Source organism: Cupriavidus sp. (assembly GCF_057315035.1).
This window is the reverse complement of record NZ_DBHKYV010000058.1, coordinates 1-45,954: the sequence shown is the minus strand read 5'-3', so window position 1 is coordinate 45,954 and position 45,954 is coordinate 1. Positions and strand designations below refer to the sequence as shown.

Annotated in this window: 41 protein-coding genes and 1 pseudogene; 18 read left to right on the top strand and 24 right to left on the bottom strand. The window is 58.8% G+C overall.

Annotated features, from left to right (window positions below):
* The first annotated feature begins 374 nt into the window (after positions 1-374).
* A complete protein-coding gene (locus tag ACO550_RS36995; protein ID WP_315597248.1) occupies positions 375-1,142 on the top strand; it encodes an AAA family ATPase in 768 nt (255 codons plus the stop codon).
* A 126-nt stretch (positions 1,143-1,268) separates the two neighbouring features.
* On the opposite strand, the gene ACO550_RS36990 is transcribed toward ACO550_RS36995, so the two are convergent.
* The 3 genes from ACO550_RS36990 to ACO550_RS36980 form a co-directional block, all read right to left on the bottom strand.
* Positions 1,269-1,937 carry a dihydrofolate reductase family protein gene (locus tag ACO550_RS36990; RefSeq protein WP_315597249.1) on the bottom strand — a complete coding sequence of 223 codons (669 nt, stop codon included), beginning with the start codon at positions 1,935-1,937 and terminating at the stop codon, positions 1,269-1,271.
* A 104-nt stretch (positions 1,938-2,041) separates the two neighbouring features.
* A complete protein-coding gene (locus tag ACO550_RS36985) occupies positions 2,042-2,947 on the bottom strand; it encodes an alpha/beta fold hydrolase (RefSeq protein WP_315597250.1) in 906 nt (301 codons plus the stop codon).
* A gap of 288 nt (positions 2,948-3,235) precedes the next feature.
* Positions 3,236-4,117, bottom strand: coding sequence for a LysR family transcriptional regulator (locus tag ACO550_RS36980; protein WP_315597251.1), 882 nt, complete (start codon positions 4,115-4,117; stop codon positions 3,236-3,238).
* Between the two features lie 143 nt (positions 4,118-4,260).
* On the opposite strand from ACO550_RS36980, the gene ACO550_RS36975 reads away from it, so the two are divergent.
* The 4 genes from ACO550_RS36975 to ACO550_RS36960 all read left to right on the top strand — a co-directional run bounded on the left by ACO550_RS36975 (position 4,261) and on the right by ACO550_RS36960 (position 7,716).
* Positions 4,261-4,692, top strand: a complete 432-nt coding sequence (locus tag ACO550_RS36975; protein ID WP_315597252.1) for a VOC family protein — start codon at positions 4,261-4,263, stop codon at positions 4,690-4,692.
* Between the two features lie 295 nt (positions 4,693-4,987).
* On the top strand, positions 4,988-6,184 hold the full coding sequence (locus ACO550_RS36970) for an aminotransferase class I/II-fold pyridoxal phosphate-dependent enzyme (RefSeq protein ID WP_315597253.1): 1,197 nt from the start codon (positions 4,988-4,990) through the stop codon (positions 6,182-6,184).
* 11 nt (positions 6,185-6,195) lie between these two features.
* Positions 6,196-6,981, top strand: coding sequence for an SDR family oxidoreductase (locus ACO550_RS36965; RefSeq protein ID WP_315597254.1), 786 nt, complete (start codon positions 6,196-6,198; stop codon positions 6,979-6,981).
* Positions 6,982-7,014: 33 nt separating this feature from the next.
* Positions 7,015-7,716, top strand: coding sequence for a ribonuclease activity regulator RraA (locus tag ACO550_RS36960; protein WP_315597255.1), 702 nt, complete (start codon positions 7,015-7,017; stop codon positions 7,714-7,716).
* A gap of 206 nt (positions 7,717-7,922) precedes the next feature.
* Here ACO550_RS36960 and ACO550_RS36955 read toward each other — a convergent pair whose 3' ends face one another.
* From ACO550_RS36955 to ACO550_RS36915, 9 genes and pseudogenes are all read right to left on the bottom strand, one after another.
* Positions 7,923-8,729 (bottom strand): putative hydro-lyase, encoded by an 807-nt coding sequence (locus ACO550_RS36955; protein ID WP_315597256.1) that lies wholly within the window; start codon positions 8,727-8,729, stop codon positions 7,923-7,925.
* Positions 8,726-10,054: an MFS transporter gene (locus tag ACO550_RS36950; protein WP_315597257.1), complete on the bottom strand. Its 1,329-nt coding sequence runs from the start codon at positions 10,052-10,054 to the stop codon at positions 8,726-8,728. The genes ACO550_RS36955 and ACO550_RS36950 overlap by 4 nt, the downstream gene beginning before the upstream one ends.
* Before the next feature lie 469 nt (positions 10,055-10,523).
* Positions 10,524-10,763, bottom strand: a complete 240-nt coding sequence (locus ACO550_RS36945; RefSeq protein WP_315597258.1) for a biotin/lipoyl-containing protein — start codon at positions 10,761-10,763, stop codon at positions 10,524-10,526.
* Between the two features lie 12 nt (positions 10,764-10,775).
* Positions 10,776-11,540, bottom strand: coding sequence for a 5-oxoprolinase subunit PxpA (locus ACO550_RS36940; protein ID WP_315597259.1), 765 nt, complete (start codon positions 11,538-11,540; stop codon positions 10,776-10,778).
* Positions 11,533-12,495: a biotin-dependent carboxyltransferase family protein gene (locus ACO550_RS36935; protein ID WP_315597260.1), complete on the bottom strand. Its 963-nt coding sequence runs from the start codon at positions 12,493-12,495 to the stop codon at positions 11,533-11,535. Before ACO550_RS36935 ends, ACO550_RS36940 begins: the two co-directional genes overlap by 8 nt.
* Entirely contained in the window at positions 12,492-13,253 is a 762-nt protein-coding gene (gene pxpB / locus ACO550_RS36930; protein WP_485995131.1) for a 5-oxoprolinase subunit PxpB, read from the bottom strand. Before pxpB ends, ACO550_RS36935 begins: the two co-directional genes overlap by 4 nt.
* Positions 13,250-14,665 (bottom strand): acetyl-CoA carboxylase biotin carboxylase subunit, encoded by a 1,416-nt coding sequence (locus ACO550_RS36925; RefSeq protein ID WP_315597261.1) that lies wholly within the window; start codon positions 14,663-14,665, stop codon positions 13,250-13,252. Before ACO550_RS36925 ends, pxpB begins: the two co-directional genes overlap by 4 nt.
* A gap of 547 nt (positions 14,666-15,212) precedes the next feature.
* A pseudogene (locus ACO550_RS36920) lies at positions 15,213-15,385 on the bottom strand (helix-turn-helix domain-containing protein); the annotation flags it as partial.
* Positions 15,385-16,287, bottom strand: coding sequence for a LysR substrate-binding domain-containing protein (locus tag ACO550_RS36915; protein ID WP_315597287.1), 903 nt, complete (start codon positions 16,285-16,287; stop codon positions 15,385-15,387). The gene ACO550_RS36915 and the pseudogene ACO550_RS36920, both read right to left, overlap by 1 nt.
* Positions 16,288-16,394: 107 nt before the next feature.
* Here ACO550_RS36915 and ACO550_RS36910 point away from each other — a divergent pair, with 107 nt between their 5' ends.
* From ACO550_RS36910 to ACO550_RS36890, 5 genes are all read left to right on the top strand, one after another.
* The gene (locus ACO550_RS36910) at positions 16,395-17,594 is read left to right on the top strand and encodes an aminotransferase class I/II-fold pyridoxal phosphate-dependent enzyme (protein WP_315597262.1); all 1,200 of its coding nucleotides are present in this window, start codon (positions 16,395-16,397) and stop codon (positions 17,592-17,594) included.
* Between the two features lie 53 nt (positions 17,595-17,647).
* Positions 17,648-19,255, top strand: a complete 1,608-nt coding sequence (locus ACO550_RS36905) for a thiamine pyrophosphate-dependent enzyme (RefSeq protein ID WP_315597263.1) — start codon at positions 17,648-17,650, stop codon at positions 19,253-19,255.
* Positions 19,256-19,366: 111 nt separating this feature from the next.
* The gene (locus tag ACO550_RS36900; RefSeq protein WP_315597264.1) at positions 19,367-20,833 is read left to right on the top strand and encodes an aldehyde dehydrogenase family protein; all 1,467 of its coding nucleotides are present in this window, start codon (positions 19,367-19,369) and stop codon (positions 20,831-20,833) included.
* 76 nt (positions 20,834-20,909) lie between these two features.
* Entirely contained in the window at positions 20,910-22,082 is a 1,173-nt protein-coding gene (gene argE / locus ACO550_RS36895; protein WP_315597265.1) for an acetylornithine deacetylase, read from the top strand.
* Positions 22,083-22,460: 378 nt separating this feature from the next.
* Positions 22,461-23,354, top strand: coding sequence for a tripartite tricarboxylate transporter substrate binding protein BugE (locus ACO550_RS36890; RefSeq protein WP_315597266.1), 894 nt, complete (start codon positions 22,461-22,463; stop codon positions 23,352-23,354).
* Between the two features lie 101 nt (positions 23,355-23,455).
* Here the strand turns inward: ACO550_RS36890 and ACO550_RS36885 are convergent, their stop codons facing one another.
* The 5 genes from ACO550_RS36885 to ACO550_RS36865 all read right to left on the bottom strand — a co-directional run bounded on the left by ACO550_RS36885 (position 23,456) and on the right by ACO550_RS36865 (position 27,837).
* Positions 23,456-24,412, bottom strand: a complete 957-nt coding sequence (locus ACO550_RS36885) for an NAD(P)-dependent oxidoreductase (RefSeq protein WP_315597267.1) — start codon at positions 24,410-24,412, stop codon at positions 23,456-23,458.
* Between the two features lie 82 nt (positions 24,413-24,494).
* Positions 24,495-24,956, bottom strand: a complete 462-nt coding sequence (locus ACO550_RS36880) for a type II 3-dehydroquinate dehydratase (RefSeq protein ID WP_315597268.1) — start codon at positions 24,954-24,956, stop codon at positions 24,495-24,497.
* Positions 24,957-24,973: 17 nt separating this feature from the next.
* Positions 24,974-25,594 (bottom strand): glutathione S-transferase, encoded by a 621-nt coding sequence (locus tag ACO550_RS36875; RefSeq protein WP_315597269.1) that lies wholly within the window; start codon positions 25,592-25,594, stop codon positions 24,974-24,976.
* Between the two features lie 2 nt (positions 25,595-25,596).
* On the bottom strand, positions 25,597-26,592 hold the full coding sequence (locus ACO550_RS36870; RefSeq protein ID WP_315597270.1) for an NAD(P)H-quinone oxidoreductase: 996 nt from the start codon (positions 26,590-26,592) through the stop codon (positions 25,597-25,599).
* An 81-nt stretch (positions 26,593-26,673) separates the two neighbouring features.
* Positions 26,674-27,837: an ABC transporter ATP-binding protein gene (locus tag ACO550_RS36865; protein WP_238266443.1), complete on the bottom strand. Its 1,164-nt coding sequence runs from the start codon at positions 27,835-27,837 to the stop codon at positions 26,674-26,676.
* 398 nt (positions 27,838-28,235) lie between these two features.
* Between ACO550_RS36865 and ACO550_RS36860 the strand changes: the two genes are divergently transcribed.
* A complete protein-coding gene (locus ACO550_RS36860; RefSeq protein ID WP_315597271.1) occupies positions 28,236-29,489 on the top strand; it encodes an NAD(P)-binding domain-containing protein in 1,254 nt (417 codons plus the stop codon).
* Between the two features lie 101 nt (positions 29,490-29,590).
* A complete protein-coding gene (locus ACO550_RS36855; protein WP_315597272.1) occupies positions 29,591-30,733 on the top strand; it encodes an L-lactate dehydrogenase in 1,143 nt (380 codons plus the stop codon).
* A gap of 62 nt (positions 30,734-30,795) precedes the next feature.
* Here ACO550_RS36855 and argE (ACO550_RS36850) read toward each other — a convergent pair whose 3' ends face one another.
* The 4 genes from argE (ACO550_RS36850) to ACO550_RS36835 all read right to left on the bottom strand — a co-directional run bounded on the left by argE (ACO550_RS36850) (position 30,796) and on the right by ACO550_RS36835 (position 34,201).
* Complete coding sequence (gene argE / locus ACO550_RS36850) at positions 30,796-31,971, bottom strand: acetylornithine deacetylase (RefSeq protein ID WP_315597273.1); 1,176 nt, start codon at positions 31,969-31,971, stop codon at positions 30,796-30,798.
* Between the two features lie 41 nt (positions 31,972-32,012).
* Positions 32,013-33,002, bottom strand: a complete 990-nt coding sequence (locus ACO550_RS36845; RefSeq protein WP_315597274.1) for a LysR substrate-binding domain-containing protein — start codon at positions 33,000-33,002, stop codon at positions 32,013-32,015.
* A gap of 107 nt (positions 33,003-33,109) precedes the next feature.
* A complete protein-coding gene (locus tag ACO550_RS36840) occupies positions 33,110-33,781 on the bottom strand; it encodes a DUF1028 domain-containing protein (RefSeq protein ID WP_315597275.1) in 672 nt (223 codons plus the stop codon).
* Between the two features lie 6 nt (positions 33,782-33,787).
* A complete protein-coding gene (locus ACO550_RS36835) occupies positions 33,788-34,201 on the bottom strand; it encodes a Rid family hydrolase (protein ID WP_315597276.1) in 414 nt (137 codons plus the stop codon).
* Between the two features lie 602 nt (positions 34,202-34,803).
* Here ACO550_RS36835 and ACO550_RS36830 point away from each other — a divergent pair.
* From ACO550_RS36830 to ACO550_RS36810, 5 genes are all read left to right on the top strand, one after another.
* Positions 34,804-35,829: an ABC transporter substrate-binding protein gene (locus ACO550_RS36830; RefSeq protein WP_315597277.1), complete on the top strand. Its 1,026-nt coding sequence runs from the start codon at positions 34,804-34,806 to the stop codon at positions 35,827-35,829.
* Between the two features lie 88 nt (positions 35,830-35,917).
* Positions 35,918-36,766, top strand: coding sequence for an ABC transporter permease (locus ACO550_RS36825; RefSeq protein ID WP_315597278.1), 849 nt, complete (start codon positions 35,918-35,920; stop codon positions 36,764-36,766).
* A gap of 1 nt (position 36,767) precedes the next feature.
* Positions 36,768-37,589 carry an ABC transporter permease gene (locus ACO550_RS36820; protein WP_315597279.1) on the top strand — a complete coding sequence of 274 codons (822 nt, stop codon included), beginning with the start codon at positions 36,768-36,770 and terminating at the stop codon, positions 37,587-37,589.
* A gap of 613 nt (positions 37,590-38,202) precedes the next feature.
* The gene (locus tag ACO550_RS36815; protein ID WP_315597280.1) at positions 38,203-38,871 is read left to right on the top strand and encodes a hypothetical protein; all 669 of its coding nucleotides are present in this window, start codon (positions 38,203-38,205) and stop codon (positions 38,869-38,871) included.
* A 112-nt stretch (positions 38,872-38,983) separates the two neighbouring features.
* Entirely contained in the window at positions 38,984-39,574 is a 591-nt protein-coding gene (locus ACO550_RS36810; RefSeq protein ID WP_315597281.1) for an OmpA family protein, read from the top strand.
* Positions 39,575-39,608: 34 nt separating this feature from the next.
* Here ACO550_RS36810 and ACO550_RS36805 read toward each other — a convergent pair whose 3' ends face one another.
* Complete coding sequence (locus ACO550_RS36805) at positions 39,609-42,524, bottom strand: CHAT domain-containing protein (RefSeq protein WP_315597282.1); 2,916 nt, start codon at positions 42,522-42,524, stop codon at positions 39,609-39,611.
* A gap of 610 nt (positions 42,525-43,134) precedes the next feature.
* Here ACO550_RS36805 and ACO550_RS36800 point away from each other — a divergent pair.
* Complete coding sequence (locus ACO550_RS36800) at positions 43,135-45,273, top strand: hypothetical protein (protein ID WP_315597283.1); 2,139 nt, start codon at positions 43,135-43,137, stop codon at positions 45,271-45,273.
* A gap of 137 nt (positions 45,274-45,410) precedes the next feature.
* Here the strand turns inward: ACO550_RS36800 and ACO550_RS36795 are convergent, their stop codons facing one another.
* Together ACO550_RS36795 and ACO550_RS36790 are read right to left on the bottom strand one after the other, a co-directional pair.
* Positions 45,411-45,584, bottom strand: a complete 174-nt coding sequence (locus tag ACO550_RS36795) for a hypothetical protein (protein WP_315597284.1) — start codon at positions 45,582-45,584, stop codon at positions 45,411-45,413.
* A gap of 59 nt (positions 45,585-45,643) precedes the next feature.
* On the bottom strand, positions 45,644-45,954 hold a 311-nt coding region (locus tag ACO550_RS36790; protein ID WP_315597285.1), incomplete at its 5' end, for a hypothetical protein.

Below are 45,954 nucleotides of genomic sequence, written 5' to 3'. Positions count from 1 at the left end.
ATGGTCAGCGTGGTCATGATGTTCTCCTGGAGAGGAAGGTAAGGCTTGGTGGGTGATGAGCTTCGGGTTGGTGTCGCGCTCGGTACTGATATCGCAGCAAGCGTGCCAGCGCCGGCCAGATTCTCGAAAGAATCTGGAAAGCCTTGATGGGGTTGGGTTTGCGGGTGGGGGAGGGTTTGCGCTGGCGCGCGGGGTAATGTCGGCGGTACGGCGAATGGTGGGGTGGTGCCAACAGAAAAGTGTCAGGTGTTGGGATGTAGGCAACGCTTGGGGGAACGGGGCCGAGGCTGTCGCCCGATCCCGCTTTCCCGTGACCACTCACCGCCTTGCTAAGGTATCCTTTCGCCTTCGAAACGGTCTTCTCAGAGGAAGAAATGCGGCGCGTCGTGTTCAATCAGAAGGGCGGTGTTGGCAAGTCAACAATCGTATGCAATCTTGCGGCCATCAGCGCCAGCGAAGGATTGCGCACTTTGGTGGTTGACCTGGATGCGCAGGCCAATTCGACTCAGTACCTGATGGGCGCGCGCGCCGGCGAGGCAAGTCCGAGCGCGGCAGACTTCTTCGACGCGTCCCTGACCTACAGCTTTAAGCCGGTGGACCTGACGTCGTTTATCCATGCGACGCCGTTTGAGAACCTCGACGTGATGCCGGCGCATGCTGACCTTGACGCCCTGCATGGCAAGCTTGAATCCCGCTACAAAATCTACAAGCTGCGCGACGCCCTGCTCGTACTAGAGTCGGTCTACGACGCCATCTACATCGACACGCCGCCAGCGCTGAATTTCTATACACGCTCAGCACTGATTGCCGTCGATCGCTGCCTGATCCCGTTCGACTGCGATGACTTCTCGCGCCGGGCACTCTACACGCTGCTCGACAACGTGAAGGAAATCCAGCAGGACCACAATGACGCGCTGCAGGTCGAGGGCATCGTCATCAACCAGTTCCAGCCGCGCGCCAGCCTGCCGACAAAGCTCGTCGAAGAACTGATCAGCGAGGGGCTGCCGGTACTTGCGTCGCGGCTGTCTTCCTCGGTGAAGATTCGGGAATCGCACCAGCACGCTACCCCCATGATCCACATGGATCCGCGCCATAAGCTCGCACAGGAATACGTGGCGTTGCATCGGGAGCTGGCTGGCTGAAGCGGGGCGAGAGCCGCCTGACCGGTACTACCAGCACAGGAAGTGTCGACGCTGCTGCGCATGGGGTAGTCGAATGAGCGCTTTCGGCACGATCGGCGCGCCGGGGCAGCCATCCAACTCGTATTCCTACGTGGGCGAGGGCGCTTGTCCTTGCCGCCGTAGCACCACATGCATGGCCTTTTCGGAGGCCACGGAAGTCACGCATGCGTATCCCAGCGCCGGCAGGTCGAGCCCGTGGAACAGTGACTCGCCACGGCCAAGCAGCACCGGCGAGATCGCGACGTGCAATTCATCGATCAGGCCCGCCGATAGAAACTGCCGGATGGTGTCGGCGCCGCCGCCGATGCGAACGTCCTTGCCACCCGCAGCGGCGCGCGCCAGATCCAGTGCCTGGCGAATGCCGCCGGTGACGAAATGGAACGTCGTGCCGCCTTCCATTTTCAGAGCGGGACGCGCGTGATGCGTCAGGACGAAGGCCGGCACGTGGTACGGCGGGTTGTCACCCCACCAGCCTTTCCATTGTTCGTCCGGCCATGCGCCACGAATCGGCCCGAACATGTTCCTGCCCAGAATCCACGCGCCCACGTTATCAAAGCCACGCGCCGCGAAATCGTCGTCGATCCCGGTCGTCCCGCCTTCATTGCCGAACAAGATTTGCTGGAACGTGCGTGTCGGCACCAGCCACTGATGCAAGTCGGTGCCACCAACGCCGAGCGGATTGTCGATGTCCTGATCCGGGCCCGCGCCGTATCCGTCCAGCGAGATGGTGAAGCCTTCAACACGAACGCGTGTCATGGTTTGTCTCCATTTGAATACGTCCAACCGCTGGCCAGCGGCTGGCTTGCGGTTGGGTGGGCACGTCCACAACGAAAGGGCGAAAAGCAGGGCGAATAACGGCCCTATTGCGCGAGGAAATCGACAATCGCGCTCACGGTGACCTGCGGCTTTTCTTCCATCAACCAATGACCGGCACCGGGAACCACCAGTTCCTGAACGTTGACCGCCGCGTTTCGCATGACGATCGCCTCGTTCTGGCCAAACGATTTCTCGCCGCCAATTGCCAGCACGGGCATCGTCAGCTTGGTGGCCAGCGATTTCTGGTTGTCTTCGGCGTCCTGGCGAATCGCCAGGAATTGCGCGAATGCGGAATGCATGGCGCCTGGCCGCGCGTAAATGCGAGCGTAGTGAGCGCGCGTGGCCTCGTCGATTTTCGACGGATCGCCCGCGAATTCATTCCAGAAGCGATCCAGATAGATCCGCTCCCTGCCTTTGACCAGCCGCTCGGCATCGGGCCCGCCAAAATCGAAATGCCAGAGCGCGGGCATGCGGACAATCTGCTCCCAGGGCGGCACGCCAGGCACCGGGGCGTCCATGACCACGAGCTTCCGGGTTTTGTCCGGATAACGCGTCGCATAGGCAAATGCGACCATCGTACCGATGTCGTGACCCACCACGTCAGCCTGGTCGATGTGCAATTGCGTCAGCACCGACCGGATATCGCCGGCCTGCGTACGCTTGTCGTAGCCGCCAGGCGGATGCGACGACAAGCCCATGCCTCGCAGATCGGGCACGACCACCGTATGGTTCCGCGCCAACTCGGCCGCCAGCGGCGCCCACATATCGCCCGTGTCGCCAAATCCGTGCAACAAGACCACGGCTGGCCCGCTTCCGCCAACCCGCACATGCAGCGTGGCGCCTTCGGTCTGTATGTCCTGATTCCGAAAACCGGATGGGAACGGCTTTACCTGGGCCTGCAATGACTGGCAAATAGCGAATAAGGCAAGGGCGGCGAATAGTCGGCGCATGTGTTTTTTCTCATTCTTGTTGGGTGGATTGCCGGTAAGGGCGCGGAGCAGCCAGACGCCAGTGCAGCACGCGTGGCGACACCGAAGTGTAGTTCACGCCGCGTAGGCCGCAAGTGCGTATGAGATGGGCGGGGAGATGCCTGGTCAAATTGGCCGTGTTTCACACCACAGTCGTTGACCCGATGCAGCAGAGTTGTTAATCAGTGGTGCTCGATCTGTCGCCTTTACTTGACAGCGCCTAAGGGAGCGAACGAAGTTCACCAGAAAGCGGCTATAAACTGGCGGAAGTCAGTACTGTCTACGGGCGCTGCGCTCAGCCGCCTCGGCAATGCGCTGGGCCAGGAGAGTCGCCGCAGCCTGTCGGCTATGAGATGGCCGTTCGACCAGTCCGATCTCTCGGAAGAACGTTGCGTCTCCAAGATCCTTGACGACAACTCCTCTAGGTATCGTCAGCGCGCTCGTCATAGGCAGAAGCGCTACGCCTAGACCACGCCGCACGAGTTGGGCAATGGCCTGCAACTCGTCGAGCTCGATCGCGTCGGTTACTGAGATGCGCGATCGACGAAGAAACTGATCCACAAGCCGTCCCCCGAAGGAGCCGCGGTCATAGCGAATGAAGGGCTCGCTCTCGAGCAGTTCGCGCCAGTCCTGATCTTTCTGCTTTTGCGGTGCGATTAGAACGAACGGCTCCGTTAGCAGCACGCGCCACTGGAGGTCAGAAGGCAGAGCGAACGGCGGTTTGATCATGACCGCGATATCAATTTCGCCTGAATCGACCTGGCCGAGAAGGTTGAGGGACACACCTGGGACGAGTCGGATCCGATAACCAGGATTCTCATTTCGAAACGCAGTGAGAGCCTCAGCAAGGAAGGTGACCTGAGCGGACGCGATGGCACCAATGCGAATGAGCCCAGTACGAGCACTATTCACGCTTTGGCCGAGCTTCGCGTAGACCGTCATCATTTCCTCGGCCACGGTCAACGCTTCTCGGCCAGAGGTATTCAACACCGCTGAGCGGCCAGTTCTATCAAAGAGTGGATAGCCCAGCTCTTCCTCCAGTCGCTGGATTTGCGCGCTCACGGCTGACTGGGTCAGCCCTATATGTGCGGCTGCGTTCGCAAAGGTGCCGTATCGCACCACCGCCAGGAATGTCTGGAGTTCACGCAGCATGTTATCTGATCACTAAAATTGTTGCTCAGGGCAAAAATATATCGCTTTTCATTGATTATCGGCGGCCATAGACTAACGTCAATCGTCGGTTTTGCATAGAGCTTTGAGGTGCTGCCGGCCGCCTCTCAACCCAATGAATCATCATGGCCACCACTCAAAACATTCCCCCGTTTCACCTTGCTTTTCCCGTCAACAGCATCCCCGAAGCACGCAAGTTCTATGGTGAGTTGTTGGGCTGCCCCGAAGGCCGCAGCGCTGAAGATTGGGTCGATTTCGACTTTTACGGTCACCAGATCGTTGCTCACCTGGCACCGGAAGAAGTCGGCCATCACAAGACGAGCGCCGTCGACGGCGACCAAGTGCCGGTACGTCACTTTGGCGCAGTGCTGTCGATGGAGCAGTGGGAAGCCCAAGCGGAACGACTGAAGGCCGCTGGCATCAAGTTCATCATCGAGCCGCATATCCGCTTCAAGGGAGAGCCGGGCGAGCAGGCCACGATGTTCTTCCTGGACCCATCGGGCAACGCCCTCGAAATCAAGGCCTTTGCCGACATCAGCTCGCTGTTCAAGAAGTAATTCGGCTGCATCTGCCGAAGCAGGTGAAGGGCGGTTGGGTCGAACCGTCCTTCCCTCACCTGGACCGTAGGTCTAGGCAGAACCACGATCAATCTCCTCACCCCTGAAGATAAATCGCCTCCTATTGGCGAGGGATGCACGCGCAGTCCCCGAACGTAAATCTGTGCGTTCAAGGTTGGCTCGCGGCCCAACAGTCGCATCACGCATTCTGGGTTGTTCAAGGAAAAGCCCAAAGACGCTCCGAAGCGCGGCGCATGAGGCGCTGCGCAAATCCTGACCTGGCAGGGAATTATCGATGCTATCCAACCTCCTTCACGCGGTGAAGCCGTCACCGACCCTGACCATCACAAAGATTGCAGGCGATATGCGCCGTCGCGGAATCGACGTAATCGGCCTGTCGCAGGGCGAACCCGATTTTCCGACTCCCGACCACATCTGCGTTGCAGCGAAGCAGGCTATCGACGCTGGCGCGACGCGGTACACCGACATTGACGGAACGCGAGAGCTCAAGGAAGCGATCGTCCGGAAATTCTGGCGCGACAACAGCCTGTCATACGACGTTGCGGAGATCAGCGTAGGTACCGGTGGCAAGCAGGTGATCTTCAACGCGTTGCTGGCGACGATCAATGCCGGCGACGAGGTTATCGTGCCGGCTCCCTACTGGGTTTCCTATCCCGACATGGTGCGGCTCGCCGGCGGCGTGCCCGTCGAAGTAAGCTGCGCGGCAGCGCAGGACTTCAAGCTTGTGCCCGAACAGCTCCGCGCGGCGATCACGCCACGAACCAAATGGCTGATTCTGAATTCGCCCAGCAATCCCACGGGGGCAGGCTACTCGCGAGTTGAACTTGCCGCGTTGGCAGCCGAGCTGGCGAAGCATCCGCATGTCCTTGTCATGACTGATGACATGTACGAGCACATCCGCTACGACGGATGGAAATTCTCGACGATCGCCTCTGTGGGACCGGATTTGCGCGACCGTACGCTGACAGTCAATGGCGTTTCCAAGTCGTATGCGATGACCGGCTGGCGCATTGGCTACGCCGGTGGTCCGAAGGCGCTGATCCAGGCCATGGGAACCATCCAGTCCCAAAGCACGAGCAATCCTTGTTCCGTCGCCCAGGCTGCTGCTCTCGCGGCACTGGATGGATCAATGGACTTCATAACGCCGCGGAATCAAGCATTTCAGCGCCGACGCGATGCGTGCCTGAGCGCGTTAAACGCCATCCCGGGCGTCAGTTGCCGAACCCCTGAAGGGGCCTTCTATCTCTTTCCCTCGTGCGAAGGACTGATCGGAAAGGCAACCTCCGAGGGAAAGATCCTGAGCAACGACGTCGATGTCAGCCAATTTCTCCTTGAGCGAGCTCATGTTGCCGTCGTGCCGGGAAGTGCGTTTGGCGCCGAAGGCTACTTCCGGATCTCGTTTGCTACGTCGGATGAGCGCCTTGCTGAGGCATGCAAGCGGCTTCATGAAGTCTGCACCGAACTCAACTAAGGAGCGTTAGCATGGACATGGGAATCAAAGGGAAGCGAGCTCTAGTGATGAGTGCTGGCGGTGGGCTCGGGAGCGCGATCGCTATGGCGCTGGCCAAGGAGGGTGCTGAAATCTGTATCGCCGATCGAGACGAAAGTTCTCTTAAGTCGCTGGCGGACGAACTGATGGACTTCGACGTACCTGTTCATAGCTTTGTCTGGGATCTGGGTGTGCAGGAACAGTGGTCGGGAGGCGCCAAAGCGGTGCTTTCGCAAGTTGGCGGCATCGATATCCTCGTGAACAACACGGGTGGACCCCAACCCGGGCCAGCCTTCGGACAGTCGACCCAGGCTTGGCAATACGGCTTCAATGCAATGGTGCTGTCCGTCATCGGCATCACCGACATTTTCCTCCCCGGCATGCGTGAGCGTGGCTGGGGACGCGTAATTACCAGTACATCGTCTGGTGTGGTGGCACCAATTCCCAACCTGGCGCTGTCGAACTCTTTACGAATTGCCCTGGTCGGTTGGTCGAAGAGCCTGGCGCGTGATGTCGCTGCCGCCGGGATCACGGCCAACGTAGTGGTGCCTGGCCGGATCGCGACTGCTCGCACCCAGTTCCTCGATTCGGCCAAAGCGAAGCGCGAGGGCCGTGACGTCTTGTCCGTACAGTCGGAAAGCGAAAAGACCATTCCGATGGGCCGGTATGGCCATCCTGAAGAGTACGCGGACGCAATCACCTTCCTCGCAAGCGAGCGCGCTTCATACATCACTGGCGCAACGCTCCGCGTGGATGGTGGTTTGATTCCTTCGGTTTGATTGTCGTAGTTGATTTCAATTTGGAGATATGCCATGGCTGTATCCGATGAAGTAATGTTCAAGGCCCTGTCTGGTGTCACGACTGCCACGCTGACGACGATCCTGCTCAAGAAGGGCTTACGCAACGTGTGGATCCGCGGCGCGTTCCCGCTTGTCGAAGGCTCCAAACGTATCGTTGGCCGTGCGTTCACCGTGCGGTTTGTCCCGGCACGAGAAGACCTGGCAACCCCGGAATCGTGGGCATCGCCGAAGTCTAGCCGTGGCGCCATTGAGCAGATGCCCGCCGGTTGCATTGCGGTGGTTGATGCGATGGGCGTCAAGGATGCGGGGATCTGGGGGGACATTCTGTGCGCGCGCATGGCCAAGCGCGGCGTCACTGGTCTGGTTACGGATGGCGTCGTCCGCGACCTGGCTGGCGTCCTCGGAACGAAACTGCCTGTATGGGCCAGTGGTACGGCCGCTCCACCTTCGGTTGCGGGCCTGACGTTCGTCGACTGGCAACAGCCTGTGGCGTGCGGTGGCGTTGCGATCTTCCCCGACGATGTGATCGTCGCCGACCAAGATGGTGCAGTGGTCATTCCGGCAGCGCTCGTTGCGGACATCGTCGATGCCGCTGTCGAGCAGGAGCGGTTTGAAGGCTGGATCATGGACGAGGTGAACGACGGCGCTGTCCTCCCCGGCCTCTACCCGCCGAATGAAGCGAACAAGGCCAAGTACGAAGGAACGAAGAAGTAGTACCAACTGAGGCAGTGGTGTTTTGAGCGATGCCAGGGGCCCGCCCTGGCATCGCCTTTTCTATGCTGATCCTGCAGCGACCGGTTCGACCACATTCAATTCACAGGCCGCATTGAACCCAGCCGAAATGGAGCGCGTAGTTTGGTCGCTTTAGAAAGCACTAGGGTACTCTGGCAAAGCGCTTTGCCAGAGTACCCTCTGCGAAGCTACAAGAGCTTCACGTGCTCGATCTTGGGATCGCCGATGAGCATGTAGCCTGGGGCGTGCGTGATGCACAGCGGCAGACGAGCTTGCATAGCTGCGGCCTGTGGTGTCACGCCGCAACCCCAGAACATCGGCACTTCACCGGGCAGGATCGCCGTGTGCTCGCCTTCGTCGGGAGTGTTCACGTCCAGGATGCCGATGGCCGACGGATCCCCGATATGAACTGGCGCGCCATGCGCAGCAGGCAATACAGCGCATATGCGACGTACCTCCTGTGTAAGTTCCGGAGGGTACGGGCGCATGGATACAACCATGGGGCCAGAAAACGGACCTGACGGTGCCGTTGCAATGTTTGTCCGGTACATCGGAACAACCTTGTCTTCGTCGACATGCCGGACCGCGATTCCAGCGTCCTGAAGTGCTTGTTCAAAGGAGAGCGAACATCCGAGCACAAAGCCCACAAAATCGTCTTCCCAAAGATCGACGATCTTTTCACACTCGTGGCTAAGTTGACCATCTTTCCAGACCCGATAGCGCGGCACGTCGGTGCGCAGATCGATGTCTTCACCCAGTTCGGGCACGTACGGTGAGCCTGGCTCTGTCATCCCGATCAGAGGGCAGGGAATCGGATTATTACGGCAGTAGTTCAGAAAAGCCCCTGCCCATTCTTGCGGCACGATCATCAGGTTGCCTTGGACGTGACCAGGTGCCATTCCTCCCGTGTGGCCACGCCACTCTCCAGCCCGGATGGCGGCGCGGGCCGTGGCGGGGTAGTCAGCCCAACCGGGCAGATTCTGGAATCCACTCATTGAAGGGCCTCCTTGGCGGTTTCTTTAACGAAGAGCAGTGCGATGAGCGAGATCGCGGAGCCACCCATCAAGAGGTAAGCCGGTGACAGGAGGTTACCAGTCGAGCCGATCAACGAGGTCGCGATGTACGGCGTCACGCCACCGCCGAGAATCGTACCGAAATTGAAGCTGAACGCCATGCCTGAATATCGCACGCGAGTCGGGAACTGCTCGGCGTATGTCGGATAGCCGACAGACTGGACGATGGGCAACGGCAGGGCCACGATAAACATTGCCAGGGCGGCCAAGCCAATGCTGTGTTGGTCCATCAACATCATCATCGGTACGACTAGCACTGTGTAGGCCACAAATCCGATCGAGAGGACCTTTTTGCGTCCCAGACGATCCGACAGGCCACCCCAGAACGGCATCAGGCAGGCCATCGTGATGCTCACGAATGCCATGATCCAGTAGACCGTGCCCTTGTCATACTTCAGATAGGTGGTCATGTAGATGTTCATGAACACCAGCCCAACCCAGTACCCGACGTTCTGTCCGAACGAAAGGAACAGCACTTTCAGAACCGATGGCATGTGCTGACTGAGGACTTCAGTTAGCGGAGCCTTTGGAGGTTCGCTGTGCTGCTGGAACTGCTGAAAGGCAACCGACTCTTCTACACGCTTGCGTACCAAAACTGAGATCATGACCATCGGAATGGCAGTCAGGAAGGGGATGCGCCATCCCCATTCGGTCATGGCGTCACTACCTAGTACTGAGTTGGTCAGTCCGCACACCGTCGCGGCAAGCGCGCCGCCGACGGCAACACCCACGGGCGTGAAGGCGCCGAAGAAGCCGCGGCGACCCCGCGGGGCGGATTCGGCCACATATGCGGCTGCGCCAGTTACCTCACCGCCTGCAAAGAAGCCCTGGAAGAGGCGAATCAGAAGAAGCAAGATCGGGGCAATGATGCCGCCTGTTGCAGCGGTCGGCAGAACGCCAATTGCTGCCGTGGCGACGCCCATGCCAATCACGGTGACCAGTAGCACTGACCGTCGACCTAGGCGATCGCCGAGTCGACCAAGCACGATGCCGCCGATTGGGCGCATAAGGAAAGCGCTGCCAAATACTGCGAGGATGGCCAGTAGCGAGGCAGTCGGATTGTCGCTGGGAAAGAACAGTGGTCCAATGGTCGCGGCCAGGTAGCCGTAGATTCCGAACTCGTAGTACTCGATCGCGGAGCCCGCCGCAGCGGCGATCGCTGCTTTGCGGGCGACGGTTGCGTCGGCGGTGACCGGCGAGCGAACTGATTCCGTCAGCGGCATCGTGGGGATTGGGGCGTTCGACATTGTGACGACTTCCAGAAATTGAGGATGAGTGAACCCTCGCGGGTCGCAAAGGCGACCAGCGGGCGCATCGTTTTCAGCACGAACAGTTGACGGGGTTAGGGTGCTAGAGCCGTCGTCTCGATTTAACTAATGGCTTGTTGAGGGCAACTTGCCGACATCGGAACTAATAGCGGTGATTGCTGATTAATATCCCGCGGGGAAATTCGCAACAACTGTGCCAATCAACACCTTCCGAAAAGCCGCACCTGAATATGCGCGACGATCCCTGGCCTATCGAAGCCATGCATTGTTGTCTCCTTATGACTTAGTGCACTAAAGGTTGTGCACTAAATTGGTTGTAACCTGATCCGTCCGCGTGCCCCGTGCACCAGCGTCGTTGGACTGTTGCGGGTTCTTGTCATAAGCGGAGGCACATGTCAGCCAAAACGTCATGCAGGCATGCGCGTCTCCGTGTTGTGCAGAGTGATCTTTACGATGAGAGCTGGAAGGTCCCAATAACCTGGCCGTCCTCTACCGGGTCTCCTTCAGCAACCGAATACTCCACAACAAAGCCTTCCGCCAGAGCTTCAACCGGGATTTCCATCTTCATCGACTCGATAATGACGAGTGTTTCGTCTTGGCCGACTTCGGCATGCGGCTGTGCGACGATTTTCCAGAGCGTGCCCGTGGTTTCTGCGACGATAGGGACGGTATTGGTTTGGTTTTCCATGATGTTGTTTGTTTATCGCGGGCGTGGGGGACGAATCTGGATGTCTTCGGCGAGCAAGGCGGTACGAATGCAATGTGCAAATGCTGTGGCGCGAGGCTGGTCGCCGTGAATGCAGAGGGTGTCGGCCTTGACGGGCACATCGACTCCTTGCAGGGAGCGCACCACTCCTTCGCGGATCATCCGAATGACCTGCTTCGTAGCTACGTCCGGGTCGGTAATCATCGCCCCAGGGGTTCCACGAGGCGTCAGCGAACCATCGGATTGATAGCTGCGATCTGCAAAGACCTCTTCGGCTGTCTCAAGCCCTGCTTCGCGCCCAGCCCGTACGAGTTCCGAGCCCGCCAGGCCAAAGAAAACAAGCGTAGGATCAACGTCTCGGACGGCCTCAGCCAGCGCGCGTGCCATGCCGCTGTCCTTCGCCGCGAGGTTGTAGAGCGCGCCATGTGGCTTTACATGAGCTAGCCGCGAGCCGGCTGCACGTGCGAACGCCTGCATGGCGCCAACCTGATAGATGGTCAGGTTGTAGATCTCTCCGTGGCTCAGCGCCATCGCTCGCCGGCCGAACCCCTGCAGGTCAGGAAAGCCCGGATGAGCGCCGATCGACACGCCTTGCGCTACGGCGTTGCGAACGGTAGCCGCAATTGTCTGCGGGTCGCCCGCGTGGAAGCCGCAGGCGATGTTCGCCGAGCTGATTTGCGCGAGTACACCCGAATCATCGCCAAGGTTGTAGATGCCAAAGCTCTCGCCAAGGTCGCTATTGAAGTCGATCTCAGCCATGGCAGGACTCCAACGCCGCGAACACTTGTTCCTGCAATAGTGAAAGCCGCTGGGCCTCCTCGATGGAGATCACTTGGAAACGGATCCGCTCACCGGGCATGTGCTGCGCCAATCGAGGCAAATCAACGGCGCATACATGACCGATTTTCGGATAGCCGCCCGTCGTCTGACGGTCGGCCATCAGCACAATGGGCTGGCCATCAGGCGGAACCTGGATGGTGCCGAAGGCAACCGCTTCGGAGAGCATTTCGAGCTTCGAATGCAGGGCAAGCGCCGGCCCTTCGAGGCGGTATCCCATACGATCTGACTGCGCCCCGATCTTGTATTCCAGTTCAGTAAAATCGGACTGGGCTGTCTGGGTGAAGGCGTCCCATTCGCGTCCTCGTACCACCCGCATCGGTGTGTCGGAGGCACTGGAGGCCGTTTGAGCGAGAGCCGTGACATTGACCGGAACAGCAGGAACCGTCGCGCGAGGTGCGCGCAGTGAAATCAATTCGCCCTTTCGCAATGGCTTGCCTTGCGCACCACCGTATCCGCCTCGAACGAACGTGCTGCGACTCTGCATCACGGGCTCGATAGCGAACCCACCTGCAACAGCCAGATACGCACGCAGTCCATTTCGACGCTTGCCGAAGCTGAGGGTGCCGCCAGCAGGCACGACGCCCGGCTGCCCAACTGGGAGCGGGATGCCATCGATCGCGGCCTCGAGATCAGCACCGCACACCGCGACAGCCGTATCGACCGGGAAGCGCAGACTCGGGCCCATCAACGTGATCTCGAGAGTGGCATCTCCTTGCGGATTGCCGACCAGGGCGTTGGCCAAGCGATGGGCCTGTTCATCCATCACACCGTTCGCTGGTACGCCAAGCTGCTGGAATCCATGGCGGCCAAGATCCTGGAAGGTGCTCAATGCTCCCGGCTTGATCACTTCGATTGCCATCATTGCGGTGCTCATTGCTGGCTCTCCTGCTTGGCGATGGCATCAAACTTTTCGGCGGAGATGGGCACGAAACGAATCTGATCGCCGGCACCGAGCAGGCATGGGCTCTGGCGGTGCGGGTCAAACATTCCCAACGGGGTGCGACCAATCAGGTTCCAGCCGCCCGGGAGATCCATGGGATAGATCACGGACTGCCGGTTCGCCAGGCCAATGGATCCGGCAGGGACACTGGTCCGTGGCGTGGAGCGCCGAGGTGGCGACAGCCGCGCATCGAAGGTCCCCACATACGGGTGCCCCGGAGCGAACCCGAGCATGAGCACGTCCACTGGCGCCGCGCTGTGTCGTTCGATGACTTCGGCAGGCGTCATGCCGCAGATTGAGGCCACCTCGACAAGATCGGGGCCGTGCTCGCCTCCGTAGCAGACCGGGACTTCCACCAGGCGTTGCGCGGTTGTGGATACGTCCAGAGGTGCGGCGAGAAGCGCCGAGATTGTCTCCAGCATCGCGTGAAAGGGCGCTTCTTTGGCGCCACGGACGACCGATGCTGGCTGATAGTGGATGCCAACGGTGGTGAGCGCCGGCACGATATCGGTAACGCCCACAATATTCGCGGTGCGCAGGCGCTTGGCTGCTGCGCAGGCGCTGCGATTCGAGCGGGCAACGGAGTCGGCGTCGCGTTCCGGATTGAAGTCGACGATCAGCAGCCGGTCACCTGACGGCTCAATTCGCCAATCGACGGAAGTGACGACCTCTTCGATCGAATCGGCCATCATGCTAGCGCCCCGGCGGAAGACTGCGGGTTCGCTGCGGCCGTACGCGGCGCGGCGCTTTCGCCGATGAGCCTTGCCATTTCGCGTGCGACGAATCCGGTGTCGACGTTTCCTGCTTGGAACGCAGGATGTTCCATCACGTTACCGAGGAAGGCGACGTTGTTCTTGATACCTTCAACGCGTGTTTGTGCCAGGGCAGCAAGCATCCTGACGCGCGCCTCTTCGCGAGTGCTGCCGTGTGTCAGCAGCTTGGCAATCATGGGGTCGTAGTAGGGCGAGATGGTGTCGCCTTCGCGTACGCCGGTGTCCACCCGTAGCCCTTCCACGGGCGCGATGGAGAACGTCTGCAGCTTGCCAGGCGATGGCATGAAATGCTTGACGGGGTTTTCGGCGTAAAGACGGCATTCGATCGCTGCACCCTGGCGGCGGATCGAGTCTTGTGAGACGGGGGCCAGCGTGCCAGCGGCCAGTTGAATCTGTGCTTGCACCAGGTCCCAGCCCGTCACCAGTTCGGTGACGCCGTGTTCCACCTGGATGCGGGTATTCATTTCAAGAAAGAAGAACTCGCCGCTATCGGCATCGAGAATAAATTCGACGGTGCCGGCGCCGCTATAGTGCTGTGAGGCGGCTAGGGAAACGGCTGCGGTCGTCATACGCGCCAGCACGTCGGTGCTCAAGCCGGGTGCTGGGCTTTCTTCCACGATCTTCTGGAAGCGTCGCTGTACCGAGCATTCGCGTTCGAACAAATGGATCGCGGTGCCGTCGCCAAAGCCGAAAACTTGCACTTCGATGTGGCGCGCGCGAGCTACGTAGCGCTCCAGGTATACGCTGCCATCGCTGAACGCCTTCTGTGCGAGCGCCTGCGTGGACGTGACGGTGGCCGCAAGTGTCGCCGGGCCATCTACACACTTCATGCCGATACCGCCTCCGCCACCTGCAGCCTTAACCAACAGAGGGTAGCCGACCTGGGCCGCAGCTTCTTCGAGGCCGTCGAGCTCGCCGGCTTCGAAGCGCTGGCTACCGGGCAGCACCGGCACGCCACATGCGGCAGCGAGATCCCGAGCACGATTCTTGTCGCCCATGTTTTCAATCGATGCCACCGAAGGGCCGATCCAACGCATGCCGGCTGCTTCCGCCGCCTGGGCGAATGCAGTGTTCTCCGAGAGAAAGCCGTAGCCAGGATGTACGCCTTCTGCGCCATGTGCTTTGCCGGCAGCAAGGACGGCTTCGACGTTGAGGTAGCTCGAAGCTGCAGGGGCCGGACCAACATGTACGGCAATGTCAGCCAGTTGACAGTGCAAGGAGCCGGCATCGGCGTCCGAGTACACGGCTACGGATTCAATGCCGAGGGCCTTTGCCGCGCGAATGATTCGGCAGGCGATCTCGCCGCGGTTGGCTATCAGGATTCTTCGCATTTTCTATCTCTTGCTGCTTCCGGGGGGGCGGATACGCGGCGACTTGCAGCCGCCGTGCTTGAATTGCCGGACTCTGCCGGTCGGTGGGATCGCGTTGGGCGACCTCACTAATGGCCCGAAGTCTATGCAGCGAGATTGATTACGAAAAGCGACGAATATTTGAGCTAACCATCATTTTCATCGATCAATCGACTACGGCATAAGGCCTACCGGCGATGCGCACCAAGTTGGACGTGATCACGCAGATGGTGGGTTAGGGTAAATACGGAGACCTTTTGACCCGATGAAATGCGAAGAAAGTGCCGAAATGTCGATTTGTCGCGGGGGCGATGCGCACCCTTGGTAGGGCGGCACCGATTAATGCGGCGACCGCAAGGGCATTCGATTCGGCCTTGGTCACTCAGTGGCGTAATCAGGGTGCAGAGCCGGGCGGTGGAAGACCTGGCGTGCTTCAGAAGCTCTTGGTCAGCGAGGTGGACCGCTGGAGTATTGTGGCCAAGGAGGCGAGCATTCGCATTGAATAGCTGAGACTCTGAGCGCTCAGCGCCAGGGCAGGCTTTCGCCGGCTTCGATCGAACAGTTTGACCGCGAACCCTTCCTCTAGCGCCTTTACCTGCAGGCTGACCGCGGATTAAGCCCGGCCGATCACATCGCCAGCACGGGCGAACGTCCCGTGTTGACGATTGCCACTAGCGTTCTTAGGGCTCTCAAAAATGACATCAGGGAGTCTTCTTAACCTGGAGTTTTTTGGCTTGTTGCCATAGTGCCTGAGCCGCTGGAGACAATCGCTTTTCATTCAGGCACGCGAGCCCGATCCGTCTGGATGCTCGCGGTGTCAGGCTTCGATAGACCACACCTTCATATTTTGATGGCGCTGCCAGCGATGCGATGATCGAAACACCTTGCCCGCGAGACACAAACTCCAGAATGGATAAGAGCTGCGAAAGCTCATGGGTGACGCGTGGCTTGATCTCGGACCGCTCAAACAATCTGGTAATGAGGTCCTGGGAACCAGCATGCGTCAGCACAAGCGGGTACGTTGCCAAGTCTTGAAGGGAAACCGATTCACTCTCCGCCAATGGGTGATTCTCTGGCAGGACGGCAATGAACTCATCGACCGCGAGTGGGTGGGTATCGAATTGGGCCTTTGGGAGCGTCACAACGCCAATCTCAATGCGCTTCTCATGCAGGTCCTGCTCGATCTCGGCATCAGGCTTTTCGGTTACGTACACGTCGATCCCAGGGTATCGCGCGTTGAACTTCTCCAGCAAGGGGGGCAGTAGCTTCAGCGACGAGCTTGGCCCGAACGAGCCGATTCGCACTTTGCCGGTCCTGAGCCCGGCGCTGGCAGCCGCAGTGGTCTGGACCAAATGCAGAGAACTGAATACATCCCGTACGTGGGGCAGGATTAATTCGCCGGCGTGTGTGAGGGAAAGGTGTGTCCCGCTTCTGTCGACGATTGGCGTGCCAAGGATGGCCTCAAGTGCTCGTAGTGCGTGACTTGTGGCCGAAGGCGTCATCCCCAGGCGAGCTCCTGCCGTGGCGATTCCTTCCGAGGAAGCTAGCGAGAGGAACAGCTCAAGCTGCCGCAGGGTTGGTGGGTTATTTGTGAGGTCCGGCATTGAATTCACTTTCAATTGTACGTGATTCACTTGAATTCTAGACTGTGCTCCATCCGGTCCGCTAGACCAATTTTCAAAGCCACTACCCCACGGAGACAACTGTAATCATGTTCGCGAAGATGATGGAGTCACTGAGGCCATCTCCGATCCAGGAAATGGCGGAACTCAGCCGCCGCGCCAGCGCCGCGGGGAACGATATCGTCGACATGACCCTTGGCGAGCCCGACTTTCCCACGCCTTCGCACATCGGTGAAGCTGCAGTCAGGGCCATCGCAGAGGGGCAGACCCGATACACACCCATCAACGGGTCGGTACGTCTGCGCGAAGCCATCGTCGAGAAGTTCTGGCGAGACAATGGTATTCGGACCTCCATGGCCGATATCAGTGTCGGCTGCGGTGGCAAGCAAGTCATCTACCAGGCCTTCCTGGCAACGCTGAATCCCGGGGATGAGGTCCTGATTCCCGCGCCGTACTGGGCATCATACGGCGACATTGTCACGATGAATGGCGGGGTGCTCAAACCGATCGATACGACCCCGGAGCAGAGTTATGCCATGCAACCGGAGTCGCTGGAAGCAGCCATCACGTCCAAAACCAAATGGCTGGTGCTGAACTCACCTAGCAATCCGAGCGGCACGGCTTACACACGGACGCAAATCGAGTCCTTCTGTGAAGTCATTCGTCGTAGCGCAAACCAGGCGTTCCTGATCCTTGCAGATGACATCTACGAACACATCCTGTTCGATGGCAGGACCTTCTGCACCCTTGCCAACATTGCTCCCGATCTGGCTGGGCGGATTCTCACGGTCAACGGCGTGTCGAAGGCATATTCCATGACGGGGTGGCGCGTCGGATTCGCATGTGGCCCCAAGGTGCTGATCGATGCCATGACGAAGATCCAGATGCAGGTGAACTCGCATACTTCGTCAATCTCACAGGCGGCAGCAGTGGCCGCATTGGCGGGCCCCCAAGACGAAGTGGTGCGCCGGTGCGCAGCTTTCCAGGCACGGAGAGACCTGTTGCTGGCGCGATTCTCGGAGATTGAAGGGCTGCGTACGCCTACCCCCGAGGGTGCTTTCTATGTTTTTCCCGATATCCGGACGTTTACTGGGAAGCGCAAGGCAGACGGTGAGGTTATTGCCAACGACGTCGACTTCGCGACCTATCTCCTTGGCGCAGGTGTTGCCGTGGTTCCGGGATCGGGATTTGGCATGCCGGGCTTCATGCGTCTCTCTTATGCGACTTCGGATGAGAAGCTGGAGCAAGCAGCTTGCCGAATCAAGGCCGCGGTGGAGCGTCTGAGCTAGGTCAATACCCGCTTCGACGAAGAACTTACTTAACTTCCTGGCTTAGATAAATTATGACTACCGTTTCCGAACTGATTGGCGAACGTCTGTATGCGGCAGGGTGCCGACGCTCCTTTGGTATTCCCGGCGGCGAAGTGTTGGCCGTGATGCGAGGCCTGGATGACGCCGGCGTCAGCTTCACGCTGGTGAAGCACGAAAACTCGGGTGGCTTCATGGCGGAGGGGGTGCATCACCGTGACGGTGCGCCTGGCGTCCTGGTGGCAACGCTGGGTCCGGGCGTGGCTAACGCAATCAACGTTGTGGCCAATGCCTGGCAAGACCGCGTGCCCATGATCTTCTTGACGGGCTGCGTCGACGAAAGCGAAGCCGCCACCTACACGCACCAGGTATTCGACCATGCGCAGTTGATGCGTCCGATCACGAAGGCATCGTTGCGCATGACGTCAGAAGCCGCCGAGGTGACCATTGACAAGGCGATTGCCATTGCGATGGACGATCCCCCGGGTCCAGTTCACATTGATGTACCGATCAGCGTGGCGCTGCAAGCGGTGAAGCCCACTGCCGGTGCCAAGCGCTCGCAACCAGCTCCTGTGGTTCCCGCGAACTCGCCCGCCTTCGAAGAGGCCAGAAAGTGGCTAGCGGAAGCCAAGCGGCCAATCATGATCGCTGGGGTGGAAGCCCTTCACCATCGCGCCGAACATGAGATCCAGGCGTTCGTGGAAGAGCTTGGCATTCCGCTGATTACCACATACAAGGCCAAGGGCATTGTGGACGAGCGTCACGAGATGGTCATCGGTGGCGCGGGGCTGTCGCCAATGGCTGACAAGATCCTCCTTCCGCTGATCGAAGCGGCGGATCTGGTGCTCCTGGCGGGCTACGATCCGATTGAAATGCGGGTCAACTGGCGTAACGTCTGGAATGATGAGCAGCGCGTTGTCGAGTTCGCCGCGACGCGCAATACTCACTATGTTCACCAGGCCTCCCATTCGTTCGTTGGCAGCATCAGGGAGGGCCTGCGCAAATTCCGCGGTGACACGTCGCGTGCATCCACCTGGACCCCCGGTGAAGTCGCGGAGATCACCGAAAAGCTGGCTGCGATCTATCGCACGGACGAAGAGTGGGGGCCGGCCGCAATCGTTGATGTTGCAAGGCGGCTCTTGCCGGATAACGCCGTTGCCTCTGTAGATAGTGGCGCGCACCGAATCCTTCTCAGCCAAACGTGGAAATGCTACGAGCCGCGCGGGCTGATGCAGTCTTCCGGACTTTGCACGATGGGCTGCTCGCTGCCGCTCGGCATTGGCGCAAAGCTCGCCGAGCCTTCTCGGGCGGTTGCTGTCTTCACCGGCGACGCCTGCCTCGAGATGACGCTCGGTGAGTTTGCGACGGCGCGTGATGCGAAGACGCCAGTGATCGTGTTTGTCTTCGCCGACGAGTCGCTGTCGCTCATCGAGATCAAGCAGCGCGCAAACGGTCAGCCGAACCTTGGTGTGGACTTTGATGCGACCGATTTTGCAGCCGTCGGTCGCGCACTCGGCGGCCAGGGCTTCGATGTACGGTCGCGGGACGAGCTGGCGCGCGCAATTCAGGAAAGCCTCGACGCAGATTGCTTCAGCGTCATCTCGTGTCACATCCCGCGGATGGCATACGACGGTCGGATCTGACGCAGTAACGCCCGATAGCTGACAACACCATTGATGGGGAGCATTGCTCCCCATTGCCACATGGACCGAGGGCACCTGCCCATAACTCCATGACCCAAACAGAACGAAATCATGTCCTTCACACTGATTCGAAGCGACCTGGTCCGTAGCCAGGTCTTGATCGACGGTAAATGGTCGCAAGCTGAGACGACTTTCGAAGTTTCAGATCCCGCCTCGGGCGAGGTCATTGCGCACGTTCCTGATTGCACGCCAGCGTTGGCGAAAGGCGCGGTCGATGCTGCAGAGGCGGCGCTACCGGCGTGGCGGCAAACATCCGCAAAGGTGAGGGCGAAAGTTCTGAAGCGCTGGCATCGTCTCGTTCTGGACAATGTGCACGATCTGGCGCGGATCATTTCATCGGAACAAGGCAAGCCGCTTCTCGAAGCGACTGCCGAGATCGAGTACGCGGCTGGCTACATCGAATGGTTCGCGGAGCAGGGGCCGCGTTCAAATGGGCATCTGATTCCGTCGCCGATCAGCGGTCGGCAACTTCAGGTCAGGCGTGAGCCGGTCGGAGTGGTCGCCGTCATTACGCCCTGGAACTTTCCCGCCGCCATGATAGCGAGAAAGATCGCCCCCGCTTTGGCGGCTGGATGCACGGTAGTCTGCAAGCCAGCGGAAGACACGCCACTCACTTCGCTGGCGTTGCTGGCGCTGCTGGAAGAGGCGGGTGCGCCAGCCGGCGTAGCAAACATCGTCACGGCGTCAAGGGCAAGAACCCCCGAGCTGGTAAGTACGTGGCTGGAGGACTCTCGCGTGCGCAAGATCTCTTTCACTGGATCGACTGCGGTGGGCAAGATCCTCGCTCAGCGGTCAGCGGCAACTCTTAAGCGCCTCTCGCTCGAACTTGGCGGTAACGCTCCGTTCATCGTCTTCCCGGACGCGGATCTGGACGCGGCAGTCGAAGGCCTGATCGCAGCGAAGCTCAGGAACGGCGGTCAGACCTGTGTCTCGCCTAACCGGGTCTTTGTCCACAACGACGTCATCGACGCATTTACGACCAAGCTGGTCAAGCGAATCTCGGCCCTGAAGGTTGGTCCTGCGGAGGACCCTGCCTCGCAGATCGGCCCAATGATCAACCAGAGCGCAGTTAGGAAGATCGATGAGCATGTCAGCGACGCCATCCATCGCGGTGCAAGGCTATTGGCGGGCGGGCGCAGGCTGGAAGAGACTGGGCGGAATTTCTACGCGCCGACCGTTCTCGCCGATGTGGACGACACGATGATGTTCTCGCGAGAGGAGACCTTTGGGCCGGTGGTGCCCATTACGCAGTTTGCCACTGAATCGGAAGTTATCCGCCTTGCTAACGATACTGCATACGGGTTGGCAGGGTACTTCTACTCTCGCGATATTGGCACTGTACATCGGGTGGCCGATGCGCTTGAGGTTGGCATTGTCGGGGTCAATGAAGGTGCTATCGGTTCGGAAGCTGCGCCGTTTGGCGGGGTAAAGGAATCGGGATACGGCCGAGAGGGATCGGTCTGGGGTCTGGATGACTATGTGAACGTCAAGTACGTTTGTATTGGCGGCCTGCAGTAGTACTCATGCATTTCATAGCCGTCAGGAGTCAAGTGCGCGTCGCTTGCTCTTGGGGCGAATACATAAGGAGGAGATTATGAGTGCTCAAGACTCTGCGCAGGTTTCAACCCGTACGATGGAATGGCTGAGGACGCTGATCGGATACAAGACGGTGTCCGGCAGTGATTCGAACCTCGCGTTGCTCGAATGTGTCGAGGCAATACTCTTGGCAAGAGGTTTTCAAGTGCGCTACAGCCGGTCACCTGACGGGGCACGGGCGAACCTTTTTGCATCAATCGGGAGGGGTGATGGCGGTCTTCTCTTTTCTGGGCACACCGATGTCGTTCCTACGACCGGACAGGAGTGGTCCCGTCCCGAGTTCACTTTGACGGAAGAAGAGGACCGGCTCTATGGTCGCGGTACAACCGACATGAAGGGGTACATCGCTGCAGTACTCGCTGCGGTGGAGGGCTTCCCGCTGGAGAAGCTTCGCAGTCCGCTGCATGTGGCGCTGACATATGACGAAGAGATCGGATGTGTTGGCGTTCGAGGGCTGCTCGCCGACCTAAGTTCTGCTGGGATTCGCCCTGCGGCCTGCGTGGTAGGAGAGCCAACGAGATTGCAGGTCGTTCGGGCTCACAAGGGGCGTCATTCCTACCGGTGCCATGTCCGCGGAAGAGCAGCGCACTCGTCACTGGCTGGACTTGGTATCAATGCGCTAGTGGCAGCAAGTAGGGTGGTTGGCCTCGTCAGTGATCGTGCAGACATGTTGAAGAATGACGAGCACGATCAAGGATTCTACGTTCCGTATTCCACGATGGCACCGTGCAGGTTTCTTGCTGGCAACGCCAACAATGTAATCCCCGAGGCGGCGGAGTTCGACTTCGACCTCCGGTTCCTCCCCTCCACAGATCCCGAAGACGTCATGGCCCCGATCATTGCCGCGGCCTCCCTCATGGAGAGAGAACTTCGAGCGAAGGTCGAACACGCCAGTATTCGGATCGAAAGGCGGACCGCGGTGCCGGCGCTCGCAAAGCAGTCAGGCAGCGATGCCGTGGCCGAAATGGCAATAAATGCGGGTGCGCAGCGTGGAGCCAATGTGGCGTTTACAACCGAAGGTGGTTTGTATCAACAGGCCGGCATTCCCACCATCATCTGTGGCCCTGGAGACATTGCTCAGGCTCATACTGCTGATGAGTACATCGAGCGGTCGCAGCTTGCGGCCGCGGATCGATTCGTTCGAAGGATGCTCGACGCTTTGAGTCAGTAAGGCTATCGCTTGCAGTAGCCGGTTGGGGTAGGGGGCGTGAAGCTGACTAGTGCAGCCCATCGTTGCCACCGCACCAGTTCAGCGCGCACCAGGCTTCTGCGCGCTCCCAAGGCACCTCTTTAGTGCCGCTACGTCCCTCAAATGGGCTGTTGGCAACATTGAATTCAACTTCAATTGAGGGTGAATTTCTCAGTTCCTAGACTGAGACTTCAAATCTTATTGAAACACATCAAAGAGCGTCGGCACTAGAAAGTCAAGTCATACGCTGATCGACGCGGATTACCACGCAATTGCCCGGAGGTGGATATGCAGAGGAGACGTTTTTGTGGTGCCATGATCGCCGGCGGATTCGGTCCGTATGTTGCGCCGAGTTTTGCAATGGAGCGCCCCATCAGGTTTATCGTGCCTTTTGCACCTGGCGGGTCCGGAGACATGATTCCCCGTATGGTTGCGCCGTCCATATCGGAGCTTTTAGGCCAACCTGTAATTATTGAAAACAAGGCAGGTGGAGGCGGAAGCATTGGGGCGAACTACGTCAGTCGTTCGTCGCCGGATGGTCTTACCATTGGCGTGGCGACTGTCAGTACGCACTGCATTTTCCCCGCAGTTTCAAAGTCGGCTCCATATGACCCCCTGAAGGACTTCGTCTGCGTTAGCAACCTTGCACGCGTTCCGAATGTGGTGTCGGTGCACCCGTCCGTGCCGGCGAGCAACATGCGAGAGTTCATTGCGTTGATCCGTGATCCAAGTTCGAACCTTAGCTTCGGTTCGCCGGGGGTCGGTTCGCTCGGACACATGATGGGTGAATTGCTCATGCAGCAGACCGGTGGGCGGATGCTTCACGTCCCTTATCGTGGTGCGGGGCTCGCTCTGCAGGATGCCGTCGCGGGCCAGGTGCAGGTGCTGTGCGACAACCTCCCGGCATCTCTTCCTCATATCAAGTCGGGAAAGCTACGTGCGCTGGCCGTGGCCTGGCCTTCTCGGGTCCCCCAACTCCCGAATATCCCCACTTTTGGGGAGCTCGGCATGGCGGATCTCAATGGGCCAGCATGGTTTGGTTTGGTTGCGCCGGCCAGGACAAACTCCGCTGTCGTAGAGCGGCTGCAGAAGGCAGTTGCCAAGGCCCTTGCGCGTCCCGACGTGCGGCAAAACATCGAGTCAACCGGAGCGGAGCCTTTGGGAGGTACGGCGATGGCATTTTCCGAAGACGTGCGTGCTGAGTATGCGAAGTGGAAGCGGGTCGCTGAGGTCGGGAAAATATCGCTGGAGTAGCCAGGTAAGTGACACGGTGTGTCTCGCTGCCCGAATCTTCCAAGATGTGCAAAACACTATGACGGAGCCTCCGCCGCAATGCGGCGGAGGCCATCCATGCCTTAATATCCGCGTGCGGGATCGACGATGTTGTCTGGCGATTTATCGCCGGAAACGCGAATAATGTTCTCCGCAATCTGTCTTGCCGCAGATGACGGGATGGCCACCGAAGCCAGGTGAGGGGTGATTAAAACGTTAGGCATGCTCCATAGCGGGTCCTCCGCAGGCAAAGGCTCGCGCTCGAATACATCCAGCGTTGCGCCACCGATGTGGCCGCTCTGGAGCAGGTCTGTCAGCGCGGCTTGGTCAACCAGGGCGCCCCGGGCAACATTGATGAAGGCTGCCCCGCGGGGCAGCCGCTCCAGTCGCCTGCGATCCAGAATGCCAGTTGTCTGAGGCGTTAGCGGAAGCATGACGACGACGATATCCGCCTGTTCGAGAACGGTGTCGAGCGTATCCAACCCCGAAAGGCACTCCACCCCGTCGATCTGTGCGGCGCTACGCGACCAGCCAAGCACCTTAAACCCTTGGCGTTGCAGTTCGTGCGCCGCCTTCGCGCCCAGCTGTCCGAGGCCCAGAACCGCAACGCGAATGTCTTCCGGCGAACGGGGATGACGGTATGCCCACTCACCCCGTCGTTGTGCCTGCTCGAAATAAGGGATGTCGCGGGCGTGTCGCAGCACAGAGAACAACACGAAGCCTGCCATCATGCGAGCCATCTGCGGATCCGCGAGCCGGGTAATCGGGATACCTGGAGGAAGGTCTCGCCGCTGAACCAATGAGTCGACCCCCGCCCCAAGATTGACGATTAGCCGCAGGTTCGTCATCCCCGAGAAGAAATCTTGCGGCGGCTTCCACGCGAGCACATAGTGGATATCGGCGGGCCGCGTGATTTCGCTCGAATGTATAACCTCCAGCTTCGGGAGCTGGGCCTGGAGAGCGCGCTTCCAGGTATCAAAGTCGTCGAATGCGCTGTAGAAGGCCATCGCGCCCGATGGAGTGGCTTCAGATATCGTCATCTTGACAACCGCATTGAGAAAAAGGTGGTAAGGATGCAGGGAGACTACAACCTGCCGTCACTCCGCGTCAGCCTATGGGAGATCAGACCGCTGTCTTATCCTGCTGTACCAGCCGCGTGATAGCCTCGATGGCAAATTCGTAGCCGTCGCCTCCCAGCCCGGCTATCACACCATGCGCTACTTTGGAGATGTAGGAGTGATGGCGGAAGGACTCGCGTTTCCAGATGTTGCTCATATGGGTCTCGATGATTTTTCCCGGAAACGCCAGCAAGGCATCGAGGATCGGAACCGACGAGTAGGTCAGGCCGGCCGCATTGATGACAATACCGTCCGCCACGCCCCGTGCTTCCTGAATCCAATCGACCAATTGTCCCTCATGGTTGGACTGAAGGAAGCGAAGATCGGCGTTCAGGGAGGCGGCCTTTTTTTCGCATCGTGACTGCAAGACTGGAAAACTGTCGCTGCCGTACGTCTTGTTCGCGTCCAGGCCGTAAAGATTGGCGTTTGGGCCGTTCAGAAACCAAATGGAGATTTTTTTGCTCACGTTCTAACCTCTATATCTTAACCTTCATGGGGGCGTGTGGCCTGCATGGCGGGCAGCTTTTGGAACGCCTCGTCCCAGCGTGCCGCGCTGCCGTATTGGGAGCGCCACTCGATTTCGGGATACCGAAAGTCCAGATAACCCAACGCGCAGCCAATCGTGATATCACCGATGGTGGGATCTTCTACAGCTAGCTCCGGCGCAACGGCGTCGATCGAATCGAGGCAGGCGTGCACTTTCGTAAGCAGCGCTTCACGCCACGTAGACCACTGAACCTCCTCGGGACGCGCCGTTCTTTCATAGCGCGCGAGGAGTGCGGCATCAAGAAGCCCATCGCCCAGCGCTTGGCGGTTCAGTGCAGCCCACCTGGCATGGCCGGCGGGGGGGAAGATGCCAGGCGCGTTTGCCCGGCTCGCCAGATATTCGCAAATGACCCGGCTATCGTACAAGGCGTGGCCATCCTCCAGGATCAACGTCGGGACTTTGGCCAGAGGATTGTGGGCCGCGATGCGCGGATCGCGCCGCACCGGATGGGCGGCGCTGTCCAGCAACTCGATGTGCTCGACCTGTCCAGTCAAGTGTGCGCAGACCATGACCTTACGCACGAACGGCGAAGTTGGAGCAAAGAGAAGTTTCAGCATGCTTAGTTAAAAGGCAGGTTCTCGGGGATCAGAACCAGCTTGCCGAAGACCGTGCCGCTTTCCAGCAACTGGTGGGACGCGACGGCCTCGGCAAGCGGGAAGGTGGTATGGATGCGCGGCTTGACCCGTGCGTTGTTCAGCAGCGGGATGACATGGCGACGAAGGCTGTGGGCCATCCTGGTCTTTTCGTAATGGCTCTGCGGCCGCATGGTGGACGAGTGCAGGCTGACCTGGCGCTGCATCAGCGTCAGCAGCTCCACATTGACCGCTGATCCCTGCATGAAGGACAGGCTGACATGGCGACCGCCGAACGCCGTGACCGAAAGATTGCGGCGGACATATTCGCCGCCGACGATATCGAGTACCACATCGACGCCGCGCGCATTGGTGTACTTCATGCAGGCCTCTGCGAAATCGGTCGTCGGCCAATGAATCGTCGCATCAGCTCCCATGCTACGCAGTTCTGGGAAACGGGTCTCATCGTTATCGGTGACGATAATCGTCGCGCCGGCTGCGTGTGCCAATTGGATGGCGAGGGTGCCGATGCCGCCCGCTGCACCGTGGATGAGAACAGTTTCGCCCATGGCCAGGCGGCCTAACTCGAATAGGTTGTGCCATACGGTGAACAGCCCTTCAGGCAACGCTGCAGCCTCGACGTCGGAAAGAGCGGTTGGCGCAATGAAGGACTGATCTACCGGCGCCGTACACCACGGCGCGTAGCCACCGCCGGGAACGAGACTCATCAGCCGCTGCCCCATAAGCTGGCAGTCCACCCCAGGACCGCAGGCCACTACTTCGCCGCACACTTCAAGGCCGAGCACGTCAGTGACGCCGGGAGCGGGCTTCGCGATACCTTGGCGCTGCATGATGTCAGGGCGGTTGACGCCGGCGGCACGTACGCGCAGCAGGACTTCGCCAGCTCCGGGTTCGGGTACGGGTCGCTCGGCCAACGTCAATACGCTGGCGTCACCAGGTTCACGGGCAATAATGGCTTGCATGGAGCTGGGGAGACTGGGCATTGGTAGGTTCTCTCAGGCCGAGTTGTCGTGTGCCTTCTGGGTCGATCTTGCTTTTTTCCGTTACGCGCGCTTCTGCGGGCTAAAAATGCTGACGCCCTCATCAGGTATCGCCAGTCCGGCGACCGAGCCGATGGGCCATTGTTGTATGGCTTTCAGGCCGGCACTGCGCACTGTGACGATTTGACGTGCAGTCGTTGGAATGTCGACATCGACGTACGTATTGATGTGGTCGCCTTGATAGACGTGGTGGATAACCGTGCCGCTTAACACCGATCCAGGATGCAGATTCTCAAGCCTGATGTGTTCCGGGCGTACGTACACGTCCAGTCTTTCACCGTCATGCGATGTGTCAGCGAGGCGAGCATGTGGAAAGCTGATCAGCCCAGACCCCAGGCGCAGTTGCACATCCGTTGCCGTCTGTCCGTGGAAGTGCCCTGGCAGGATGTTGACGTCCCCCAGGAACGACGCCACAAAAGGGTCTTGCGGATTCTGATATAGCTCGGCCGGCGGCGCGATCTGCTTGATGACGCCGTTCGACATTACGGCGATGCGGTCTGACATGGCCAGCGCCTCGCCCTGGTCGTGCGTCACGAATACGGTGGTCAAGCCCAGGCGGCGCTGGATTTCCCGAATTTCCACCTGCATCGAGCCACGCAGGTTCTTGTCCAGAGCCGAGAAGGGTTCATCGAGCAAAAGCACTTTCGGCTGAATCACGAGCGCTCGTGCAAGTGCCACGCGCTGCTGCTGACCGCCCGAGAGTTCTCGCGGCTTGCGGTGCCCAAGGCCATGGAGCTTCACCAACTCCATCGCTTGATTGACACGCTGTGCGATTTCGTCCTTGCCAACACCTCTCATCCGCAAGCCGTAGCCAATGTTGCGCTCGACAGTCATGTGGGGAAAGAGCGCGTAATTCTGAAAGACGATGCCGATCTGCCGCTTGTGCGGGGGCTCGGACGTCACCGGCAGGCCATTGATGAATATCTCACCGGTATCGGCTTCGGCAAAGCCGGCGATAAGGTTGAGGAGCGTGGTTTTTCCGCAGCCGGATGGACCCAGCAGGGTAAGGAACTCGCCGGATTGTATCTTCAGCGAGAGCTCGTGCAGCACGACGTGATCGTGATACTTCTTGACCACCCGTTCCAGGCTCACTGCAGTGGGGGGCTGTACAAGGTGTGGCTGTACGTGATGGGACTGCACGACAGGCGCTGCGTTGGCTACGTTCATAGTTGTGCGGAGAGTGAGAAGTATGCCGAGCTCCAGGCGTTGGCCTCATGGCATCGAGGCCGTGCTGGTACTGACATTCAGAATAAGGCAAACCACTTGGATCGGGTCTTTGCAGAAACCGATGATGTCCCTCGGAAAAAACTAAAGGCTTTCGCCGAGCGCGCGGCGCGTGTAAAGAGACATTGTGGTGCATGGTACGGAAGGATGGCTGGGCGCCTTTTGGTCGGATCTTTACTTTTTCCTAAGTCATGAGTCTGAAAAACGTGATTCTCAAATGGCGGGGCCTTTATCAAACTGACTCCATCGATGAGTGATGTCTCAACGGCGCTAGTAACGCCTGACTGTCGATGTGTCTGTGCCGGCGCGACTGACCGGGCGACTATTCTTAGGGAAATCAAATGTCAGTTGAAAAATTCAACACTGTGGTGGTCGGTGCTGGCCAGGCAGGCATCGCGATGAGTGAACATCTTGCGCAGATGGGCGTGCAGCACGTTGTGCTGGAGCGAAGTCGTATCGCAGAGCGCTGGCGTTCGGAGCGCTGGGATTCTCTGGTCGCGAATGGGCCAGCGTGGCATGACCGTTTCCCCGGGATGAAGTTCGAGGGGATTTCCCCAGAGACCTTCCCTCCAAAAGAGCGTATGGCCCAGTATTTCGAGGCCTACGCTGCGATGCTGAAGGCTCCCGTCCGGACGGGGGTAGAAGTCAGGAAGGTGGAACGGCACCAGGGACGACCCGGCTTCAAGATTACGACATCAGACGGCGTAATTGAGGCCCAGAACGTGGTTGCGGCAACCGGCCCGTTCCAGACACCCGCGTATCCGAAAATCGTGCCTGATAGCGAGAAGATCCAGCAACTTCATTCCTCTGGCTACAAGAATCCAGGTCAACTGGCGGAAGGCGGAGTGCTCGTGGTGGGCGCCGGCGCTTCCGGCTCACAGATTGCAGAAGAGTTGCGCCAGGCAGGCAAGACGGTTTATCTCTCAGTCGGCGAGCATTACCGTCCGCCGCGCGCGTATCGGGGCCGTGACTACTGCTGGTGGCTCGGCGCGCTCGGTCTGTGGGATGAAGTGAAAATCCGACCAAAGAAGGCACACGTCGCCTTCGCCGTGAGCGGATATGAGGGGGGGAAGACCGTTGACTTCCGCCGTCTGGCGCATTCGGGCATCAAGTTGGTCGGTCTGACCCAATCCTACGAGAATGGGGTTATGACCTTCGAGCCAGGCCTTCCAGAGAACATCGCCGAGGGCGACCGCGCCTACTTTGACGTGCTACGCGAAGCGGATGCCTATATCGAAGAGAACGGGCTCGCCTTTCCCCCAGAACCCGACGCCTGGGAGTTGCTGTCGGATCCGGATTGCCTCAAGAATCCCATTCTCAGCCTCAATTTGGCGGAAGCTGGCATCACGTCGATCCTCTGGGCCACGGGCTTCAAGTTCAATTTCAACTGGCTCAACGTGAAGAACGCGTTTGACGAGAAGGGTGATCCTTTCCACAAGCGCGGAATCTCCGCGGAAAGTGGTGTCTACTTCCTCGGCCTTCCGAACTTAGTCAATCGAGCGTCCTCGTTTATTTACGGTGTTTGGCACGATGCCAAGTACATCGCTGACCACATCGTCCTCCAGAACGGTTACATGACCTACGAGCGCTCATGACGCTGCCTGTAAGGCAGTATGGTGATTGTCATCCGTAGTGAAATCTTGGCCGAGCTGCCTGATCGCGGGCAGCTCTTTTTTCTTCTATCGAGGGAATTTCTATGGGCGAGATGACGTGCATTGAAGACCTGCGCATCCTGGCGAAAAAGCGCGTACCGCGTATGTTCTACGACTATGTTGACGGCGGGTCGTGGACCGAATACACGTATCGTGCCAATGAGGCGGACTTTCAACGCATAGAGTTCCGCCAGCGCGTGGCAGTCGACATCACTAAGCGCAGCACGGCCAGCACGATGGTGGGCCAGTCGGTCAGTATGCCGGTCGCGATCGCGCCGACCGGATTGACGGGCATGCAGCACGCTGATGGAGAGATATTGGCCGCGCGCGCGGCCAAGCAGCACGGCATCCCATTTACTTTGTCCACGATGAGTATCTGCTCGCTAGAGGCAGTGGCAGAAGCAACGGGCCGCCATCCGTTCTGGTTCCAACTGTACGTGCTGCGCGACAGAGAGTTCGTCGCAAACCTGATTGACCGCGCCAAGACTGCCAACTGCTCAGCGCTCGTGGTCACGATGGACCTACAGGTTTTCGGCCAGCGGCACAAGGACAAGAAGAACGGCCTGTCCACGCCGCCTAAGCTGACCGTGCGCAACCTTCTGAACATGGCGAGCAAGCCGCGGTGGTGCATGGGCATGCTGGCAACCAAACACCGTCAGTTCGGCAATATCCTCGGACACGCTAAAGGTGTCGACAATATTGGATCGCTGGTGGAGTGGACTCAGGAGCAGTTCGATCCGCGCTTGTCCTGGCAGGATGTCGAACGGATCAAGCAGAGATGGGGAGGAAAGCTGATTGTCAAAGGAATTCAGGACCCCGAGGATGCGCGACTTGCGGTGGAAAGCGGTGCCGATGCCGTCATCGTGTCAAACCACGGCGGCCGACAATTGGACGGCGCGGCGTCATCGATTTCCACGTTACCGCGCATCGTGGATGCCGTTGGGAGTCGGGTGGAAGTCCACATGGATGGTGGTATCCGCTCGGGGCAAGATGTGCTCAAAGCAGTCGCGCTTGGCGCGCGGGGCACGTATATTGGCCGCGCGATGATGTATGGCCTGGGCGCCTTAGGTGAACGGGGTGTCACCACGGCCCTGAACATCATTCACAACGAACTCGATCTCTCCATGGCGTTCTGCGGGAAGACCGATATACAAACGGTGGATCGCAGCATATTGCTGTCGAAGTGAAAGACGCTATGCGAGATAGCGTCTTTTCGGTGCAGTTCGGGCGTTGACTAGGGAGCCCGGAATTATTCACAGAGAAAATCGATGAGACCTGCCAGCATGCGGTCGCACGCTTCGATCTGCGCCAGATCCACATACTCGTCGGCCTTGTGAGCGACTTCAATGCTTCCTGGTCCGCAGATCAACACTGGCGTTTCGTTCCAGCTTTGCTGGAACAATCCGCCCTCGCTGCCATAGTCGACTTTGGCGCAGGGAGTGCCTGGAGGGAGTAGCGAGGCGAGGAGCTTGACTCCGGATGAGTTCTCGGAGGTGTTCAAGCTTGGGTAACTGTTGGTCATCTGGATCTCCGGCAAGGGTGCCTCCGGATTCAACGCCTCATTTTTTACCCGCTCCTCTAGACGCTCCAGTATGCGTTTCAGGATTATTTCGGGGCTATCGTCCGAGACATTGCGAATTTCGAACCTGACTTCACATTCACTAGGCACGATATTCAACGCACGGCCCCCTTGGATCACACCGGCGTGAACCGTGCTGTAGGGTACGCCATAGCCGTCATCACGCGGACCGGTCTCGGCCAATTCACGCTGAACGTCCCGTAGTGATGCGACCAGATCGCTGGCCATATGAATGGCGTTGAAAAATCTAGGCGCCAAACCTGAGTGGCCCGCCTGGCCGCAGCATATCGCCCGGTAGGCGGCCTTGCCCTTGTGACCGGTGCCGATCCGCATCAGAGTCGGCTCGCCGACGATGCACAGGTAGGGTGCTGGTAAGCTGTTCTCCAGACGGCGAAGCAGGTGGCGTACACCAACGCAGCCGATTTCCTCATCGAAAGACAGTGCCATCTGCAAGGGACGCTGGAGCGGCCGCCGAGCAGCTGCCACCATGGCTGTGACAGCGCAGGCGACAAAGCCCTTCATATCAGCTGTGCCGCGTCCGTAGATACGACCGTCGCGGTGGGTTGCCTCAAAAGGGGGCGAAGTCCACGGCTGGCCTTCCACCGGCACGACATCGGTGTGACCTGAGAGCAGAACCCCGGGAACGCCGGCCGGACCGATAGTCGCAAACAAATTGGATCGACTGGGATCTTGCGGATCAGGTGCGAGTGTCGAATCGATACCGGCGTTCGCCAGGATCTCCTGAACTTTGCGGATCAGCGCGATGTTTGGCGTGAGAGAGACCGAGGGGAAAGCAATGAGTGCCTCCAGTAAGGTGACGCTTGGGGAAGGGGTTCGATGGTCCATCTCCGTCCTTTTCGATGGCGTTTTTCCGACTACGGATTTATCTACGAAGCAGATGCTCCCTGACTCTGATGGGGAGTGTCCGCCATATGGGGGTCGAAGAAGCTGGGGGCGCTCATTCCGGGTATGTACTGATCGGAGATATAGGAGCGACAGCGCTCCATGAAGATCCTTGTCAATCTGGATTGCTTCATCGGTTTGTAAGTTGCCAGCCCGAGCAGCATTGGCCGATGTGTGCCGGCAAGGCGGACACGCGCCGTTCGTTTCCCATCAAGCGACTGATCAGACTTCGGGCGAATGTTGAAAAACGCGTAGCCGATGCCGTTTGCAACCAAGGAACGGACCACGTCAGTGGACTGCGAACGTGCTGCGATGTTCGGTGTCACACCAGCCTTCTCAAACAGCGAGGCGAAGTAGTCGCGGCTCATCGGCATATCGAGCAACACGTAAGGTTCGGGCGCCAGTTCTTCGAAGGAAACGATTTTTTGCTGTGCCAACGGGTGGACCTCGCTCACCAGGACATACGGAGGCAACGTCGCAAGGCTCTCGAACTGGATGTCATCTTCCAGGCGTAAGTCGTAAGTTATAGCCATGTCGAGCTCTAACGCATGGAGCTTGTTCATCAAGACCTCCTGGTTGCCCTCGACCATCTGCACGTCGACTTTCTTGAAGGCACGTGCAAAGCCAAAGATGATCTCGGGCGCAATCATGGCTGTGAGTGACTGAAAGATGCCCACTCGCAAAGTGCCTTGGATGACATCACTCGAATCCGACGCGATCTCATAGAGTTGGGTCGACCGTCCGAGCATGTCCTCGCAATGTTGCAGGACTAACGTACCAATGGTGGTCAGTCCAATTCCTTTGGAAGGATGGCGAACGAAAAGCTGCGCGCCAAGTTCGGCCTCGATATGTGCGATGGCCGCGGAAATCGAGGGCGAGGAGATGTGGATTTTCGCCGACGCAGCGGCGATGCTGCCATGCTTCGCCGTTGCGACGAAATACTCCATCTGACGTAGGGAAATGCGATTGAGCATGTCGAGATTGATAAAGAGGGGGCCGGTCCAGTGTACTGGAACGTATGCCCTTTCGATACCGACATCCAGTCGGCACTTTCCCGCTGTCGTTCAATGCGTCGCTCCTCTCAGCGATCTCCTGGAACCCCAAAACTAGGCGCGGCACTGGGGTCAAGTGCCCGCTTCACATAGTCTTTCTGTTGCGGCGCATACACTTGCCAGACCGCATAGAGTGCTTCGACCGGATCGCTTTCGACCCAGTCAAGGCGCAGATCGACGACAGGCCAGTTCTGCATGTCATACACCAATAAGCCTGCGGAGTGAACTGGGCCTTCTTCCCCGCCAGCGGCCTGGCCGGCAAGCATGGCCTGCATTAGCCGTTCCGCGAGCACTCCCTCGGTTTCCTCGAACGCTGACAGCATGGCTTGCGGCACATCACGCGTTGCTAGCATGTTGCCTGCGCAAGCGGCATGGGAGCCGACGACGCTTGCCAGGGTGCCCAGCGCCTTGGCGCCCGTGAACACTACTGGTGTGTTATGTGCGTCGATGACCATGAGCTGCCGATACTCGATGTTGGGGCGCTTCTGCAGTTCAGCGAGCACGCGTTCAGGTGTGAGGCCGCTGGATAGCAGGTCCAGGGCGAGGGGGCCAAGGTCTGGGTCAGTAATGTTCTGGCTTGCCGCTGCGCCAACGCCCTTGCGTCCCCGAATGCAACGCGATGCAACTGCTGGTGACGAGGACGCGACTGCAGCGCCAAACTGCCCGGTGGCGGGGCATCGAGCGATGATGGAAAAGGTCATGGCGGTTCAGTCCGGGATAACAGCGGTGGCGTCAATCTCGACCAGCCATTCAGGACGGGCCAGAGCGGATACGACGATGCCGGTCGAAACTGGGAAGACACCCTTCAGCCATTCGCCCACGACGCGATACACCGGCTCACGGTAGCGCGGGTCGATGATGTAGATCGTGATCTTGCAGATGTCTTCCAGCTCTCCGCCGGCTTCCTTGAGCAGCATGGCAATGTTGGACATAGCCTGCTCGGCTTGTCCGGCGACGTCGCCAATGCATACGCTCTCCGAGGTGTCGAGATTCTGGCCGATCTGCCCTCGCAAGAACACGGTACTGCCTCGCGCAACGACAGCCTGGCAGAGGTCGTTGTTCAGATTCTGTTCGGGGTAGGTAACTTTCGTGTTGAAGGTGCGGATGCGGGTATGCTTCATGGTCGATCTCGGCTCGATTCAATTGGACACGGGACGTTGGGGCGATGCTGCTCCCCTGAACGCATGGTCGTCCGCGACGCCCGCCAGCACCATTTTTATTTTCCGGCTGACCGTTTAGGAATTTCCGAATACCACCGACCCGCCGCTGGCCGCTAGTCTGTTCCAGGCGGCGCGGCAACTCTTGCTCCCCCCCTCGGAAAATGCGAGGCACCCCTACAAAAAAGCTGACTTGGCCGCGCCGTAGGACTTTTACATCATTGGTTCAGAGCTTGGATGACATGGCGTCGCGGTCGATACCGACGTTGTGGCGATGGTGTTGCACCGAACCAATACGAGCAGCGTTAGCCATTATGTTGCGTTGCACCAGCGTGGCACATGAAGAGATTCAATTGCGGGATCAAGCCCCGTATTAGGGAATTCCCTCGGGGCCTGTACGACGCCGTGTACACATTGCTAGTCGCGTCGCCAGCGCCAATTCGCAACGCGTGAGGAGTGCGCCGATGCGACCCGAAGCTTCCGTAGGTCGGGAAGACGTTTTTTTTAAGAACCGTATTTGAGGTAATTGCCAGTTTTAACAGATGGATATTCAATAGGGGGTTTAAATGGTGCTTCGAAAAGTTCTGACATGTTTCGCCATCTCCGCAGCGGTCGGCAGCACGGCAGTCCACGCACAAGACGCATTGGTGGTGAGCACTTGGGGGGGGAGTTTCCGCGACCTCATCGATGAGAGCATCGGCAAGGAATTCACGCGGCAGACCGGCGTGCCGGTAAAGTACATCACCGGCGGAACCATTGACCGTTTGAACAAGGCGAAGCTTGCTACCAAGCCAGAGAGCGACGTTACCTTCACGACTTCGCACGTTGGCTGGCTCTACGTCAACGGGAATCTCTTCGAGAAGCTGGATACGAGCAAGATCCCAAACTACAAGCATCTTGTGGATCGCGCGAAAATCAGCCCGTATCACATCGGTAGCTGGGCGTACGTCTATACCATCGGCTATCGCCCAGATTTGGTGCCGCCGAGCATCAAGTTCGATAGCTGGAACGACCTTTGGAATCCGGCCCTGAAAGGCAAGATTGGCGTGCCAGATTTCGATCCGAGCCATGTGGTCGCGGTTTCGGCGATGCTGGCTGGCGGCGACGCAGCCAGCTGGGAGAAAGGTCAGGACAAACTGAAGTCCCTAAGACCCAACTTCAAGGCGTTCTACACCAATGACGCCAATGCGCAGCAATTGATCGCGTCGGGCGAAACGCCAGTGCAGGTCATCTTGTCGATCAATGCGTATCACATGGTTAGCCAGGGCGTGCCTATCAAGTTGGCCACACCAAAGGAAGGCCCTGTGCTCGGCGTGGATACCATGGCCATCACCAAGGGCTCTACCAAGGCTGATTTGGCGTACAAGTTCATGAACATCGCCTTGTCTCCAGAAGTTCAATCGAAGATCGTGGCTTTGAAGAAAGCGAGCCCCGTCATTGACGACGCCAAGGTTTCGCCTGAAGACGCAAAGCTGCCCGGAGTGTTCACAACGAAGGAGCAGTGGGACAAGGCCATTGTGGTTGACAACAAGCTGCGCGCAGAGAAGACAGCGGAATGGCGAAAGTGGTTTACCGAAAACGTCATGAACTGACGTCGGTCCGGAGCTTTTGGAGGGGGCGGAGGCAATGCACCTCCGTCCATCTCCCTTGCTGATTGATCATCTGAAATAAGGTTTCAGAATGCGCCCCCATCCACGAGCCTGGCTTGTTTCACCGGCAGTACTTGTCGCGCTTTGCATAGCGGTATCGCTGCTTGCGGTACTGCAGTTCAGTTTTCGAGCATACATCCCTGGATCTCTGGATGTCGGAGGGTTCACGTTCGCCAATTTTGGGGACTTGACCAAGTCAATCTATCTCGACGCGTTCACCAACACCTTGCGACTGAGCGCGGAGACGACCGTGTTTTCGCTCCTGGCTGCATACCCGCTGGCTTATGCTCTGGTGCGCGTCAAGAGTCGAGCGCTCAAGTCCTTCATTCTAGTGGTTTCCATCACCCCTCTGTTTTTGGGCGAGATCGTCCGGACCTACTCCTGGATAGCCGTGCTGGGCAGCAATGGCTTTATCAATGGCACGCTGCGAAAGATGGGCCTGATTGACTGGCCGCTGGAACTCATGTTCACTCACTTTGGCGTGTTGGTCGCGCTGGTGCACGTAACGATTCCCGTGGTGGTGCTGATGCTAGCCACGGCGATTTCGCACATCAACCGAGATTACGAGAAAGCTGCCCAGAGTTTGGGCGCCGGTCCGGTCAGAACCTTCCTGACAGTCACGCTTCCGCTCTCCATACCGGGAATTCTCGCTAGCGTCACGACGGCGTTTGCCTGGACTTTTAGCGCTTTTGCGACACCTCAGATGATTGGGGGAGGTCGCGTGCCGACGGTGTCGACGCTCGTGTACCAACTCGGCTTCGCTTCCATGAACTTCCCGCTGGCTGCCAGCCTGAGTGTGATGGGATTGCTGTTGACAGCTGTAGCGCTCTTCTCCCTGGGGTTGTTCACGAAGCGATTGAAGGCATTTGGAGAACACTAAAATGAGAATCAAGAACGCTCTGCCACTGCCTCTGCGCATCGCGGGACCGCTACTCGTCCTATTTCTTCTTGCCTTCGTACTGCTGCCGGTCGTCGTGGTGACGATCGCTGCGTTCAACGAAAAGGCAATCATCACTTTTCCGCCGGAATCCTATTCGTTGGCATGGTTTGCACGCGTCTTCACCTATCCAGACTTTCGCGACGGGTTTCACGCCAGTCTCGTCGTTACCGGTTGGTCGTCGTTCATCGCGCTCGTAGTTGGCACCTGTCTCTCAATCGCCGTCAAGCGCTTGGAGTTCCGCGGTAAGCACGCGTTGCTGGCGATCCTGCAATCCCCTCTCGTGGTGCCTCATTTCACGCTAGGGCTTGGCCTGCTTATTCTGGTTTCGCAGGCTTCCATTGACCGATCGTATGGCACTGTCATCTTGTGTCACGTGATGTTGGTGTTGCCGTTTGTGCTGAAGAGCGTCTATGTGTCGATGGAGAATCTGGATGCCAGGCTGGAGCAGGCTGCATCAAGTCTTGGTGCATCGCCGTTAAAGGTGATGTTCACGATTACGATCCCGTTGCTTGCTCCAGGTTTGTTCGGAGGTTGGTTGTTCGCGGCAATCATGTCGTTCAGCGAGTTTACCGCTTCGCTTTTCGTCACAACGCAAGACACGCAAACATTGCCGGTGTCCATGTACAACTATGTCCGGGAGTTCGCAGATCCGACGTTAGCCGCACTGTCGGTCGTCTATATCGCAGTGACAGCAAGTGTGCTTGCCTTTGCGAATTACTTTCTCGGTTTAGGGAAGATCCTCAACATTGAGGAGGGGCACTGACGGGGGGGAACTCAATCGCAGCATGTGACCTTCAACACAGATCAAAGGCTCCGGCTCGGAGTCCTACTTCCCCGGCGGACTTCCTTCGGCTTCAATGATCTGCGGGGTGGTTGACGGTCTCAGAACGACCTTTGTCGGCCGTCTAAGCATACATACTGGCTCAGTACGGCCGTCGTAACGCGCCGGACCGTACGTCGATTTTCTCGGCCACCTGCGCCGGCACTACTGGCGTAGCAATTCCCACCGCGAAAACAACGCCGCCCTCATTGTGCTAGCGGGATCCCGGCCGGGAATTTGCGTGGTTGTGATCTTCGCTGCTAGGACGCCACCCCTGTCGTTGTTGCTTGACAGAGGCCGGCACATTGCTGTCTGTCAAACTCCGACATTTCTACTGCTCGTTGTTGGTCGGTGACTAACGTAACCTCGGAGCCATGCCCGGCCTCATCCGTTATCCAGATGTGAGAAACGGTTGTAGGTCAAGAGGTTACAGGATTCTCATTCGTGCTTCGGCTGCGTGGCACAACATCTGCATATATGGCTGCGGGCGCAACAAACTCAACAAACAAACCACTCCCTCAAGCCAGCCAGCAAGCCTGCTGTACCAGAGAACACCATGTCCATGACCATCGCGATCTTGCCCGTCGATGTCCAGCTGAAAGCCACTGAAAAGCGTGCCGTGCCGGGCGGCTCGGCTTTCTACCGTAGTGCTGCTATGGTTTTAAGTGGCAGCAGCGGCCAAATTCTTGCTGTCATCAAGCTGCCGAAGTTAGACCGGTGTCGGGTCCGATCCGAGAATTACCACTGGAGAGAAAAAATGTATAGAAGATCATTTCTTATTGGCGCGCTCGCCTTCGGCGTGGCCAATCTCCCCAGGGCAGAAGCGGGCGGCAGCCACCGTCACGCCGACGGTAATTCCCGCCTCACCCTCCTGTACCTGGGGCAGGTCAATTGCCCGTCTTGCCGTGGCTATGAAGCCGAGTATTTCGGGCGGATGGACAAGATGATGAAGTCTTTCCCGGAGTTCGGCGAGGTCGATTACCTTAAGCTCTCAATGGGAGCAGGTAGGGGGGCAGTGTTCGCCTGGCAGCTACCGGAGCATCTGAAGTGGCTCGCCGATGATGGGCCGGGCGGCAAGCGTATCCTGCGCAACAGAGGCACGCCATACTTTGCGGCGATCGTTGACCGCGAGGTTTGGGCTCAAGGACCTAGCGTCGCGGCATTAGAGGGTGAGGTCATTCCTGCGTTACGCCGCGCCGTTCTGGAAAAGCACATGTCAGCTTGAGCCCGAGGTTCGTGGCGGCAAAGGCAGGTAGGCTTGCTCTTCCGGTTGCGATAACGAGAGATACGCCAAAGATGCATGCCGCGCAATAGCGGCGCGCTTGTGAGGAGGTAATATGTGGTGCCTGAAAAAGCGAAACTTTCCTTTACGGCGCGGCCAAGTCCTTATGCTTGTTGCCGCATTTTGCGTCGCCGGTCTAGAACGCGTTGCCTGGGCGCAGCCGGTCATCGACGAAAAGGAAGTCGACGAACAATCTGTCATCAATGCGCTAAACCCGGAATCGGCGGAGGAAAGTGCGACCACACGCGGCATCATGTACAAGGGGAGTGGCGCCACGGGCGATGCAGTATTCCCCGTGACGAAGCCTACGCTGGCGCTATTGATTACCTTTGCAACCAATTCGACAGTCCTGACTCCGCGTGCGCGTGCGGCGCTCGACAAGGTGGGGCGCGCTCTACAATCTGCGGAGTTATCCGGCTACAAATTTCGCGTCGAGGGCCATGCCGATCCTCGAGGATCCGCTGACGCGAACATGGAGCTTTCGACAGCGCGCGCGGCTGCCGTTCGAAATTATCTTAGCCGCGAGGATGGTGTCGCGCCGGAGCGCCTGTCTTCGGTCGGAAAGGGTTCATCCGAGCCGCTAAATACGCTCGATCCAGGCGCGCCAGAGAACCGGCGCGTAACCATCATCAGATTATCAAAGTGAGTTAGAGCCTTTTACTTCGCGAAGTGGAACGAGATCAGTGTGCCGCGTCACCGGCGAGAAAGTAGGCGCCCCAGAAGTATGGGTGACGATAGAGTTCGCCGTTTTTTCCCATCGCCATGTCGCGCTGTGCTCGCGCTAGCGCGTCGGCCTTGGAGAGCGACGGTTCGGCCGCGTAGACATGGAAAGCACTGGTTGTGACCACGGCAGCCGACCGGGATTCGACCGCCCACTGGGTTACCAGCATCGAACGCGCACCCGCTGCGAAGAACGCCCGGGACAAGGCCGAAATCGCGTCGCCAGCATTGCCACTGACGAGCCCAGTGTTGCAGGCAGACAGTACCACCCAGTCGGCGTTCAGCCGCAATGTCACGATGTCGTCTGCGGTGAGGATCGAGTCCGCCAGTCCGCTTCCCTCGTAAGCGAGCGCGAGGCCGGCTTTGCGCCAGCCCGGCACTTCTCCCGCGACAATGCCGTGCGTCGCGAATAACACCACGCGGTAGTTCGACAAGTCCCGTTTCATCGCCTCGCTACGCGACGCCGCCGTTCCCCACAGCACGGTTTGTTCCGGCGCGTCGAGCGTCTTCGCGATCGCGCGCGCTTCCCCGAGCGTTTCCGGCAGTGGCGAGACGCGACGGTAGTCAAACTCACGAGCACGATCGTCCGCGGGAACGGCTCGTGCGACAACTTTTCCCACCGGAACATCGACGTTCGACGGCGCCACACGACCATCGAAGCTCGGGTTAGCGAATGCGACAAAGGGCTCGCGCGCGCGAGTCGCGGGGTGACCGCGCGCAAGTACCAGCGCCGAAGCGTTCGGGATGCGCACTGGCGTCGCCGTTTCGATCCACCATTTTGTGCTCGCGAGGGTTGATGCCGGACGGATTGCTAACACGTTGAACGGAATGCTAGCGAGAATGCCGCTTGTGCCAATGTAGACGGTCTTCGCGCCTCGGAGGTCATCCTGCACTGGTGCGATCAGGGCCTCGTACAGGTTTGCCGCCGCACCTAGGTCGAAGCCAGCCATATCACCCGCGCGCCGTGGCGGCTTTCCCGCATCAAAGCCGGAGCGCAACGCCACAACCTGCTTCGTTATCGCGGCACGCGTGGTGGACAGACGGACCGCGCGGAAGGCGCCGCCCGGACGCACTACGAATGCGTAGCTCACATCGCGACCTGCATACACATCCAGATACACTTCGCCGTCGTGCAGCGCTGCGCCCAAGGTTGCGGGTGTCGGAATTGCAGGAGCCACCAGTTGGCGGTAAACCGGAAATTGTGACGCGATCTGCGCGCGCAGATCGGCCAGTTTGTCTTCGATGGCCTGGATTGCCTGTTCGCCCTGCTTGATGTCCAGCTTCGCCTGGTCCTGCTTCGTCTGATCCTGTTTGTCCTGGCGCGCAGCCTTGCCTTCTTCGGTTTCAAGCCGGCGCGCCGCGCGCGCGATATCCATGCGTGCGGTGTTCTGGTTGTAACGCAGCGTCTGCTCCTGCTCGACTAGAGCGCGCAGGGCCGGCGTCGATGCGGCGAGACGCGCCGCGCCGTCTGCCATCGCCCCCTGCGTTGCATTCATGTGGAAGAGCTCGGCGATACGAAACGCGAGAACTTGCCCTTGCTCCCCATCGCTGATAGCTCGGCTCATCGACATGGCGAGCGCGCCATCCTCGGCGTAGGCACCCCGTGTGTTCGAGTCGTTCCATTCGCCTACTGTCCCGATGAGAGGGGTAACGTAGCTTGAGATCTCCATGTTACCAATATGACCGTCGGGATCTTGCAAGCGGTACAGCATGTGCATCGCCGCCTTGTACTTGTAGAAAGGACTTTCCGGGCCCTGTCTGCGCAGATTTACCGCCATGGACGCCGAGATCCGAATTTGGGCCTCCTGCCACTGTCCACGCGAGGCGAAGACAAGTGACTGCCGTTCGTCCTCGGAGACTTCGGATGCGACGACCGGATTGGTGCCAGCCGCGCGCTCATAGGCGTCCGCATCTGCCTGATACTCGCCAATGCGCCCCAGTGCCAGCGCAATCATCAGGCGGAGGCGCAGCGCATCCGCAAAATTCGTTGCGTGTGGCGCAACGTCCGCGCGCCGAAAGCCATCGATAGCGCTGTCAATGGCGGCAAGCGCACCCTCGTAATCGTCGTTCGATGAGAGCGCGATGGCCCGCCCAACTTTGAGTCCCGCGCGCTGCGCGGGACTCGGCTGAAGGTCTTGCCGGTTGTCGGCATACCAGCTCATCTCGTTCGCGTAGCTCAATGCCTCCGCCCGCCGATTGTTTTGAACCATCAGACGGATGAGATTCGTGGAGTTTTCAAGGAGTTCGTTGGCGGCGGCGCGGTGGCGACGCGGGCTGAGCGCTGGATCGTTGAAATTGCGCCAGGCAATGTCCGCGCCGTCCCGGAGCTTCATCAGCGCTTGGTTGTGCCGGTTTAGATAGCGGCGGTCAATTTCCGCCTCGGCAGTGTAGTAGGCATACGACGGCTCGCGCGGCAACAACTCCAGTTCGGCGGGCGTGGTGTCGCGGGCGAGCGACTTCGCGCGTTCGAGCAGCCGCTGGCTTCGCGCGAAATCTAGAGAGCGGCCGTACGCATTGGCCAACGCAGATGCCGCCAGCGAGCGCCGCCCGGGAGGGATGCGCTGGTCGACGACAATTTCCTCTCGGACGCGCATCGATTCGACGACCATGCCGACGCGGAAATAGTCAGACGAGAGGGCATTGAGCAATTCGAAGCGGGTTTCGCCATCCGTCGTATCGCTCAATTGGTGACGAACCGTCTGTTCGCGTTCCGCTACGGCTTGCTGCTCAGGGGTGCGGGCTTTGGGCTCTGCGCGGGGGGCGGAAGCCGAGCCGGCGCTTCGAGGCGCATCGCTAGCACCCCACGACACGCTTGCGATGCTCACCAGGATCAGAGCGTTCAGCAGAATCCGGGAGGCGAATAAACGGTAACCCATCGCTTCTCTCCTCCGTCGTTGCAACACGCTCTTCCATTCTCGCCAAGGGGCGATTGTCCTGCCAAGCTTCTGGTGATTAAAGCAACCAGAAGGAAAGGGTTCAAGGTGCATTCGATGGCTTTGCACAATGCCGCACACACTGGGCTGTTGCGACAGGAAGTATATGAGGTTGCGACAATTTGAGGCGTTTGAGGCGGTGATGGTCTGTCAGATGCTCACGAGGGCGGCCAACATGCTCTGTGATTCCGCCATCCTTGCTGATCGCCAGCAGCTCATTCCTTCCAGATGGGGTTTGTACTTTACCTAGTACCATCACGCGTCTGGCGCCGACGAGATTAACTACGAACAGATGAATGCCACCGACGAGATCATCGAGGCACTGCTCAAAGCGTGAATCAAGGTCATGTCACCACTCGATATTTGCCTGTCTTCTACCTATCTGGTGCGTAAAGGCGTAGGCGCCCGATGGATCAGTTGCAAGCTTGAAACATTGCAGGCTCATCGCTTTCATCTGCCTTAAACGTCTTGCAATTGACTTGCCTCTAGCCTCGCCTAGCATCCAAGCACATCAGAAACCTGAACGGGTCGTTGAAGCTAGGGGAGGGCAGTCATGCCCGATGATAAGAAGCCTGATGGCGTTGATAAATTCCTGACGTGGGCCAAGTTCTCGCCCACAGACATCTCGAATATTAAAGACATTGCGGGGACGCTTGCCAGTTTGGCCAGTGGCATCGGAGCCGCCTTTAGCGCTGTCCAGACGGTCCAGAATTTGATCGCGAGCCTCGGGTTTCTGCCCCAAAAGAAAGATCCGATGGCCCAGAAGCTCGATGACATTCTCAAAACCATCAACACCATCTACGCATATCTGAAGGACGAACAGAAATCCGAGCAGAGGAGGAACGTCGACGCATGGCGTACTCAACTTGGCGAGATAAAGACCGCCATGCAAGACGCGGCCACCTCCCGTTCGGAACCGTACTTGACCGACCTGAGGTCAAAGCGTAACGCGTTGTACACGAGCCTGAACCAGATGCTCAGCCCCGGCTACTCGAACCTTCCATTCCAGCGGAGGTTCTACAAATACGCGCCGCCCACGCTTACCCATTCCTATCCATACAATATTGCGGAATATAGGACGAACCATTGGATCGACGTCGCAACTCCTCAGTACATGGAGTTCGTCGGAACCTCGGACGATCCTGATGACCCCAGTCAGGTCACCTACGCCACGACTGAAGACCTCGCTGGGAATATCTTTGACCCAGGCTACTACATCGACGTCCTGATCGGAGGTTTGCGACTCTACTTCGCGTGTGTCGCTGTCGAAGAGCCGTTGTTCCGTTCGACCTGCCATCTTCGAGGTGATCTGTTGTCTGTGCGGAACAAACTCGGCGAGTTCATCGCTCGCTGGGAAAACAGCATGATGCGCACCATCTTCACGCACACACTGCTCAAAATTCCGATGGTCCCATCAGAACTGGGCAACGTTCCGGACCCGGGGATGACGATGGGCCTAATGGACCCTGGGTACGGGGTTCCGAATGGCGTAGTCGACCCCGTCTCAGGGGTTTGGGCGATGAATATGGAATTCTCGGACGGATTCCTTTTCGTTCAACGGCGGGCGCCTATCTTGGGATACGAGCCTACCAACTACCTGTCCTTCTACCAGCTAGCGCTTGCGAGCGCCTTGTCGAACAGGGACGCCGCGTACCAGACGGTCTATGCGCAGAGCGGAATTGAGGCGTTTAAGGACGCCTACCGCCAACTTGGCAAGCTGGTCAGTCCTGGCGCCACAGAGGTCGGCCCGATCGCGCCGCCCGAGTTCTTTAGCGGAGACCTCGTGCAGGTCGGCGATGCGGAGGAGCTGTCACTCGGGACGTTGGGCTACTTCGCGGGCAAACCCAACGTCAAGTACCCGGCGACTCGTTTGCGCCAGTACATGGAAAAGGTGATCAGGATCCCGATGGCCCGGCGGATGGACCAGTCGGGCATTCAACTGGGCTACATGCTTCGAATCACCGGCATCAACGATGTGGCCGACGTCGAGCTGGTTCCATTCGATCCACAGAAAAATCCAAACAAGCCCCTCCCAGCGTTCCCGACCAATATCTTAGATTTCCCGATCGAAGGCGGCGCCCGCGTGTACGATTGCGTGGAGCAAGCAGATAAGTACCTAAGTCCCCTCGACGAAGAGCAGTTTGATCAGACCGGCTCCATACCCGACAAGGCGCGGCTGTTCATGAACCCGCGGGCTGGCCAGATCAAGCTGAACATGCACGTCACGTTCGAATACGACGAGAACGACGCTGACATGCCGCTCGTGGGCCACGCCGTCGTTACCATCAAGAATCTGGATGCGGAGACGTTCAGGGATTCGGCAATCGTTACGCTGAACGTGATCGAGAGGTATGTGCGCCAGCCAGGCGTTACGGGCACGCGACCAGCGGGTAGCGTTGATGTTCACATCATGCCGACCGTCCTGCGAACGACAGAAGATTACTTCAAGGACTATCAGGCCGGGCAGATTGGCATGGCACGATCGATCGGTGATATCGCAAAGCGCTATGTGTTCGTGGAGACGGACCTCAAGCCGCAGCCCGGGCCGCCGGTCGAGCGCTGGGCGATAAGGGATGATGTCCTGATCAAGGCGGCCACTCGCCTGCAGCAGGAACATCCGCGCGAGTTTGCGCGCATCACGAAGCGCGTATCTCCAGTTCAGGTCGAAGACGTGCCGCAACAACCGAGGTAGCAACGTTCCTACTCCACCCGGCCGAAGAAAATGCCGCCATCGGCCCGTGAGGGTGATGGCGGCTTATTGATGAGGGGCGGTCCTTAGTCGTCCGACTCGGCGCAGTTGGTGATGCGCACGATGTAGTGCGGCATCGACTATGCGCCGAAGTTGTTGCGGCGGCGTTCCACGATCTCGTTCCAGATGTTCTCGGGCATGTCGCTGTCGGAGCCTTCGTCTTGGACGTCCAGGTCTACATAGACAACGAACTCGGTGGTTTCGTCGGATTTGCCGTCACGGTAGTTCGTGAGATTCCCATGGGAAATATCCACTGGGCGATTGCAGCTTCCCGGCCTACTTAAAGCTCCAAGCCACCCGTGACGGATCGATTTCAGGGGGATATAAACGCGGCATTTTGAGATGTTCGCGCTGTGTATTCTTTAGTAACCTTCTTAGTTGGATGAACCCCTCCGGCGGCGGGCGGCCGGCACTTGCGAAAACCTGTTCCGGGTAGTAGTGCTGTGTCGAGAGCATAACGCAGTAGTGAATCAGGCTTCTCCGGACGCAGCAGCCGGGCGTGGCCGTCTCGCAGGAGGAATTCTTCTCCCTTTCCGGCTATGCCGGTGCCAAAGGCGGGGAAGGGGGGACTGTGGTGGTCTAATTTCCTCAGACAGGTCGATAGGTGGAAAATCACGATCGACG

Coding starts and splice junctions, on each gene's coding strand:
- ACO550_RS36855 (WP_315597272.1), top strand. CDS start 29,591: ATGGGCGAGATGACGTGCATTGAAGACCTGCGCATCCTGGCGAAAAAG.
- ACO550_RS36870 (WP_315597270.1), bottom strand. CDS start 26,592: ATGCAAGCCATTATTGCCCGTGAACCTGGTGACGCCAGCGTATTGACG.
- ACO550_RS36890 (WP_315597266.1), top strand. CDS start 22,461: ATGGAGCGCCCCATCAGGTTTATCGTGCCTTTTGCACCTGGCGGGTCC.
- ACO550_RS36825 (WP_315597278.1), top strand. CDS start 35,918: ATGCGCCCCCATCCACGAGCCTGGCTTGTTTCACCGGCAGTACTTGTC.
- ACO550_RS36815 (WP_315597280.1), top strand. CDS start 38,203: ATGTCCATGACCATCGCGATCTTGCCCGTCGATGTCCAGCTGAAAGCC.
- ACO550_RS36860 (WP_315597271.1), top strand. CDS start 28,236: ATGTCAGTTGAAAAATTCAACACTGTGGTGGTCGGTGCTGGCCAGGCA.
- argE (WP_315597273.1), bottom strand. CDS start 31,971: ATGGACCATCGAACCCCTTCCCCAAGCGTCACCTTACTGGAGGCACTC.
- ACO550_RS36805 (WP_315597282.1), bottom strand. CDS start 42,524: ATGGGTTACCGTTTATTCGCCTCCCGGATTCTGCTGAACGCTCTGATC.
- ACO550_RS36910 (WP_315597262.1), top strand. CDS start 16,395: ATGTTCGCGAAGATGATGGAGTCACTGAGGCCATCTCCGATCCAGGAA.
- ACO550_RS36810 (WP_315597281.1), top strand. CDS start 38,984: ATGTGGTGCCTGAAAAAGCGAAACTTTCCTTTACGGCGCGGCCAAGTC.
- ACO550_RS36905 (WP_315597263.1), top strand. CDS start 17,648: ATGACTACCGTTTCCGAACTGATTGGCGAACGTCTGTATGCGGCAGGG.
- ACO550_RS36990 (WP_315597249.1), bottom strand. CDS start 1,937: ATGACACGCGTTCGTGTTGAAGGCTTCACCATCTCGCTGGACGGATAC.
- ACO550_RS36800 (WP_315597283.1), top strand. CDS start 43,135: ATGCCCGATGATAAGAAGCCTGATGGCGTTGATAAATTCCTGACGTGG.
- ACO550_RS36840 (WP_315597275.1), bottom strand. CDS start 33,781: ATGACCTTTTCCATCATCGCTCGATGCCCCGCCACCGGGCAGTTTGGC.
- ACO550_RS36875 (WP_315597269.1), bottom strand. CDS start 25,594: ATGCTGAAACTTCTCTTTGCTCCAACTTCGCCGTTCGTGCGTAAGGTC.
- ACO550_RS36925 (WP_315597261.1), bottom strand. CDS start 14,665: ATGCGAAGAATCCTGATAGCCAACCGCGGCGAGATCGCCTGCCGAATC.
- ACO550_RS36845 (WP_315597274.1), bottom strand. CDS start 33,002: ATGCTCAATCGCATTTCCCTACGTCAGATGGAGTATTTCGTCGCAACG.
- ACO550_RS36980 (WP_315597251.1), bottom strand. CDS start 4,117: ATGCTGCGTGAACTCCAGACATTCCTGGCGGTGGTGCGATACGGCACC.
- ACO550_RS36935 (WP_315597260.1), bottom strand. CDS start 12,495: ATGAGCACCGCAATGATGGCAATCGAAGTGATCAAGCCGGGAGCATTG.
- ACO550_RS36915 (WP_315597287.1), bottom strand. CDS start 16,287: ATGCCGGACCTCACAAATAACCCACCAACCCTGCGGCAGCTTGAGCTG.
- pxpB (WP_485995131.1), bottom strand. CDS start 13,253: ATGATGGCCGATTCGATCGAAGAGGTCGTCACTTCCGTCGATTGGCGA.
- ACO550_RS36985 (WP_315597250.1), bottom strand. CDS start 2,947: ATGCGCCGACTATTCGCCGCCCTTGCCTTATTCGCTATTTGCCAGTCA.
- ACO550_RS36970 (WP_315597253.1), top strand. CDS start 4,988: ATGCTATCCAACCTCCTTCACGCGGTGAAGCCGTCACCGACCCTGACC.
- ACO550_RS36945 (WP_315597258.1), bottom strand. CDS start 10,763: ATGGAAAACCAAACCAATACCGTCCCTATCGTCGCAGAAACCACGGGC.
- ACO550_RS36940 (WP_315597259.1), bottom strand. CDS start 11,540: ATGGCTGAGATCGACTTCAATAGCGACCTTGGCGAGAGCTTTGGCATC.
- ACO550_RS36995 (WP_315597248.1), top strand. CDS start 375: ATGCGGCGCGTCGTGTTCAATCAGAAGGGCGGTGTTGGCAAGTCAACA.
- ACO550_RS36960 (WP_315597255.1), top strand. CDS start 7,015: ATGGCTGTATCCGATGAAGTAATGTTCAAGGCCCTGTCTGGTGTCACG.
- ACO550_RS36820 (WP_315597279.1), top strand. CDS start 36,768: ATGAGAATCAAGAACGCTCTGCCACTGCCTCTGCGCATCGCGGGACCG.
- ACO550_RS36950 (WP_315597257.1), bottom strand. CDS start 10,054: ATGTCGAACGCCCCAATCCCCACGATGCCGCTGACGGAATCAGTTCGC.
- ACO550_RS36865 (WP_238266443.1), bottom strand. CDS start 27,837: ATGAACGTAGCCAACGCAGCGCCTGTCGTGCAGTCCCATCACGTACAG.
- ACO550_RS36975 (WP_315597252.1), top strand. CDS start 4,261: ATGGCCACCACTCAAAACATTCCCCCGTTTCACCTTGCTTTTCCCGTC.
- ACO550_RS36835 (WP_315597276.1), bottom strand. CDS start 34,201: ATGAAGCATACCCGCATCCGCACCTTCAACACGAAAGTTACCTACCCC.
- argE (WP_315597265.1), top strand. CDS start 20,910: ATGAGTGCTCAAGACTCTGCGCAGGTTTCAACCCGTACGATGGAATGG.
- ACO550_RS36965 (WP_315597254.1), top strand. CDS start 6,196: ATGGACATGGGAATCAAAGGGAAGCGAGCTCTAGTGATGAGTGCTGGC.
- ACO550_RS36955 (WP_315597256.1), bottom strand. CDS start 8,729: ATGAGTGGATTCCAGAATCTGCCCGGTTGGGCTGACTACCCCGCCACG.
- ACO550_RS36900 (WP_315597264.1), top strand. CDS start 19,367: ATGTCCTTCACACTGATTCGAAGCGACCTGGTCCGTAGCCAGGTCTTG.
- ACO550_RS36830 (WP_315597277.1), top strand. CDS start 34,804: ATGGTGCTTCGAAAAGTTCTGACATGTTTCGCCATCTCCGCAGCGGTC.
- ACO550_RS36885 (WP_315597267.1), bottom strand. CDS start 24,412: ATGACGATATCTGAAGCCACTCCATCGGGCGCGATGGCCTTCTACAGC.